Raw genomic sequence first — 50,238 nt, forward strand, 5'->3', positions numbered from 1 at the left:
AGGTCAGAAGGTCAGAAGGTCAGAAGGTCAGAAGGTCAGAAGGTCAGAAGGTCAGAAGGTCAGAAGGTCAGAAGGTCAGAAGGTCAGAAGGTCAGGCGGTCAGGCGGTCAACTGATGAATAGTATATACAAAAAGAAGTACCGGTAAGCGTTTACCGGTACTCCCATTAATAATTAGTCATTTCCAAATAAATCACGAGTGTAAACCTTATCACTAACGTCACTTAATTCATCAGCCATTCTATTAGAAATGATCACATCAGATTCACGTTTAAACTCTTCAAGATCAGACACGACTTTTGAATTAAAGAACTCAGTTTCTTTCATGACTGGCTCATAAATTATTACTGGAATCCCCTTAGCTTTTATGCGCTTCATTATACCTTGTATCGAAGAAGCACGGAAATTATCAGACCCACTTTTCATTATCAAACGATAGACACCAACAACCTTTGGTTTGCGTGCAAGTATTGAATCTGCAATAAAATCTTTACGAGTTCTATTGGCATCAACGATAGCACCAATTATATTATTTGGAACCGAGGCATAATTCGCAAGAAGTTGTTTAGTATCCTTAGGAAGGCAATATCCGCCATAACCGAATGAAGGATTGTTGTAATGGTTTCCTATACGTGGATCAAGACAAACTCCCTCAATAATTTGTTTACTATTAAGGCCTTGGCTCTCTGCGTAGCTATCCAACTCATTAAAATACGCAACTCTAAGTGCGAGGTAAGTATTAGCGAACAACTTTATTGCTTCAGCTTCTGTAGAATCAGTAAACAAGGTAGGAATGTCCTGCTTGACAGCACCTTGTTTTAATAAGTTAGCAAAACTCTCCGCACGAGCTGAGCGCTCTCCTACAACAATGCGTGATGGGTGTAGGTTATCATACAGAGCGCGTCCCTCACGCAAAAACTCAGGTGAAAAAATTATGTTATCGATCCCAAAACGTTTTTTAATACTATTAGTAAAGCCTACAGGTATAGTAGACTTAATAACCATTACAGCACTTGGGTTAATATCAATAACATCCTGGATGACGGCTTCAACACTTGAAGTATTAAAATAATTAGTTTTGGGATCGTAGTCAGTAGGAGTCGCAATTATGACAAAATCTGCATCCTGATAAGCTTTTTGCTTATCAGTAGTGGCACTAAAATTCAATTTTTTATTAGATAAAAAATCTTGAATTTCATTATCCACAATAGGAGAGATCTTTTCATTTAGCATGTCAACTTTAGACTGAACAATATCTAATGCAACTACCTCATGGTTTTGAGCAATTAAAATCCCGTTCGAAAGACCAACATAACCTGTACCGGCGATAGTAATTTTCATTCGATTACACTTTTAAATAGTTAGGTGGACAGTAAGATTAGATTAAACTAGTTAATTAAAGTATATGTATCTGAACCTTATATTTAAACGACAATGGTTATTATTGTCTATAAAATAAATTGAGGAAACGCTTTGATTAAAATCAAAGAAAAGCCTCGACTGTTTAGAATCGAGGCTTTAAGTCACCCTGGCAAGTGGATTACTCTAGCCATTCTGTATGAAACACACCTTCTTTATCAATACGCTTATAAGTATGAGCACCAAAATAGTCTCGTTGCGCTTGAATAAGGTTTGCAGGAAGTACTGCAGAACGGTAACTATCATAATATGAAATAGCCGCTGAGAATGTCGGAACAGGTATGCCATTCTGTACTGCATAAGCAACTACATCTCGCAATGCTTGCTGGTATTCAGCAGCAATTTGCTTGAAATATGGTGCTAATAATAAATTCGCAATACCGGCATCGTGCTCATATGCGTCAGTAATTTTTTGCAAGAACTGAGCACGGATGATACATCCAGCACGGAAAATTCTAGCAATCTCACCGTAGTTAAGGTTCCAATTATTTTCATCAGATGCTGCTCGCAGTTGTGAGAAACCTTGTGCATACGATACAATTTTACCAAGATAAAGAGCTCTACGCACTTTCTCGATAAACTCTTTTTTATCAGCTGCTAATTGAAGCTTAGGCCCAGTTAAAACTTTTGAGGCAGCAATTCTCTGCTCTTTGAGAGATGAAATATAGCGAGCAAAAACAGATTCTGTAATCAGAGAAAGGGGTTCACCAAGATCTAATGCACTTTGGCTAGTCCATTTTCCAGTACCTTTATTAGCGGCCTCATCAAGAATCACATCTACAAGATAATTACCCTCATTATCTTTTTTAGTGAAAATATCTTTCGTGATATCAATAAGGTAACTATTTAACTCACCTTTATTCCACTCAGTGAAAGTAGATGCAAGTTCTTCATTAGTGAGAGCAAGGCCCGATTTAAGTAAGGCATAAGCTTCAGCAATGAGTTGCATATCACCATACTCGATACCATTATGCACCATCTTCACATAATGGCCTGCACCATCAGTACCTATATATGTGACGCAAGGCTCACCGTCTTCAGCTAGAGCGGCGATTTGTTTGAGAATAGGAGCAACTAACTCATACGCCTCTTTCTGCCCGCCAGGCATAATCGAAGGCCCTTTGAGGGCCCCCTCCTCACCACCAGAAACCCCAGTGCCGATAAAATTAAATCCTTCGGCAGAAAGTTCACGGTTGCGGCGGATCGTATCCTGGTAGAATGTGTTGCCGCCATCAATTATGATATCGCCCTTATCAAGGTAAGGCTTAAGAGAGTCGATTGCACTGTCAGTACCAGCGCCAGCTTTTACCATCAACAAAATACGTCGAGGCGTCTCTAATGAATCGACGAACTCTTTGACCGTAAAGTATGGAACTAGCTTTTTGCCTGGATTTTCAGCAATCACTTCTTCAGTCTTTTCACGGGAGCGGTTAAACACGGAGACGGTATAACCGCGGCTTTCAATGTTAAGCGCTAAGTTACGCCCCATGACAGCCATACCGACAACCCCGATTTGTTGCTTGGACATTACATACTCCTGTCTTGATAAGTCACTGCGACGATGGTCACAGTTTAGATGTGATTCTTATGTTAGCTCAAACATTCAAGAGCGTATAGCATTAAGTGCCTTATTAAATTGTGCATTATTAATGCAATATACCGAATAGTCAAAGAAGCATCTATTACAAATTATTTAGCTTAAATGTCTGCGAATCGTATTTTTCATAATTATTATAAACATTCTTAACGAAATCAATCCAATCAGGGGTCACAACGGCGGATGGCACATAATAGCTATCAACAACTAGCTGTTCAGCATAAATTGAGACCATATTATCGAAAAGTGATGAATAAAATCCTGCAATATGTTTTACATTATTTCCACTGACTAGCGGCAGTAATTCGAATGGATACTCCAGATATTTAACATTAACTTTCCGCCCAATGATATCAATTTTATCCTTGCGCTCGCGCCTGTGCGGAATGTAAACTAAATTTTTACAGTCGTTTTTATATTTAGATTCTAAATCAACTATAAGAGATAGCGTTAGTGCAATATCATCACCCGTAATTACACCGGCTTCAAGCAAAGGAACCCCAATGATATAAATCGTATTCTCTTCGTTGGAAAAACTATTTGTAAGATGCCTAAAATAATTATATTGATGGGTCACAACACTATCATTTAATGATATTTTATCTGCTATAGGATAAACGGAAATGAAGTTTATAGGTTCAACAAAATTATCGACACAACCAAGAAAACCATATATCTTATCACGAATAAAGTGCTTGAATGACCTGGTACGCCGATTTAACCGTAAGGTTGCAGTCCCATCATCAAGAATAAATAACTTCCTTTTTTTATACTGTCCTGCAATAAACCAAAAAATAAGCGATCTGTACTCCCCCCCAATTAACGACACAGGTTCACTCCCAAGGGATGGAATTGATTTCGCAAACTCTTTAATTTTAGCTATATTATGACGATTTGACTCTATATCTGTAGAGATAACTTCTCGATATTTGAAATATTTAAGGACATAACATATTTGAGAATAATTTAGGTTTGACACTGCACTTTTCTTGTTAATTACCAATAAATCAACTGTTATGTCATTATTATTTACATACTCCATTAAATTAAATGCTTGAAGCGGAGATTCAATATAAGCTAAATATTTCAACGCAAGACCTCATGTTAGTGGAATTGTTTATTATCTTTAAGCTGGAAGTAATGTTCCGCATCTCGATGCGAAAAAACTTTCGCTGGATGGCCACCAACAATAGATAAAGGGGGGACATCGTTTACCACAACACTCCCTGCTTGAACTATGACGCCCTCTCCTATTGTAACACCGGGTAAAATAGTTACATTTATACCCAGCCAAACATTATCACCAATGACAGTATCTTTTACAATATATGTCGAATCATAAGGTATTTTTTCGCCTTTATGATTATGATTTTCTGTAATTATATAACAACCTAAGCCACAATGAAAATTATCACCTATAGAAACCTTTCCTCGACCTATTATGATCAAACCATTTGAGTTGAAATTATTTCCGAGAGTAGTATTTTTATTAACAACAGTCTTAAAATTAACTTTAATTCCAACCCCAGTTTTTGCCGCGCTCTTTATTACTTTTTTAGTGTAAAAGGAACGTGCGATTTTTCTAATAGCTAATCTCAGTCTATGCAACATACTTATTATTGGCTACCTCTTTGAGTTGTTTATTACAAAATAAAATTGTTGCGCCACAAGCAAATCCACTTGAAATCGCATATACAACACAAAAATACTCTACAGAGATATTTGTATTGACTACGATTAAGATCCCTAATAGATGTACTATCATAGAACTCGCGGTGATCAATGATATTTTTTTATTCCTTTTATAAAAAAACAACGCATGTGTATAAATATAATATATACACATAAAAACTGTTCCCGGCATTAAATAAGTAAAATATTTTAATGCATCATTGAACTTTGAGTTGAACAGCCAAGGAAATACAATTGGCAAAATAATAGAATAAGCCATCGCCGAAAACAATACTATAATTGCGTAACCCAATTGAACCTTTCTGACCTTTTTAAACTCACCCGAATTGAGATAGCGATAAATAAATGGCTGGCAGGCTTGATTAATGACAGTAAAAAACAACATAAGAATAGAAGATAGCTGTAACGCTAACCCGTAGACACCGACAATTGATACACTAAGGTAATGGGCAATGAAAAATCTATCTATAGTCGATTTAATCCAATAACTACCATGATGCGGCCATAAAGATACTCCATACAAGAATATCTCCTTATACCTACAGACTAATGACAAAGTAGTTTTCGAATTGTCAATCTTTAGCTTTGAATAGATGAAAAATGAATATAATAACTGTACAAATAAAAAAGAGAATGATACAGCAATCAATCGGTTAATCGCAGAACCGGTCAAGACAGTAAAGAGTATAACTGTAAATACCACGTTCATAACTGAGAGAGCAAATTGCCCAATTGTTGCAATTCTATATGTCTGACTAATCCTTAAATGAGATAAATTGATAACATTGACTGCCTGCACTAATGCTGCAAATATAATCCAAAAAAGATCATATGCTGAAATAGAGAAATGGAGGAAAGGTTTTATCAGTAACGAAATTAAGAACAAGAAGATCGATATGACAATGCCTAAATTTATGTTATCGCGTCTAAAAATCAATCCAGCAGTTTCGCTCTCCTGTATGAACTTAACAGGAAGTAACCCCTGACCGCTAAATGATATTAGAATAATGAGTATTTGAATAAATGAAAGATAGAGGGTAAGTATACCATATTCGACAGTACCCATTCTGGACGTTAAATATGGAAGGATGAGGAAGCCAATCAGCTTCCCCAAAATGTCCCCTACCGACAGCAACGCTGCGCCAGCAAGTTTCTTCATTAGAGATATTTTTCCAGGAAATCAAGTGCGTGCCAGAAACCTTCTCCACTATTTTTGTGGCCCTGCCATACTTCGGGAATAAACTGAATACCCGCGGCTGTCTGATTTAAATCACGAGCAAGAATTTCAAAATCAACATCGCCTTTACCAATCTGGACACCTTCACCATCTACACCCAGAGCATCAACAATATGCATGTGTGCAGTATATTTACCAACCTCTAAAGTAAAGTCATGAAGATCCCAGCCATAATAGTTGCAAGCCATCATAGAGTGCGATGTATCGAGACAAATACGATACCCATTTTCGCCACAGAATTTTGCAATCTCGGAACCATCAACAAAAAGGTTATGATAGCTCTGACCGCCAAAGTGCCATGGGAACGGAGGCATTGTCTGAATGATAATTTCTACACCATCTTGATCAACCTGTTTAAGCGCATCAGCTACACGCTCATAGAGCGCAGCACGTGATTCGCGAGGTAAAAAACCAGTGGTATTAAAGCCGCCGGCGTTGACAACGATAACGGGTTTTTCCGTTTTAGGGAAAAAGGCTTTTAAACTACGAGTAATGTCACACACACGGTTTAAATAGTTAATAGACTTTTCTCTGTATGCTGCATCTGCTGATGCCAAGTCTAAAATATGGTCATTTACAAATAGTTCGGGGCTGTGAACTGCAAAGCCAATATTCTCTTCACCGGAGAAAAAGTCATTCAAGTCGAGCTCAAGATCCTGGTAGCTCAAATGAAATTCAACAAAGTCCAGATTTGACTTGTTCTTCAATTTTGCATAGTCATGATAGCGAACAGGTATACCAAATGGCCTGTTAAAGTGATAATTCCGAGCTTCAATTGGTGCATCATTAAGATCGGACTCATAGAAAAAATCACCTTTGTCAAAATCACGGATTGCACTACGTCCAATTAACTGATCAATATAAAGAGGTTGTAGACCTTGTCCCGGGCTCTTAATTTCAATCATTTCACGCGTGATAATTTGGCCACGCTTTAACGATTGGTTAATAATTAAACTCTTAGCCAAGTTCTCACGATTTATCATTTCACCTTGGGTGATCATCCTTTCACCGCCATTGCCCATAGCCTCTTCAACTTCGCGAATTTTACTTACCATATCAGCAAATTCATTAGGTAACAGGGATACTTTATGGTCGTTCCCTTCCATACCCTTATCAATGGTAAAGTGTTTTTCGATAACTTTCGCTCCAAGAGCAACAGCAGCAATGGGAACAGAAATACCTCGTTCATGTCCGGAATATCCAATAATCCCATTTGTTATATTTTGTAATCTTTTTAGGTACGAAAGGTTTACATCTTTGAATGGTGTTGGGTAGGTTGAATTACAATGCAGAATAACAAACTCAGCACCTAGTGATTTCAATAAATCCACTGATTTTTTAATCTCACTCTCAGTGCACATACCAGTGGAGCAAATAAGTGGCTTACCTGTAGCAGCTAAAGCTTCAAGCATTTCATGATTGGTAAAATCTGCGGATGCAACTTTATATGCTTCCATGCCATACTCTTCAAGAATTGCAAGGCTGTTGAGATCCCATGGCGTACACATCGGTGTGAGCCCTTTTGACTTGCAGTAATCAAAGACTTCGATTAACTCATCATTACGTAACTGGAAGCGGCTTAATAAATCATGGGTATACTGGGCTCCAAGATCAGCAGATTTATCTTTCTCTTCCCCGCCCTTATATAGCTGACCAAGATCTCTCATTTGGAATTTTACACAATCAGCATTAGCCTCTACTGCCAAATCAACAAGATGCTTAGCTAGTTTAATATCGCCATTATGATTGTTACCAATCTCAGCAATGAGATATGAGGGAGTATTGTCAGAGATAATATGTTTGCCTATTACAATCCCTTTTTCGCCTTGTATAGCAACAGCAACAAAGCGACGATATTCGTCGGTTAAAGGGATGACATTTACGCCATTATGGAATAGAGATTCAATATCTTTGCGTGGACTATCTACACGTTTAGACACAAAATCTTTATTCATTACTTCTGCAATTTCGATACTAAAATCAAATACCCCATTAGTTATCCAGCGACGAAAATCACCATCCGAAAAAGAACCACATAACTTACCGTTTTCATTCACGATAAAAACAATACGATTTTTGTTCTGATTTATCTTTTCTAATGCTTTCAGGACCGATTCAGTTTCGAAGACGAGAAAATCAGAAATTTTATTTTGAATTAACATTCTAGCACCCTCAAATATATTTTTTTAAAATAAGTTCAACAATATCCCAATCCATTTGGGTATCAATCTCAAAACTTTCCTCTTCGCTCATGATCAAAGAGGAAACTTTTCCACCTAGTCTATTCCCTGTCTTCAGTAATACGCTAGTATCAGTTATGTATATGGATCCGTTTTCTTTTAACTTTATACTCTCGGGCTTAATGTCTTGTCTGCGAGGACGATTGAGAAAATCATAATATGCCTTCGGATTTTCGTTATTCTCCCAAAGGAAGTGCCAAAACTCACATACTGTGAGTAATGAGTCTGCCTGCTTCTCTTTTAAGCGAGCAAATGCTCGGTCAATTGTATCAGCATAACGAACTGGCGAAGTAGCCTGTAATAATACTGTATATTCAGGCGTATAATTTTCGTTCTCAGCTAACCAGTTGATGCAGTGTATTAAGCTAGGCTCCGTTGCTGCTGTATCATTCGCAAGTTCAGCTGGTCTTAAAAAAGGGACTTCTGCACCATATTTTAAAGCTATCTCAGCGATATCCTCAGCATCGGTACTTACAATAACACGGTCTATCGCATCAGAATTAAGAGCATGTTCAATACTCCAGGCAATAAGAGGTTTTCCAGCTATATTTTTTATATTTTTTCCCGGAATCCCCTTCGAACCACCTCGAGCCGGAATTATTGCTAAGTTACTCATAATAATACCTTTAAGTTATTTACAACCATGAGACATACTATCTTAGTACAATACTTTTTTGGCGTCATTAAACAACTGCCATTTATCTGAAATATAACTTTCAATCTCAGATTTAAACCGTTCAGCCGAAAACATCTCAGCTCTCAATCGGCAATTCTGTGGTGAGAATTGATCATAATTATTTTCGAATAATTTCACCGCCTCAATCACTGAGGGGACGGTTTGCTCATTGAAGAAAACTCCTGTCGGCTGTTCATATCCGAGAGGAACAACCGACTCAGTCACTCCACCTTTGCCAAAAGCAATAACTGGTGTTCCACAAGCCATTGCTTCAACTGGTGCAATACCGAAATCTTCTTCTGCAGCAAATACAAATGCTTTGGCACCTTGCATCATTTCGCATAGCTTACTAAATTCAGTATAACCAAGGAGTTCAATATTCCCTTTAGCTTTAGATTTTATTTTTTCCATCTCGGGACCATCACCGATAACAATTAATTGTTTATCTGGCATTTGGCTAAAAGACTCAACTATAAGATCAATTCTTTTATAAGGTACAAGCCGAGATGCTGTTATGTAATAATCTTTTTTATTTTCAGATAAAGTAAAATTATGTACATCAACAGGGGGGTATATTACATCAGCATTGCGTCCGTATACTTTTTTAATGCGTCGTGCGATAAAATGTGAATTTGCAATGAAATGATCAACACCATTTGATGTTCGATAATCCCATAATCTCATTTTATGTAACAACCAGCGAGCTAATAAGCTTTTAAAACCTTTATCTAACCCAGCCCCTAGTAAATATTGATGTTGGAGGTCCCAAGCATAGCGAATCGGTGAGTGGACATAACTTATATGTAATTGATCAGGCCCAGTTAATATACCCTTAGCAACTGCATGACTACTTGAGATAATAATATTATGTTTTGAAACATCTAATTGCTCAATTGCTAAAGGCATAAAAGGCAAGTATTTCTGATAGTTTTTTTTTGCTCGAGGTAACTTTTGAATAAATGTTGTTTTTATTTCCTTATTATTAAATAGTGATTTGTTTTCAGCTGAAAGAAAATCAACCACTGCATATAAACTCGCATCTTGATAAATTTTTAGTAATTCTGCAACAACTTTCTCTGAACCTGCATAGGTAACAAACCAGTCACCAACAATGCCAACATCAAAATCTTTAGACATTAGGATACCCGTAGTATATAGCAATGCATTAATAGTTTCAAAGAGGGCATGTACCCTCTTTATTTGTACTATTACGCTCGTAGCAGTTTTAATATTTCAGCAGTCTTATCTTCCATAAGCTTAATATTATTACGAGACTCAACATTTAAGCGTACAACAGGTTCTGTATTTGAACTCCGTAAATTAAAGCGCCAATCAGAAAATTCAAGACTAATACCATCTGTGTAATCGATCTTTAAAGCTTTTGGCTCGAATACTTTGAGTACTCTCTCAATTGCAGCTGATGCATTTTCAAGTTTACTATTTATTTCTCCGGATGCAGGATATGCAATAACTCGATCATTAACCAGATCTCCTAGAGACTGATTTTTTACGCAAACTAACTCAGCGACAAGCAGCCACGGTATCATACCACTGTCACAATATGCAAAATCACGGAAGTAATGGTGAGCACTCATTTCGCCACCATAAATTGCATCCTCGGAGCGCATTCGTTCTTTGATGAATGCGTGTCCAGTTTTGGACATTATTGGAATACCGCCGGATTTTTCGACAATATCTATAGTATTCCAACTTAGTCTAGGATCATGAATAATTTTCGCTCCAGGGTTTTTCTCAAGGAATGCATCTGCTAATAAGCCGACAATATAGTATCCTTCGACAAAATTACCTTTCTCATCAAATAAGAAACAACGGTCGAAATCACCATCGAAAGCAATCCCCATGTCAGCTTTATGCTTAATAACTGCCTCAGTAGTATCTTTTCTACATTCAGGAAGTAATGGGTTTGGAATCCCATGCGGAAATGAGCCATCAGGCTCATGGTGAATCTTAATAATTTCAATTGGGAGTTGCAGTCTCTTAAAGCGCTCTTCAAGAGCATCAATAACATGACCTGCGGCACCATTTCCAGAGTTGATGGCTAACTTCAGTGGTTTATTAAAGTTTTCTGGATTTACAAAGCTCAATAGCTTTTCTGTGTATTCATTAATCGTCGAAACTTTACGATAACTACCTCGGTTTTTTAAGTCAACCTCAGTAAATTCATTTTTCTCTGCCAGGCGTTGAATATCTTTAAGCCCTGTATCACCACTAATAGGCTTTGACTGCTCGCGAACCAGTTTCATACCGTTATAATCGATAGGATTATGGCTTGCTGTAACTTCTATTCCCCCATCAACCTGTAAATACGACGTCGCAAAGTAGATCTCTTCCGTTCCAGCCAGACCGATATCTAAGACATTAGTTCCTGCATCTTGCAATCCTCTGGCCAATGCTAGTTTTAATGACTCGCTGGTCAACCGAACGTCACCACCCAAGACCATATCTTTAGGTTTTAGATATTCACCATAAGCGCGTCCAATTCGATACGCGATATCTTCATTGAGCTCATCACCTAATTTACCCCGAATATCGTACGCTTTAAAACATTTTAAATTAGTAGCCATAGGTTAAATACTCTGTCTATTGTCCGTAATGATCTTTGATGCGAATAATATCATCTTCGCCTAAATAGGAACCTGATTGAATCTCAAGTAACTCCAATGGAATTTTCCCTGGATTTTCCAGCATATGCTGCGATCCAATAGGGATAAATGTCGATTGGTTTTCAGTTAGCAAATAGATTTTTTCATTTAATGTAACTTGTGCAGTTCCGGCCAGCACGACCCAATGTTCAGCACGATGGTGATGCATTTGTAAGGAAAATTTTCCACCAGGTTTAACTGTAACCTTGTTGATTTGATAACGAGGGGCGCTTACTACTTGATCACTTTTGCCCCAGGGACTATACGATTCACGGTGTAAACGATATTCCCTTCTACTACATTTCTTAAGATATTCAACGACTTTTTTGACATCTTGAACTTTTGATTTATTAATGACAAGAACTGCATCTTTCGTACTTACAATAACTAAATCCTCAACCCCTACAGCAGCGACCAGTTGTTCTTCAGTGTTAATATAGCAATTAGAAGTATTATGAGCATATACGTCGCCATTAATAACATTGCCAGTCGTGTCTTTATTATTCACATCCCACAATGCGGACCAGGAACCAACATCATTCCAGCCAGCATCAAGAGGGACGACTACTGCCGCAGTTGTTCGCTCCATTACAGCATAGTCTACTGACTCATCCGGGCAAGCGGTGAAGGCTTCCTCATCAACACGGATAAAATCTTGTTGTGAGTCAGGTTCAAGACCAGCCATTGCACTCTTACATGCTTCATAAATATCAGGACGATATTGAGCTAACTCATCCAGATAACTTTTAGCACGGAATAAGAACATACCACTATTCCAATAATATTCCCCGCTGTCTAAGTATTCGGTAGCAGTCTTTAGATCAGGTTTCTCCACAAAACCTTTGACTCCATAAGCTGGCTCGTCAAGATCAGCAACAACTTCGCCACGCTTTATGTAACCATAACCGGTCTCCGGCCCAGTTGGTACAATCCCAAAAGTAACTAACTTACCTTGGTTAGCATGTGGAATCGCAACTTTAATTGCATCATGGAAGGCAACTTTATTATTGATCACATGATCGGCAGCAAGAACTAAAAGTAAAGGATCATCATTATTTTTCGTAGCTGCACTCAAAGCAGCCAAGGCAATAGCTGGAGCAGTATTTCTGCCCACAGGCTCTAATATAATATTATTTGAGAGCTGATTGATCTGTCGCAACTGCTCAGCGACCAGGAATCGATGTTGTTCATTACAGATAACCAGAGGTTCACTTACATTTAATCCCTCAAGACGAGAGACCGTTTCTTGAAGCATAGAATTTTCTCCATGCAAACGGAGAAACTGTTTCGGATAGCGTTCTCTGGACATTGGCCACAAACGACTTCCAGTACCACCTGCCATAACCACAGGGAGAATCATATTTACCTCGAATCTTCTAAACTAAGTAATCAACGATTATCTTCAACAATTTTTAATAAAATGCTTGCAGAATTTTCCCAAGAGAATCTTTTGACGTTATTAAACCCTCGCTCAATCAAATCTTTCTGTAAATCAGTATCATTTAAAACAGTCGTCATGGCATTACAAATATCAGCGCAGTTTTCAGGATCAAAGAATATTGCGCTATCCCTTAAAACTTCCTTCATTGAAGCTGATTTAGATGATATTACAGGGCAACCGCAGGCTTGAGCCTCTAACGGAGGTATTCCAAAACCTTCATATAATGAAGGAAAGATAAATGCTGATGCATTTCTATAAAGATCAATTAATTCTTCATCGGAAACTCGTCCAAGATACTCTATACGCTGATTTTCTTTTGTTAAATCCACTGATGCAAATGCCTTTGCCTTATGCCCAATAATTTTTAAATTATAGTCAAGTGCAGCATGTTCAAATGCCTCAATCAAGCCATGGAAGTTCTTATGATAATTCTGAGATGATACCGCAAGAATATATTTATTTTTCTGCGTTATTTTTGACGAAGAAGTATCTATAATAAAATCTTCTTTAACTGCGTTATAAACAACCTCAATCTTCGACTTATTGATTTTATATACTTCAGCTATTTCATTTTTAGAAAATTCGCTAACTGTAATTATTTTCTTAGCGTTGTTAAAGAAAAGTGGCGTTAATGTCTTATATAGTAATCTGAAACGCAACGGATAGCTATCCGGATATCTGACATAGGTGACATCATGGTGCGTGACAACTTGATTTTTGTAAAATGCAGGGGCAGTATTTGTCAAGTTAATCAACAATGGACTTCCGTTTTTTTTCAAAAATAAGGGTAGCGTTATTTGCTCCCAAAAATGTCCATCTCCACCTTTGGCCTCTACAATGTTAAACTTTTTATGCATTGTAAGGTCAATAATCTTTTGAAGATCTGGCACAACAATAAATATATTGTCTTGTTTAGCGACTAACTGCTTCGCTATTTCTACGGCAAAACGTTGAACCCCTGTCATATGCTGCGTGAGGAATCGTCCATTAATAAATATCTTTTCAGCCATCACATCCTCAATTCTATTCAAAAAAACACAAGATAATTATTACTTAGAGGAAAAAGTTTCCAGAGTATGGCTATTTCCTTTATTGTTAATAATAACCTCTTTTTGAGAATTTAGTTCGACCGTAGCTCCATTACTCATAAGTTGCGGAGCAAACTTGCGCATCAGCTTTGCAGAACTCTTAGGTGTCAGATCCTGTTTAAACATTCCAAAATTATGTTCCTTATTATTAGGATTCAAACCATCATCAATCAGATCATACCACCAAACACCTTTGATATATCCTCGTTGTTTAGCCAATGCGGTATATTCGTAAATGTACTTAGCAGCTTGTTCCTGCGTCACTCCACCTGGTATAGCGGAGGTTGTCGGATAACCCATTTCCGTAATATAAATTGGTATTGCCCGACCTGCAGAAGCACTGATACGTTTTTCAAATGCATCAATTACGTCCATATCTGCACTTGGTTCCATAAGCAACGGTCGCTTTCTTTCATAGTATGTATAAGGGTGTATCGAAATTCCGTCTATATTCTTTGCAAATCCTCGTTGAACTAATTTAGTGATCCAATTAACTTGTCCTACATAAATAGGATTAAGAGAACCAGCAATTACAATTGCATTAGGGTCTACTTTTTTTATTGCTTTAGCAGATTGTTCTACCAGATAGAGATATATGTCATCATCTGGAATCGTATCCCCTTTTTTAACACCAGTATGAACTAACCATTCATTCCATATTTCGTAATACTTCACACGCCCTTTATATCGCTGTGCAACCCATGTTGCGTAATCAACAAATTTATCCACTTGTTGTTTTGTTTTTGGACGCCCGTTGTCAGTATAATTTTTATTGCCATAAGCCAAAATAAACATAGCATTCTTTGTTACAGTAGAATCATCTTTAAGATAAATATCATCTAACGGGACGTTTTTGGCAGGGATAGACATTTCTCCCTTCTTTGCTTCTACTGAATTCCAGGATATACCATCCCTAAATGATGTAAAACCATATTCGTTCATCAAATGTATATATTTCTCTGTATCTCCTGGATAATGAGAAATATGTGTTCCAACCCCGATCTCAAACGAATAGGCGGATGAAAAAGTTAATGATAATAGGGTTATACATGTAATCATTTTTTTATAGATCTTCATACTCACCACCTTATCTTTTACTCTACCTTATTCTTGCTAATTCATATGCGCTTGTGTATTGATCTACAATTAGCCCAGAATCAAATTGATGGCTATAATCCCATGCATTTTTTGCCATAGTGAAATAATCATCTTTACTTTTGTCATTGATTTTTTTCAATACATCAATGAGTTGGCTTTCACTATTAAAAATATATCCAGTTTGGCAGTCTTTTATTATCTCCGGAATTCCACCTTTAGCACTTCCTATCGATGGAATACCGAAAGATGCCGCTTCTAAAACAACTCTCCCTAAAGGTTCATTCCACATTGATGGTACTATAAGGTAATCAATTTGTGGGAAAAAGTCGTTAGCATTAACAACACCTAAAAAACTCATTTCGGTATTAATATATTTTTCATTTAAATACTTAATGTAATCTTCTGAACCTTTCCCAGCAATTTTAATCTCCATCCCTTTAAATTTACTCAGTGCATTAAGCAGAACTTCTACACCCTTTTCCTCTTCGATTCGACCTAAATAACCCAGTACTATTTTGTCTCTTCCGTGTCTTTTTATACATTGATTTGCTGTAACACTATTATAAATAACTGTTTTTTCAGACTTTTTAAAAAAACCAGTTGCTACATGTAGCTTTTTTATATAATCACTAATTCCAACATAAACACTGACATTATTAGATATTCGTTTTTTTATAAAAGAGTATATTCTGGACTCCAGACACAATGGATCCATATTTTTCCCTTTTTTAAATAATGTTCCATTTGGATGTATTAGTGAATAATCTCTTGACGTATGAACTATCGGTATTTCTCTATTCTTCGCCCATGTCCATATTGCAACAGAAAAACCTGTTAAGTTATTTGTGTGAACAACATCGAATTCTTTTTTAGCAAAATATCTAGCTACCAAACAAAGCATTTTTCTATTATATATGTCGTTGATATGCCAGACACAACGCCTTATAAAGGAGTGTTTTCCGGCGTACGGCCAATAAATATTTTTCAGAGGAAACCGTACAACACTGACTCCATTCATATGAATATTTTCGACTTCCACATTCTCGTGCAAGGTCGCGACAGTAACCTCATGACCTTTTGCGGCAAGCTCTTCAGCAAGTAACTGGACTGACTTCTCAGCACCACCTATTTTATACGGTGCATAAAGTGTGTTCACCATTAATATCTTCATTTATTTACCGTATTGTTAGTTCAATTTTCTACACAATTGTTATCACACTAATTGTTCTTTACTCTGTAATACGCCACCTCGTGATATACCGGCATATAAAAACACCCACATAAATGCCAATGTATATTCTGGATTCCCGGCGAAGGAACCAATTAGTGCCACAAAAAATAAAACAATAGCGATATTACTTGTGATATCTTTGTCAGTTTTAATCATTTTATATATGTGGTATATAAAAATAAATAAAATAACAAACCCCAAGTTATTTATTAATGCGATAATTAAGGATGAAGCCCTCTCACTTCCTACACCAATACCGAACCCATATGAGTTAATGATATTTTCTATCGCGTTACTATTGGCAGCACCACGCATTAGACCTGAATCACTTGCTGATTTTTGTGCAGCATAGCTAGATAATATCTCAGAAATTGGCATTGCTCCAACTGCTAATATCATAGAGAGGAAAGAGATATACATATAGTTACGTATCGTCTTCCTCACCATAATTATAAATATCACAGGTATAGAAATTAATATTGTAAAGAGTCCAGTTGTTGATAAGTTCAATAAAAATATTCCAAGTGTACATATTCCAATGAGTTTATATACCCAGTTCTTAGTACACAGAAGTGGTACAGCTAGCGAACCTATATATAACCCTGCTAAAGATGGTTCAGAAAATGTTCCAGCCGCACGAGCTTCATAAATCGCGGTAATTGAATAAGATGTATTATTAAATATCAACGGGGAAATTACGCTATATATTCCAGGGGTGAATTTCCATATCAAGCAGAAAGAGATAAACACAACTAATGTAAAGACTATACACTTCATAAAATACGCTCTGTCTATTTCATTTCTTCTATAATAGACAAAACCTAGCGTTAATATATGAAGTGATAGAATAATTAATTGGTTAATATTCGCGCCACTCCACCGTAATGGCACACCATGAGTGATAAAGTTAAGTTCAAAAGATTGCAATGATGAATATACACGGATGCCCGAGAAAAGATTTGCGGCCAAAAATGTATAACCCCAAACAATACCTATTAATAAAAATGACATCAAAACTGTTTTGTTTCTGAAACTTACAAAGCCTTTTCCTCCAAGTGGTAAAAACAGTCTTAATATAAAAAGTATTTCGATAAATGGGGCCAATGGCATATTCAATGGCCCGAATGCAAATGCTGAACTCGCCTGAAATATTGATGACAGAACAAGTAATAAAAGAAGCGGTTTATAGCCAAATGGGAAGAATACAATAGCTAAAACAATCCATATACCACCCCATATATCCATATTTCCACCTTTAATTATATAATATTTTTTTACAAGAGCAGTCTTTTAATATGCACCATCTTTTTTTAGCACAACACCGACCGTTTTAAATAGTATCGCTAAATCATTCCACATAGACCAGTTTTTTACATACCATGCATCAAGATATACTCTTGTATCATAATCAATATCACTACGACCACTTACTTGCCATAATCCTGTCATACCAGGTTTACTTAATAAATAATAATCTACCTCTTCATTATAGCGCTCAAGCTCTGCAGTAATAATTGGTCGCGGTCCCACTAAGCTCATCTCTCCCTTTAACACATTAAATAACTGTGGCAATTCATCCAGACTAGTTCGACGTAAAAATTGGCCAATCGGTGTTATACGAGGATCATTTTTTAATTTAAATGTTGCGTCCCATTCCTTTCTGGCTTCTGGATCAGATTGCAGTACCTGTTCTAAAACTTCTTTTGAATTAATAACCATTGAACGAAACTTTAGACATTTAAAAGCTTTTCCATTTTTACCAACGCGTTCATGCCCATATATCGCAGGACCACCATCTTTTTTTACCTTTAATGATATATACAATAATAGGGGCGAAAGCAGCACAATTATTCCAATTGATGCCAATATATCAAATGTTCTTTTAATAAATCTAGACGACCATTTTGCAAGGTTATGTTGCACGCGAAATATCATTACTTCATGGCTGAAAATAAATGACATATCGGTGCTATCCAGGGGCACACCTCGTAATGTCGGGATCACTGATACATATCTATATCCCTTTATCATCAATTGCCTTAGCCAATAATTACGAATATCCCCTTGATCAGATTCAACAGCCACAATAAATTGCATTTTCTTATTAATTGACGTTAGCCATTCTTCATTATGATACTCCACTGGGATACCATAAATTTTTTTCTCTAGTTCTGGTTTATTCTCGATTGATAAGAAACCGACAACTTTCAAACCCAGGTTATGTTCACTATTGATTGCTAAATATGCATCTTTCGCATTTTTTCCACAACCAATAATCCATGTTTCGCGTTGCCAGAAGCCTAAGCGATCCATTAACCATTTTGTACCAATTCTCGCAAACGGTACTGCGATAGCTGTAATCATCCAGGTAAGAAGCCATACATATCTCGAGAAATACCATTTCGCAAACGCCATTACTGCTAATTCAATTATTGCAAAAATGAGTAATGTTCTGAGGATTTCTTTAAGTTCAAACCAAAAGGTTTTTCTGTAAAAATAGTGTCGTAAACGTATTCCATACCATACGACACAACACAGACCTAATAACCAGTGTAAATACAGCCAACTTTCTAATTCTCTTGTTGGTACTCTAACATCGAAATCAGTCAGTACAAAAGATAATACAGCTAGTGATATATATAATGAGATAATAAAACTAATAAAATCGGATAATGCTAGCGATACACTAGAAACAATATTCCTCATGAAATACGTCATAATTCCCTCATATACTCATCATTTATGATATGAGTTATAGGGCCCTGTGGGAACAGGGCCAGTTTGATTATTTATTTTTTTGTTCTGAATATGAATATCCATAGTGGTTATAGCCATAACCATAATAGCTACTAGCTTTTCTGACTATGCCATTCAGAATACAGCCTTTGACATTAATACCCGCCTGCTCGAAGCGCTTAACACTAACTGTAACCTCTTTCACTGAATCTTCTTCAAATCGAGTAACAAGTAAAGTTGTTCCAACATAATGTCCGATTATAGCGGCATCAGTCACAGCCAATATCGGCGGAGTATCGACAATCACAAGATCATATTTTTTTGATACTTCTTCCAGCAAGTGCTCCAATCGAGGATGCATTAATAACTCGGCCGGATTTGGAGGCACTTCACCACGTCCGATATAGTTGAATTCTTCGCCTGGAACCTTGCAAATCAGAGATTCTATGTCATTTTTCCCAGACAGGTAATCTGATAAGCCCTTTGTTTGCGATGAATTAAATAATTTATGAACATATCCTTTACGCATATCGGCATCAATAAACAAAACCTTCTGGCCAGTTTGCGAAATAATTGCTGCCAAGTTACTGCCAATAAATGTTTTCCCTGCATTTGGACTCGCACCGGAAATCATAAGAATATTATTCTTAGCCTCCATCATTGCAAAATGCAAGCTTGTGCGTAAACCTCGAATTGCTTCTATGGCTAAATCTGCAGGATTTTCAGTTGCCAGTAACGTTCTGGTTTCTTGCTTACTACGAACACCAGTTTTCCTGTTTTTCTCTTTTAACGTTTCAGAGATCGGCACACTTGCATATACGTTTATGCCAACCTCTTCTAATTGTTCTGGAGACTCTATACCACGACGTAAAAATACTCTCAGTAATATTATGCCCATCGAAGCAAAGAGGCCAATCACTACTCCAAGTATAACAACAATTAATTTTTTAGGCTTAACTTGTTTAGGTTGAGTAATGGCATTGTCAATTATTCTGACATTACCTATTGCACTCGATTTTGCAATATTCAGCTCTTGCTGTCGATTAAGTAATTGTAGATATACTGCACGGCCTGATTCAACGTCACGACTTAAACGTAATACTTCTTGTTGCGTTGAAGGCATCGTATTTACACGTTTATTAAGTTTTGCTTTCTCTTGTTGTAGTGTTTGTCTTTTTTCCATTAAGGCCTTATACGTCGGATGTTCATGTGTATAAAGCTGAGAGATTTCCGCTTCGCGGAATGTAAGTTGGTTTAATTGATTATCAACGTTAACAATCTGATCCAGAACTGACTTAGCTTCCATTGTCAAGTCTACAGAATCTTTTTGCCGACGATAATCGTTTAACTTATCTTCTGCGACATCTAACTCACCACGTACTTTCGGGAGTTGTTGATTTAGAAAATCCAGACTTTTTGCATCCTGCGCTGCTTGACGTTCAACGTTTTGGGCTAAATAATTCTGACTTATGCTATCCAGGATAGTTGATACTAATTCTTTATCCGTCCCGGTAAGTGTTAGGTTCAGAATTCCTGTATTTTTCCCTTGGTCCTCAACACTAAACGAATCTAATAAACTATTAATAGCCTGTAACCTGGACAAGTATGTAATAGTGAAATTAGTATCAGGTTTAGCCTCAATACCAGTCACTAACAGTGATATATCTTTATTTTCTAGAGGAACTCCTACCTTACCCTCGTAATGAAAGGTCTCAGACTCAACTATAAAGTGTTGTTGATCTTTAACTTGTAATGTTAATTCATTACCTGACTCTTCCACGGATGGCAGAATAAGATGTGCTATCTCAATTTTGCCAGGTTTTTCCCCTAATAGGCGTGCTAAACCGCTACCTATAACCGGAAAATAATCCTGTTCAACTCTTGACTGTAGGTTTAGATCATCAACTGTCTTTCCTAAAATCATTCGTGATTGCAGCAAAGCCATTTCCGGTGCTGATTGTGGTTGACTATCAGGCAACATCTGACTCAAGCTGTTCAAAATTGCATTTCCTTGCCTTTGCTCAACTTGAATCAAAGCATTTGCTTGATAGATTGGAGTGGCAAGTAATGCGTAGAGAAGAGCTAACAAGGTGAATATTGCTGTTACCGCAATAATTAGCTTGCGATAGTCTATTAATTCGCCTATCAACCGACCCAAATCAATTTCATCACCTTCGGCAGTGGGCGTTTTACCGTTAAGTTTCAAAGTCATGCAAAATATCCTGATTTTATCTTGTAAGTTTTTCAACCCAAAGCGCGCAGGCTTTTTCAATTAATCGATAGACGGATTCAAAAGCTTCGTCACTTTTTCTGTAAGGATCAGGAACCTCGCGCCCTCCAAGCCAATGACCAAGGAGCATGGTTTTTCCTCTGGCTTCAGGCGCAATATTACTTATTTGTTCTATATGTTGTTGTTCCATCACTAGTATTAACTGATACTTTCTTCCTAACGAACTGGTAAATTGAGTACCCAAATGGCCTTCTAAAGAAACCCCATACTTTTCAGCGATCCTTATAGCCGAAGCATCTGCAGGTTTATCAACTAACGCTCCGACACCAGCAGAGTCAACTTGCTTATCTGGCAGAGCGTTACGCAGTATCCGTTCAGCAATTGGTGAACGACATATGTTACCGGTACAAATTACGAGAATTGAGTCAAACATATTTATGGCCATGTTTTGATATAACGAGTAGTTTCGGTTATGTCATGCACACCAGAAATGGTTGGTACCAATTGAGATATTACACGGTTCCAGCGAACAAGCGGAGCGGTTGTAACATAGACAATATCATATGGTTGAAGTTGGAATTCAGTACCGAGAACCATTGCCGACGCATCTTGAGCATTAAGTTGATATATATTGGCGATCTTGCCTTCTTTATCACCTTTCAATTGACGAATAACAAATACACCTGTTGCATCACTTAATGCCTGAGACATCCCCTCAGCATTCCCGATTGCTTCAGCTAAGGTCATACCACTACGATCCATTTTCATGGTGCTCTGCTTTCCAACTTCGCCCATGACAAACACTTTCAAATCATCATTTCTTGGCACAAACAAGATATCACCAGGATATAGTAAATAGTTTTGTGTCAAGTCACCTTTTTGCATCAGTGCATATAGTGATATTTTTGTATCTTTACCATTATGGGTTAATACGACATTACGCCAATCAGCATCTGGAGCAAGTCCTCCTGCAGCATTAATCGCATCCATTACTGTTAATGGAATATTAGTGATCGGCTGTTGCCCTGACTTTAAAACTTCACCCGTTACGTACGCCTTTTGTGAACGAAATGCTGCGATACTGATGTCAACTTGTGGGCTTTCGATATACGTTGTCAAGCGAGATGATATGTCCTGGCGTACTTGGCTTAATGTTTTTCCTGCAACCTGGACTTTCCCTATATAAGGATAAAAAATGCTTCCATCAGCGTTGACCCAGTTACCCGTGTCGCTTGCGCTTCGATATTGACCTGCCGGGGTTGTCAATTCGGGATGATCCCATACTGTCACCATTAGTACATCACCCACGCCAATACGATATTCATAACTTTTTAATAGCGTATCGAGTTGTGGGTTTGAACGCGCGATAACAGGCGCCGGACGTAACTGATCAACTAAACCTGGAGTCATTGGATAAACATTTACCAACTTATCCAGATCATAATCACTGTCTGGTAACTCTACCACGTTCTTTCGAAGGCTATTCAACCCCTGACCGGGTAGTATCGTACAACCGGATAGAAACCCTATTGCCAACGCTAAAGCGGAAAACCTAATAATTTTTTTCTTCATAATGTCACATCATCAGTAAATCAAAAATGGCCACTTTTGCACAACTGACATAGCGATATGGTTTTAGTGGAATTATCAATTACTTAACACCATACCGCTACCAATTGCTTACTTATAAACTAAATGGAATCTCTATACCCGCACTAGCACCTACATCGTCGCTATCACTATTATCGGCATTGGTGTACCAAAGATTAGTACTTAACCGAACAGACCTATAAACATCTCCACTCCAGCCTAACTGAATTCCTTTTAATGTGTCTGAATGCGGGAACGCTTTATTAATTGACTGATCCTTTGGATTGACCTTCGCGTAAACAAGACGAGAGCTCCAGCGCTGATTATCTTCAGTCACCAACTCAACTTTGCCTGCAAACAACTGGCCATCTCCCCCCATCGCGTCACCAAGTGGATAGCCTTGCTGATAATAACCATCTTTATAGATGTGATGGGTATAACTGTAATTGGTGCGACTCATATTCGTACGGGTATCATGCGCTTCTACATACCAGTTAATCGCATCTTTACCCCAGCCGTGGTGACCTTCAATACCACCAAGATACATATTCGCGGAAGGTAAGAATCCTGACTCATCTTCGCCAATCATTTGGCCATAGAAACTCACCGGCCAGCCCAGGGTAGGTTCGAGCTTAAACTTAAAATCAAAGCCGGCAAGTTGGTTGCCCGGTTCATTTGGATCGTTGGCTGAGGAGTTGTCTTTGCCCGTAAATCCATCCCAAAAACTGCTAAAGGATTCAGGTCGCCCTTCTCCCCCCCACTGCATTATACGTGAAGCGCCAAGCTCAAGTGATTGGAAAGGTGTGAAAGTAAGACGACCGCCGAGGATCTTAGCGTGAGGCACGGCCGTATATTGATTCATCTGACTAGCGGAAATCTGATACTGCCACGGACCAATCCAGCGCAGCCACCATGTCTCAGGAGCAGCTTGTTCAGCACGTTGCATTAAAAAACCGGTCATCGGTCTGGCCGCATCGCCACGAATCAGGCTACCTTCATAACCAGGGCCCCACCACTGAGGCACCTGCCCGAATGATAACCATTGGTTCCAGAACTTGACTGCGCCATAAGCGCCGTTGGCATTAAAACGTGATCCATTGCTAATTCGCTCCCCGCCTTCGACATTCCCCTGTAGATGTACATCCCACCACTCACCGCTGTTGTTGAAGGCAAGAGACAAGGAGTTATCCGCTGGTTGACTTTGGCCAAATCCCTGCGGTGTTCCTGGTTGGTCAGTCGACGTATAGCCGCTTACGCGAAAATCCGCCTTCAAATTAGAAAGACGTTGATTGATGCGCGCAAGGACAACTTGTTCAGAGGAATATGAAGGTTTTGCTTTTTTCAGCGCTCGGGTAATTTCTTCCTGGCTGAGCGGCCAGGTGGAGAGACTTAGATGAATGACTCCGCGATCGGATAACCATGCCAGGTCGTTGCGAAGTTCATTATCATTTTGCACCAATCCTGCTGCATATACCTGCGAGCTAACTGATGCAACCAGACCCAAAGCAAGTGCGATACGAGCAATTTTTATCATTGTTCAAGTTCCATTTACGAGTCCCTTCCCACCAGGTGGGTACGGCAATGGGGATTTTTAAGAATCAGGAGCTTATGAGTTCGACAAGCCTTTTTTTACAACAGCGATCCATTGCCTCGATGGACAACTCCTCAAGCACGAGCGGTTTGCTGCAAACGGATGTGAACTTAACGCATTCATAATGTAAGCGATATTGGTTGCTAAGGCTACTTTCATGGCCTCAATAATGTGCACATGATCAGAAGTCTGACAACGTCGCTAAGCGTAGGATGAGTATTCAAAACGCTGGGTACCGTGAGTGTCAGGATACGCTACCGCCCTTGGCTTAACAGCTACCAACGCACTGTACCTCTAACCCAGCAATTTTCTTTACATTGACTGTTGGTGAATTAACCACAGCAATTATTTTTTACCGCCTCGAGTTTACGAGATTCTTCTCTTAATTGGGAGTATAAATTCAACCCTACAAAGCGGATAAAGCGATATTTTTCATTTTTACCGGCAAGGATTCATCTGTTAATAAGATTATTTAATGGAATCTCTCAGCAACCGGCCAGATTATTACCACTCAAAGCGCAACGCCTTGTAACCACATGATTTTAAAGGGATAAAAATAAATCCTTTGTTTAAGAAAAAAAATAACCATGCAGTAGTCAACTACAAAATATGATAGCTATCATTACCCACTTCTTTTTTGGGTTCCAGAACGACAACTCTGATTTCCGTTATTCTCTTTTCATTTAAGAATCATCTTACTCGTAATAACATGCTGAACCGTGCTTTCAGATAGTCTGTTACCATTATTATGTTTCACCATTATGAAAGTCACGATTCTAAAATCCCCATGTTATCGATGGACAAGCTATTTATCATACTAATCACTACAGCAGTTAATTTGTAAACTTATCGAACCAGTATGATTAATATATATGCTTATGTAGATCGGCTCTGGTGAATGGCTTCTCAAATGGTCCGATCATGGTTGCAACCTCGCCTAACAACGACTGCGTCGGCGCTTTAACCCCAGTGTTTAATAATATGAGCGGGATGATGACCACGCTCAACGCCCCCATCCATGAAATCTGCGCAGAGCGTGAGGCCGGCGTACGCCATTGCAACAGCAGAAAAGTCAAACTTCCGCAAGCGCCCAGGATAAATCCACTTACTACTTCAGATACCGAATGTGCATGAATCATCAAACGGGAATAACCAACAATGCCCGCAAGAACAAAGCCCATAAGTACGGCCCCCCCGCGAAGGGATGATGAAGCACGGGAAGTTAACAGCCATATGAGTATTGGCCAAAATGCGGTAGAGAGCGCGGTATGTCCGCTGAAACCAGTAAAATCGATTTCACGTATGCCAATCCCCCAGCCCATAAAAGCCAGCTTTGAAATGCACACGACAGTTCCCGTAATCCCAAAAAGCAACGCCCATTGCCAGGCCAGCGTCCGGGATGTTTTACGAAGCACCAGCACCGCGAACAGCACCACCGCGCTGGGCAGTAACACGGTACTATCGCCAAAAAAAGAGACAAATTGCCAGTTCATTTACGCTTCATCCTCTGACGATACATCCCTTTTCCCTGTACCTTATCCATGAATTCCTTATGGGCATATTCATCCATTAACATCACGTTTATATGCATACATCACCGTTGTTTAATGGCTAAACATGATCTCAGTCAAGTTTTATTTCGCATCTCTAACTGTGCTGCAGTGCGCTTGTTTAAGAAAGAGCGCACTAAACAACTATCAGTTAAGCAATTTTTTGACTCATCTGACCAAATGACAGCCCCACGCGCGACAATCACCGATAAGCCGTTACATCTACGTACTCAATAAGATTCAACTGAGATGAAAATTCTTCATTGCAATTAATGAACCGAATAAATAAGAATCTCGGTTTCATTTCAGTTGGATCTTATAATGCTGGCGTGGCACTCAACATCGTGATGTCACCTGTACGCCAGCTCTCGCTCGTATTAACCGTTTAGTTTCACGCCAGCAGCTTTTTGATGCTCTCGCGGAATTTGGTTCCTTCTTTATGGTTACGTAAGCCGTAGCTTACAAACGCCTGCATGTAACCCATTTTTTTGCCGCAATCGTAGCTCTCGCCGGTCATCAACATGGCATCGACAGACTGTTTCTTCGCCAGGGCAGCAATAGCGTCTGTCAGCTGAATACGACCCCATGCGCCAGGTTCAGTACGCTCAAGTTCTTCCCAGATATCAGCGGATAGTACATAACGGCCAACGGCCATCAGGTCGGAGTCGAGCGTTTGCGGTTCGTCTGGTTTTTCAATAAATTCAACAATACGGCCAATCTCCCCTTCCACTTTCAAGCCATCTTTGGTTTGAATGACGGAATACTCGGAGAGATCGCCTGGCATTCGTTTGGCCAGAACCTGGCTGCGCCCGGTTTCGTTAAACCGCGCTACCATTGCCGCCAGGTTATAACGCAGTGGATCCGCGCTTGCGCCATCAAGAATGATATCCGGTAACACCACAACAAATGGATTATTGCCAACCGCCGGACGCGCACAGAGGATAGAGTGACCCAGGCCCAGTTGCTGACCTTGTCGAACGTTCATTATTGTTACACCTGGCGGACAAATCGCCTGCACTTCGGCTAATAATTGGCGCTTAACACGTTGCTCCAGCAGCGCTTCCAGCTCATAAGAGGTATCGAAATGGTTTTCTACAGCATTCTTAGATGAATGGGTGACCAGCACAATTTCTTTGATTCCGGCGGCGACAATCTCATCGACGATATACTGAACCATCGGCTTATCAACGATCGGCAGCATCTCTTTCGGTATCGCTTTGGTCGCAGGCAACATATGCATCCCTAACCCTGCTACCGGAATAATTGCTTTCAAACTCACCATTATTTCATCCACCTATATGGTTATAAACTTTCGAATTTTTGTCAGAACGTTGATGTCACTGGCATTTGTTTGTGATGGTACAGCATCGTACCGTGCACGACTTTAACCAAAATCCTAAATTACTCTCTTAGTCCAAGAATACACGCAAAAAATGCTAGCTGACAGGTAGCTTTAAGAAAATTCTCACACTTTTGTCCTGGCCAATCGCCGCTTGAGGAAATAGAGCAAAAACAACGTTTAATACATTGTTATTTAACAATAATAATTGACAAACTCTCCTGATGATAAGCTACTGTCTTTACGGATTTAACACCATCATTCTTAAAAATGACAGTGATGAGCCACTTCAGGAAAAGTCAAATCCCACGCGAAATAGCAATTTGCCGATAGTAATCAGTAAAATCGTCTAAACTTTGGACAAAAGCTTCTCTGACTAACCTTCTTACCCGCGGATTAACCCGTTGACCATCGCTGATACTGCTGCTTTTATGCAACAATGAGCCATCTTAAGGGTCTTATTAAACCCGAGTCCTGACAAGCTACGGAATTCAGTAGGAATATTCCCCTTAATACCATTTTGGTGAAAAATACGGCAATATTTTGGCATTGCCCGTAGTTAATAACTCTTCCTTATCCTTGCTATTACCGCACAGTAATTGCATGGATTTCTAATTAATTCCGAAACAGCCCAGATAGATCTTAAACGCCCGATATTTAACCATCGTTTATTACGTTATAACTTTCGTTTGTATCCCAACCCACTGCCCATTACTACGATAAAACGTTGCATTTTACCTGGCGCTTATCCATGATCGGTAGATGATTCGATTAGGTTGTAAAGGTTCTTAGTGATTATGGAATGGATTGCCGATCCCTCAATCTGGGCTGGTCTCATTACGCTTGTGGTTATCGAACTGGTTCTGGGGATAGATAACCTGGTATTTATTGCGATCCTTGCCGAAAAGCTCCCCCCTGCTCAGCGCGATCGTGCACGCGTTACCGGTCTGTTGTTGGCAATGGTGATGCGTCTGGTTCTGCTGGCGTCAATTTCCTGGTTAGTCACCCTCACCACACCGCTCTTCAGCTGGCATGACTTAAGCTTCAGCGCCCGTGATTTAATTATGTTATTCGGCGGATTGTTCTTGTTGTTTAAAGCCACCGTAGAGCTTAATGAGCGGCTGGAAGGAAAAGACAGCAATAACCCCACCCAGCGTAAAGGCGCGAAGTTCTGGGGCGTGGTGACGCAAATAGTCGTGCTTGATGCCATTTTCTCGCTGGATTCGGTCATTACCGCAGTGGGTATGGTTGATCACCTGGCGGTGATGATGGCTGCGGTCATTATCGCCATTACGCTGATGCTAATGGCCAGCAAAGCTCTCACTCGCTTTGTCAACAGCCACCCCACGATCGTCATTCTGTGCCTTAGTTTCCTGCTGATGATCGGTTTTAGCCTGATTGCCGAAGGATTTGGCTTCCCAATCCCGAAAGGCTATCTGTATGCCGCCATCGGTTTCTCGGTAATGATCGAATCGTTCAACCAGTTAGCCATCTTCAATCGCCGACGCTTCCTCACAGCCAACCTCACCATGCGGCAGCGGACGACTGAGGCGGTGATGAATCTACTAAGCGGGCGTAAAGAGAACGCTGAGCTTGATGCTGAGACGGCAACCATGGTCGCCGACCAGGGAGAAAACCCGCTGTTTAATCCGCAGGAACGCTTAATGATTGAGCGCGTCCTGAATCTGAATCAACGCACCGTCAGCAGCATTATGACTTCACGTCATGATATTGAGCACATCGACTTAAGCGCGCCCGAAGAGGAAGTTCGCGCACTGCTGGAGAAAAACCAGCATACCCGAATTGTCGTCACCGGCGGTAACGACAATGAAGATCTGTTAGGAGTTGTTCATGTTATCGACTTGCTACAGCAGTCGTTACGTAATGAGCCGCTCGATTTACACATTTTGCTGCGCCAACCGCTTATTTTCCCGGAGACCCTGCCGTTGCTCCCGGCGCTGGAGCAGTTCCGCCTGGCGCGGACGCACTTTGCTTTTGTGGTCGACGAATTTGGCTCCGTTGAAGGGCTTGTAACCATCAGCGATGTTATGGAAACCATTGCGGGTAATCTGCCTAATGAAGTGGAAGAGATCGATGCTCGTCATGATATTCACAAAAACGCCGATGGCAGTTGGACTGCTAACGGCCATATGCCGCTGGAAGATCTGGTGCAGTACGTTCCACTGCCGTTGGATGATAAGCGCGAGTACCACACGATTGCCGGGCTACTGATGGAGTATTTGCAGCATATTCCTGCCGCTGGCGAGGAAGTGAAAATCGGCGGTTATACCCTGCGTACACTGGAAGTTGAAAGCCATAGGGTACAGAAAGTACAGATTATCCCGCCGGTTGAAGTAGAAGATGAATTAGATTATGAAGTGTGAATGAAGTTGAGGGCTCAGCCGCCGCGAGCAACTCGCGGCGGCTGATGATTACAGCTTATCGAGTAGTTTCTTCACGTCTTTGCCGTTCTGGCTATTACTATTGCGTTCCGCCCACTCATTCAAACGCTGTCTCGCTTCATCCTGCAACTGCTTGCGCAGGATCTGATCTACCTGCAGGCTATAGCTTAACGACTGCCACTTACCATAAATGCGCAGCGGAATTGCCGTCTGCTTGAGGCGATCAATAAGCTTGCTTTCGCCTTTCCAGCCACCTAACACCCGCACGTTGAAATGCATGTCGCAATCCTCTGCGATCAGATTCAGATTGCCTTGTCCATTCAACGCCATCATGGCCGACTGTCCCTGCAAGTCGTTAAGCGTTATCTGACCATTGTTCAGGGTTAAATCACTGCTTAGTGCGTCAAGCTGAGTCGCGTTATCGAAGTTTTCCTGCGCCTGAACATTGGTGCTCCTCGCTACAGCCTGCTGTACTAGCTGCTGGAAGTTGAGCCCTTCGGTACGCGTATCCTTCATTTGCAGCTGCGCCTGTCCGCGCCAGTTGCGACGGAAGTCATCTGCATCAATGCGCGGCCCGGAGAAATCCCCATTCAGGGATAATTTCCCCGTCAGGCTAATCGGGTAGTTAAACGCCTGCAAGATGGTACCGATTTCTACATTATCCAGTTGCGGTTGGAAAGCAGCATGCGAAGTGTTGCCTCTGACATCCAGCACCCCAGGTAACGAGAGACGCCCTTCCCCCAGACTACCCTGCAGTTGTTTCACCGTCAGCAGCCCCTGCTGGTTAGTGATATCACTCTTCACCTGGCTGAATCGCATACCACGCCACTGCACCTGGTCCGCCGAAATCGCCAGCTGGCCGTTAAAGCCAAGCAGACTATGATAATCCTGCTGGATATCGCTATCGGCAATCACAGGGCGCAACTGTCTCGGCTGGCTTTGTCCACGCTGATCGGCATTGCCTTCATTAGCCGCCGCGCTTTGCGCAAGCAAACTATCCAGATTCAGTGTGGTTGCCTTCAGATTTAGCAGCCAGTCAGGTTTATCCCCCAGCACAACGCTACCGCTACCGGTAATTGCGCTGCCATTAGCAGTGAGATTGAGATTGTCGAAATTGAGTTTTTTCGCCTCTTCAATCCAGCTGGCTTGCAAACTTCCTTGCCCGCTCAGGCCGTCCGGCGGCAACTCCGCACCACGTACCTGCCAGTTGAGCTGCGAAAAATCCGCTTTCAGAGAGTGAGGATAATCGCCGCCCTGAACCTGGGCTGTAAAGGACAACGCTAAGTCACGTTGATCGCGATTGACCCTGCCGGAGAAATCAACCGTCGCCAGATGGTTGTCATCCTGCTCCATTTGTAAGCGTATATCGCGCACGGTGACCTGTTCGCCATTTTCATGCTGGAAGAACAGGACACTATCGGCCACCTGCAGTTTACGGACATCGTATGACCATCCGCGATCTTGCGGCGCCTGCGGCAACGTATTGTCATGCGGCACCACCGGCGCGTTCTGGTCACGCACCGCTTCCGTTTTGGCGGTCAGCTGAATGACCGCGCCTTTCAGCATCACCTGCTTCACCTGCAGCTGATGAGAAAGTAGCGGCATCAGCGCAACATCCAACCGCATGTTATCGGCACGCACCACCGGTTCGGAAGCGCCTGGCGCCGTCAGCGCCATACGGCCGGAGAGAATACTCAGCTGCGGCCAGACATGCCAACGCAGCGGTCCATCAAGCTTCAGCTGATAACCGCTACGCTCCGCCACTTCCTGCACCATATAGTTGCGGAAGTCATTAGGGTTGACCAACAGCACCAGCGCAGCGAGCCCCGCGACAATGACGGTCAACAAGATCATCAGCGTGGTCAGAATTCGTCTCATGGCATCCTCGATAAGCCGCTAACTTTATCAATCCTTGTCGATTCGACTCGCTACCGCGCCCTGCTGGTCGCGATATTTGGCATCTTCACGGCGGTTATATGGCCGCTCCGCCGGGCCCGAAAGCGGCTCAAAGCTCAGCGCGCCAATGGGCATTCCCGGGCGCAACGCCAACGGCAGCTTGCCGGAATTATAGAATTCCAGCACGATGCAGCCAGACCAGCCTGGATCAATACGGTGCGCAGTGACGTGAACCATGAGTCCGAGACGCGCCAGCGACGAACGGCCATCAAGCCAGCCGACGAGGTCTGCCGGAAGCGTTACAGACTCATAAGTCACTGCCAGCGCTAATTCTCCAGGATGAAGATAGAAAGCCTCGCCTTCCGGCAATACGATCTCTTCGCTCATGACCCGGTCCAGCGCCGCGCTCACTTCCGCCTTCGGGCCGCTCAGGTCAATAAATGGCGCCGTATGACCGCGGAAAGTACGGAATTTATTGCCTAAGCGAACGTCAACGGTCGCACCGTTAATTCGATCCACCGGCGGACGTGGGCTGATTGCCAGGCGCCCTTCATCCAACCAGGCTTCTATATCTCGGTCACACAGACGCATGAGCTTTCTCCTTTAAGGCATCTAGCCCTTACGCTTTCCGGGAATAAGGGCAATTGGGATTCTCTTTGCACGTTACACAATTAGTACGTGTTATTCAAAGAACTGACTGATTTTGGCCTTCAGAATATCGATGGCAATACGGTTTTTACCGCCGCGCGGGACAATAATGTCAGCATATTGCTTGGAAGGTTCAATAAATTGCAGGAACATTGGCCGCACCGTCTTCTGATACTGCGCCATCACCGAGTCCATGGAACGGCCACGCTCGTTAACATCACGCTTGATGCGGCGCATCAGACAGATATCCAGCGGGGTATCGACGAAAATAGAGAAGTTTAATTCATTGCGCAGTCTGGCATCCGTCAACAGCAGGATCCCCTCCAGAATGATCACTTTCTTCGGTTGAATATGAATAGTTTCCGGCATACGCGTATGTTCAACGTAGCTATACACGGGTAATTCAATTGGCTGGCCGCTTTTCAGCGTCTGTAAATGCTGGAACAGCAAGCTATGATCCATTGAGCTTGGATGGTCATAGTTGGTTTTTACACGCTCTTCCATCGACAGATGGCTTTGATCTTTGTAATAGCTGTCTTCTGGAATAACGCCAATATGCTCATCGCCAACTTGTTCACGTAATTCACGATAAAGTGTGCTGGCGATAAGGCTTTTGCCCGAAGCCGATGCGCCGGCGATGCCTACAATGACGCACTGATGAGACGTATCAGTCATAAATTTTTGCGACCTGATTAACCTGGATGTAGATGGAGGGTGACGGTTGACCGTCAAACGCGGCAATTATAGGGATTTCAGGGCGGCGATACCAGTGATATGCGCCCTGTACGCCTATTCCTCGTCCGGCGCCCAGCCTTCGGTGTACCAGATATGCAATAAAGCATAGGAGCGCCAGGGTTGCCAGCGGCTGGCATAGCGGGCAATACGCGCAGGCGTCATTCCAGGAAAACGCTGTTTAATCAGATAGTCATCGGGCAGAAAAATATCTTTTGCCTGCCAACCGCGCAGCGCGTAGTAATTTGCCGTCCAACGACCAATGCCAGGCAGGCTCTGCAACTGCTTCATACCGGTTGCAATATCAGCAGGCGCCGATAGCGGTAATTCACCGCTCAATGCCGCTTTGCCAAGGTGAATCAATGCCTCCGCGCGGCGAAGCGGCATACCCAACGCCTTGAGCGCCAAAGGGTCGGCTTGCGCCAGTTTCTGTGGCTCAGGGAAGACAACATAGCCTGGCGCTTCACTTAACGCTTCTCCATAGACCGCGGCCACTTTTGCCGTCAGCTTCGCTGCCATCGCTACACTCACCAGTTGACCCAGCACCGCACGCACCGCCTGTTCGAACGCATCCAGCGCCCCCGGCAAGCGAAGTCCTGGTCGCGGCTGCGCCAGTTTGCCTAAGGTTTGCGAAACCTCCTGCGGGTCGCAGGCCAAATCCAACAGTTGCGTTACGCGCGACAGGCACTGGTCTGCTACCGGTAATAGTCCGCGAGAGAGCGTCACCCGGAAACCCTGGCCGCATTCATCCGCTTTAACCGAGATCAATCCACGATGTCCATCGATACTAAAGCTGCGGGTATATTCATCTTCATGGAAGGTTTCAATTCCCGCCACCGCACGCGCGCTGAGAAACGCGAACATCCATTGCCAGTCATAGGGGGGTTGCCAGGGTAATAATGTCATGCACTCTCCTTATTAATCGCAACAAGCATAGATGCTCTGCGCCAGATGCGCCTTGCTTTTAAATTCCAGTTGTCGGCATGGCGGCAATCCGCTAAAGTCGCCCCCCTTCTTCACTGGCATGGGGATTTTTCCGGTTATGTTTATTGGTTTTGACTATGGTACCGCCAACTGTTCGGTCGCCGTTATGCAGGGTGGCAGCCCACGGCTTTTAACGCTGGAAAACGGTAGCCCATTGCTGCCGTCGATGCTTTGCGCCCCGACGCGCGAAGCGGTCAGCGAATGGCTATACCGCCATCACAATGTCCCGGCCGACGGCGCGGAAAACCAGGCGCTGCTACGACGCGCCATTAATTATAACCGTGATGAAGATATCGAAGTCCTCAGCAACAGCGTTCAGTTCGGACTCGCCTCTCTGCATCAATACGTTGACGATCCGGAAGAGGTCTACTTCGTTAAGTCGCCAAAGTCGTTTCTTGGCGCTAATGGTCTTAAACCCCAGCAGGTCGCTTTATTTGAAGATCTGGTCTGCGCGATGATGCTGCATATTAAACAGCAGGCGCAGTCTCAGCTTAGCGAGCAGATTACCCAGGCGGTCATTGGTCGACCGATTAACTTTCAGGGTCTTGGCGGCGATGACGCTAACGCGCAAGCCCAAGGAATCCTTGAGCGGGCAGCGAAACGCGCTGGCTTCAACGATGTCGTGTTTCAGTTTGAACCCGTTGCAGCGGGGTTAGATTTTGAAGCCACGCTCGACGACGAAAAACGCGTGCTGGTCGTCGACATCGGCGGCGGTACCACCGACTGCTCGCTGCTGTTGATGGGGCCACAGTGGCGGCAGAAAGCCGAACGTCAGGATAGCCTGCTCGGCCACAGCGGCTGCCGTATCGGCGGTAACGATCTCGATATCGCCCTGGCCTTCAAATGCTTGATGCCGTTACTCGGCATGGGCGGCGAAACGGAAAAAGGCATCGCGCTGCCGGTACTGCCCTGGTGGAATGCGGTGGCGATTAACGACGTCCCGGCGCAGAGCGATTTTTACAGCGCCGCCAACGGTCGTATGCTTAATGACCTGCTGCGCGACGCTCGCGATGCCGACAAGGTCGCACTGCTGCTTAAAGTCTGGCGACAGCGTCTGAGCTATCGCCTGGTGCGCAGCGCGGAAGAGAGCAAAATCGCCCTTTCCGCTCAGCCGGATTTCAATGCCGAACTGCCGTTTATCAGCGATGAGCTGGCGACCGCTATCAGCCAGCAGGGGCTGGAAGAGGCGCTCAATCAACCACTGGCTCGCATTATGGAGCAGGTAAAGTTAGCGCTGGAAAGCAGTCAAGAAACCCCGGACGTTATCTATCTCACCGGCGGTAGCGCACGATCGCCGTTAATTAAGAAGGCGCTGGCCGCGCAGCTGCCGGGGATACCGATCGCCGGCGGCGATGATTTTGGTTCCGTGACCGCCGGGCTTGCCCGCTGGGCGCAGGTGGTTTTCGCCTGAAACGCGAGCGCCATTCGGTAACCTGAGTTGACTTTGCCGCTTTTTCGTCCTAATTTGCAGGATGAAGGGTAAGGGAGGATTTCTCCTCCCCCTGATACACTGTTAGTAAGTCGGGAAACTTATCAGTAACAGCACTATCAGTATGATGACCAGATTCATCATAACCCTTTCCTTATTTAAGGCCCCTTCCTCAGGAGGGGCTTTCCTGTATTTAACCTCCGCTAAATCAAGCTGACGTTACCATGCCGCGTCTGACACATTTCTTTTCAGCGTTCGGCTTTGCGAGCCTCCTCGTGAAAGCCCGCCAATTCAGACCTTTCCATACGCGCTTTTCATAATTCCTCCATTTTTGCGGGGCGTTCCGTTACTAAACTAGTATCATTCAGCGAAAGCTTCAGGATGAGATAGCAAAACAATGAAAAGCAGTAACACACTTCGTTGGGGAATAGTCCTGACGGTAATTTTGGTGGCGGGAGCCGCCTATTGGTTCTGGCACGATCGTTCCGAAGAGACAACCGCAGGTGCCGCTGGCGCAAGTCAGCAAGGAGCAAAAGCGCCTGCCGGGGCGCGTCACGGGCGTTTTGGGGCAACGCTGGCCCCGGTGCAGGCGGCAACCGCCACCAGCGAAGCCGTCCCCCGCTACCTTACTGGTCTTGGGACCATCACCGCGGCGAATACCGTGACAGTGCGCAGTCGGGTTGACGGCCAGTTACTGAGTATTCATTTCCAGGAAGGTCAGCAGGTCAAAGCCGGCGATCTGCTGGCGCAAATCGATCCCAGCCAGTTCAAGGTGGCGCTGGCCCAGGCGCAGGGGCAGCTTGCCAAAGATAACGCCACCCTCGCAAACGCGCGCCGCGATCTCGCCCGCTATCAACAACTGGTCAAAACCAACCTTATCTCCCGTCAGGAGCTGGATACCCAGCAGTCGCTGGTGGTCGAATCCGCCGGTACGGTTAAAGCCGATCAGGCCGCCGTCGCCAGTGCGCAACTGCAGCTGGACTGGACCCGCATCACCGCGCCGATTGACGGGCGCGTGGGCCTGAAGCAGGTCGATATCGGCAACCAAATTTCCAGTGGCGACACCACCGGCATTGTCGTTCTCACGCAAACTCACCCTATCGATTTGGTCTTTACCCTGCCGGAGAGCGATATCGCCACCGTGGTACAGGCGCAGAAAGCTGGTAAAACGCTGGCCGTCGAGGCCTGGGACCGAACCAATAAACAGAAGATCAGCACAGGCAGCCTGCTGAGCCTCGATAACCAAATCGATGCCACCACCGGCACTATTAAGCTTAAGGCCCGCTTTAATAACCTCGATGACGCATTGTTCCCGAATCAGTTCGTCAACGCCAGAATGCTGGTGGATACCGAGCAGGATGCGGTCGTAATCCCCACCGCCGCGCTACAAATGGGCAATGAGGGGCACTTCGTATGGGTGCTGAACAGTGAGAATAAAGTCAGCAAACATACGGTCACGCCGGGTATTCAGGATAGCCAAAAAGTGGTGATTAACGCCGGGCTGTCAGCGGGCGACCGGGTGGTAACCGATGGTATCGATCGCCTGACGGAAGGCGCTAAGGTCGAAGTCGTCGAAGCTCACAGCGCCGCGCCGGAACAACCTGCCGCCCGCCAGAGTGGTAAAAACGGAGCGGGCGCCTGATGCAAGTCTTACCCCCGAGCAGTACGGGCGGCCCTTCCCGGCTGTTTATTATGCGTCCGGTGGCGACAACGCTATTGATGGTCGCCATTCTGCTGGCCGGGATCATCGGCTATCGCTTCCTGCCGGTCTCCGCGCTGCCGGAAGTTGACTACCCGACCATTCAGGTGGTGACACTCTACCCCGGCGCCAGCCCGGATGTGGTGACGTCATCGATTACCGCGCCGCTGGAACGCCAGTTTGGCCAGATGTCCGGCCTTAAGCAGATGTCCTCGCAAAGTTCGGGCGGCGCGTCGGTCATCACCCTGCAGTTCCAGCTGACCCTGGCGCTGGATGTCGCCGAACAGGAAGTGCAGGCGGCCATCAACGCCGCGACCAATCTGCTGCCGTCTGATTTACCCAACCCGCCGGTTTACAGCAAAGTGAACCCGGCGGATCCGCCGATCATGACCCTGGCCGTCACCTCCAGCGCGATGCCGATGACGCAGGTCGAAGATATGGTGGAAACTCGGGTGGCGCAGAAGATTTCTCAGGTTTCCGGCGTCGGTCTGGTGACGCTTGCCGGCGGCCAGCGTCCTGCTGTACGCGTTAAGCTCAATGCCCAGGCGATCGCCGCGTTAGGTTTGACCAGCGAAACCGTGCGTACCGCTATTACCAGCGCCAACGTGAATTCAGCGAAAGGTAGTCTTGACGGCCCGGCCCGCGCGGTCACCCTTTCCGCCAACGATCAGATGCAGTCGGCAGAAGATTACCGTCGGCTGATTATCGCCTATCAGAACGGCGCGCCGATCCGTCTTGGCGATGTCGCGACCATCGAACAGGGCGCCGAGAACGCCTGGCTTGGGGCGTGGGCCAATAAGCAGCGGGCGATCGTAATGAACGTCCAGCGCCAGCCGGGAGCGAACATCATCGCCACCGCCGACAGCATCCGCCAGATGCTACCGCAACTGACCGAGAGCCTGCCTAAATCCGTTAAGGTCCAGGTGCTTTCTGACCGCACCACCAATATTCGCGCGTCGGTCAGCGATACCCAGTTCGAATTGCTGCTGGCCATCGCGCTGGTGGTGATGATCATTTATCTCTTCTTACGCAATGTCCCGGCAACAATCATCCCCGGCGTCGCCGTGCCGCTGTCGCTGGTCGGCACCTTCGCGGTCATGGTGTTCCTCGATTTTTCGATTAACAACCTGACGCTAATGGCATTGACCATCGCCACTGGTTTCGTGGTCGATGACGCTATCGTGGTCATTGAAAACATCTCCCGCTATATCGAAAAAGGTGAAAAACCGCTCGCCGCCGCGCTGAAAGGCGCGGGGGAAATCGGCTTCACGATTATTTCATTAACCTTCTCGCTGATTGCCGTACTGATCCCGCTGCTGTTTATGGGTGATATCGTTGGGCGATTGTTCCGCGAATTCGCCATTACCCTCGCGGTGGCGATTCTGATTTCAGCGGTGGTCTCGCTGACCCTGACGCCGATGATGTGCGCGCGGATGTTAAGCCACGAATCGCTGCGCAAACAAAACCGCTTTTCGCGGGCCAGCGAGCGTTTCTTCGAGCGGGTTATTGCCGTCTATGGCCGCTGGCTAAGCCGGGTACTGAACCACCCATGGCTAACGTTGAGCGTAGCGTTAAGCACCCTGGCGTTATCGATTCTGCTGTGGGTCTTTATCCCGAAAGGTTTCTTCCCAATCCAGGATAACGGCATTATTCAGGGCACCTTACAGGCCCCGCAGTCGGTGTCGTTCGCCAGTATGGCGCAACGCCAGCAGCAGGTATCCGATCTGATTCTGAAAGATCCGGCGGTTGAAAGCCTGACGTCGTTCGTCGGCGTTGATGGCACCAATCCGGCGCTGAACAGCGCGCGTCTGCAGATTAACCTTAAACCACTGGATGAACGCGACGATCGCGTGCAAACGGTCATCAGTCGTCTACAGCAATCGGTGGCAAGCGTCCCTGGTATTGAGCTCTATCTCCAGCCAACGCAGGATCTGACTATCGATACCACCGTCAGCCGAACTCAGTATCAGTTTACCCTGCAGGCTAACTCGCTTGATGCGCTGAGCAACTGGGTGCCGCAATTGCTGTCGCGCCTGCAATCCTTACCCCAGCTTGCCGACGTCAGCAGCGACTGGCAGGATAAAGGGCTCGCGGCTTATATTAATGTCGATCGCGATAGCGCCAGCCGGCTGGGTATTTCCATGGCGGATGTCGATAACGCGCTGTATAACGCCTTTGGCCAACGGCTGATCTCGACAATTTATACCCAGGCCAACCAATATCGCGTGGTACTGGAGCACGACACCCAGGCGACGCCGGGGCTGGCGGCGCTGGATAATATCCGCCTCACCAGCAGCGACGGCGGCATCGTGCCGCTGAAATCCATCGCCAGCATCGAGCAACGCTTTACCCCGCTGTCGGTGAACCATCTCGATCAGTTCCCGGTAACCACCATTTCATTCAACGTGCCGGATAACTACTCCCTCGGCGAAGCGGTAGAGGCTATTTTGTCAGCCGAGCAGTCGCTGGATTTCCCAAGCGACATCCGCACCCAGTTCCAGGGCAGTTCCCTCGCGTTCCAGTCGGCGCTCGGTAGCACCGTCTGGCTGGTCGTCGCGGCGGTCGTCGCCATGTATATCGTCCTCGGCGTGCTGTACGAAAGCTTCATTCATCCCATCACCATTCTTTCGACCCTGCCGACCGCCGGCGTCGGGGCGCTGCTGGCGCTATGGCTGGCCGGTAGCGAGCTGGACGTGATTGCCATCATCGGCATCATTCTGCTGATTGGTATCGTGAAGAAAAACGCCATCATGATGATCGACTTTGCCCTCGCCGCCGAGCGCGAGCAGGGGATGCCGCCGCGCGAAGCCATTTACCAGGCCTGCCTGCTGCGTTTCCGGCCAATCCTGATGACCACCCTCGCCGCCCTGCTTGGCGCGCTACCGTTGATGCTTAGTACCGGCGTCGGCGCCGAGCTGCGTCGCCCATTGGGGATTGGCATGGTTGGCGGCCTGATGCTCAGCCAGGTACTGACGTTATTCACCACGCCGGTGATTTATCTGCTGTTCGATCGGCTATCGCTGTATATGAAGAGCCGCTTCCCGCGCCGTGAAGAGGAGGCGTAAGTGAAGTTTTTCGCTCTCTTCATTTATCGTCCGGTGGCGACGATTCTTATCTCGCTGGCGATTACCCTGTGTGGGATCCTCGGATTCCGCCTGCTGCCGGTCGCGCCGCTGCCGCAGGTGGATTTCCCGGTGATCATGATTAGCGCCTCGCTGCCCGGCGCCTCGCCCGAAACCATGGCCTCGTCGGTAGCCACACCGCTGGAGCGCTCGCTGGGGCGCATTGCCGGGGTCAATGAAATGACCTCGTCGAGCTCGCTTGGCAGTACCCGCATCATCATGGAGTTTAATTTCGATCGCGATATTAACGGCGCCGCCCGCGACGTGCAGGCGGCGATTAATGCCGCGCAAAGCCTGCTGCCGAGCGGGATGCCCAGCCGCCCCACGTATCGCAAAGCTAACCCGTCCGATGCGCCGATCATGATCCTGACGCTCACCTCGGATACCTATTCGCAGGGCGAGTTGTACGATTTCGCGTCAACCCAGCTGGCGCAAACCATCGCGCAGATTGACGGCGTCGGCGATGTCGACGTCGGCGGCAGCTCACTGCCGGCGGTGCGCGTCGATCTTAACCCGCAGGCGCTATTTAACCAGGGCGTCTCACTGGATGCCGTGCGCAGCGCCATTGATAACGCCAACGTGCGTCGCCCGCAGGGCGCTCTGGAAGATGAAACCCATCGCTGGCAGGTGCAGACCAATGATGAACTGAAAACCGCGGCGGAATATTTGCCGGTGATCGTCCACTACAACAACGGCGCGGCGGTACGCCTTGGCGACGTGGCAAAAGTGACGGATTCAGTGCAGGATGTGCGTAACGCCGGGATGACCAACGCCAAACCAGCGATCCTGTTAATGATTCGCAAGCTGCCGGAAGCCAACATTATTCAGACGGTCGACAGCATCCGCGCCCGCCTTCCTGAGCTACAGCGTACTATCCCGGCCGCCATTGATTTGCAAATCGCCCAGGATCGTTCGCCCACTATCCGCGCTTCGCTGGAAGAGGTCGAACAAACGCTGGTGATCTCGGTCGCGCTGGTGATTCTGGTGGTCTTCCTGTTTTTGCGCTCCGGGCGCGCAACGCTTATCCCGGCCGTCGCCGTACCGGTGTCCTTAATTGGTACCTTCGCCGCCATGTATTTATGCGGTTTCAGCCTCAATAATCTGTCGCTAATGGCGCTGACCATCGCCACCGGTTTCGTTGTCGATGACGCCATCGTGGTGCTGGAGAATATTTCCCGCCATCTTGAGGCGGGAATGAAGCCGCTGCAGGCCGCGTTACAAGGCAGCCGTGAAGTCGGCTTTACCGTGCTGTCGATGAGCCTGTCGCTGGTGGCGGTGTTCTTACCGCTGCTGCTGATGGGTGGCCTGCCGGGGCGCCTGTTGCGCGAGTTCGCCGTCACGCTATCGGTAGCGATCGGTATTTCGCTCGCCGTGTCGCTCACGCTGACGCCAATGATGTGCGGCTGGCTGCTGAAAAGCGGCAAACCTCATGAACCAACGCGGAATCGCGGCTTTGGCCGTCTGCTGGTCACTATTCAGGGTGGCTATGGCAAATCGTTAAAATGGGTGCTGAAGCATAGTCGCCTGACTGGCCTGGTACTGCTCGGTACGATGGCGCTCAGCGTGTGGCTGTATATCGCCATTCCGAAAACCTTCTTCCCGGAGCAGGACACCGGGGTGCTGATGGGCGGCATTCAGGCGGATCAGAGTATTTCCTTCCAGGCGATGCGCGGCAAACTGCAGGACTTTATGAAGATCATCCGCGAGGATCCGGCTGTCGATAACGTGACCGGCTTTACCGGCGGCTCGCGGGTGAATAGCGGTATGATGTTTATCACCCTGAAACCGCGCGACCAGCGCCACGAAACGGCGCAGCAAATCATCGACCGGCTGCGGAAAAAGCTGGCGAAAGAGCCCGGCGCGAATCTGTTCCTGATGGCGGTGCAGGATATCCGCGTTGGCGGGCGTCAGTCGAACGCCAGCTACCAGTACACCCTGTTATCGGACGATCTGTCGGCGCTGCGCGAATGGGAGCCAAAAATCCGCAAGGCGCTGGCGGCGCTGCCGGAACTGGCCGACGTTAACTCGGACCAACAGGATAACGGCGCGGAGATGGATCTGGTCTACGACCGCGACACCATGTCACGCCTGGGCGTCAGCGTGCAGGATGCCAACAGCCTGTTAAACAACGCTTTCGGCCAACGGCAAATCTCGACCATCTACCAGCCGCTCAACCAGTACAAAGTGGTAATGGAAGTCGATCCGCTTTATACCCAGGACGTTAGCGCGCTGGAGCATATGTTTGTCATCAGTAAAGACGGGAAACCCATTCCGCTGTCGTATTTCGCCAAGTGGCAACCGGCGAACGCGCCGCTTTCGGTCAACCACCAGGGGCTATCGGCCGCCTCGACCATCTCCTTCAACCTGCCGACCGGCAAATCGCTGTCGGAAGCCAGCGACGCCATTGACCGGGCGATGACCCAGCTTGGCGTGCCGTCGAGCGTCCGTGGATCCTTTGCCGGCACCGCGCAGGTATTCCAGCAGACGATGAACTCACAGGTGATCCTGATTATCGCCGCCATCGCTACGGTGTATATCGTGCTGGGGATCCTCTACGAAAGCTACGTGCATCCGTTAACCATTCTCTCAACCCTGCCGTCAGCGGGGGTTGGCGCGCTGCTGGCGCTGGAGTTGTTCGGTGCCCCATTCAGCCTAATCGCCCTGATAGGGATCATGCTATTAATTGGCATCGTGAAGAAAAACGCCATCATGATGGTCGATTTCGCCCTCGAAGCGCAGCGCAACGGCAATTTGCCGCCTGAAGAAGCCATCTTCCAGGCCTGCCTGCTACGTTTTCGCCCGATCATGATGACCACCCTGGCGGCGCTGTTCGGCGCGCTACCGCTGGTGCTGTCGGGCGGGGATGGTTCAGAACTGCGGCAGCCGTTGGGGATCACCATCGTCGGCGGTCTGGTCATGAGCCAGCTGCTGACGCTGTACACTACCCCGGCGGTCTATTTGTTCTTTGATCGTCTGCGGCTGCGTTTTACGCGCAAGTCTGCTCAACCGGTAAGCGAATAAGATGACAGATCTGCCCGCCAGCGTACGCTGGCAGTTATGGATTGTGGCCTTCGGCTTCTTTATGCAGTCGCTGGATACCACCATCGTCAACACCGCCCTCCCCTCGATGGCCAAAAGCCTTGGGGAGAGCCCGCTGCACATGCATATGGTGGTGGTCTCGTATGTGCTAACGGTGGCAGTCATGCTACCGGCCAGCGGCTGGCTGGCGGACCGGGTTGGCGTGCGCAATATTTTTTTCAGCGCCATTGTGTTGTTTACCGTCGGCTCGCTGTTCTGCGCCCAGGCAACCACCCTCGATCAGTTGGTGATGTCCCGCGTGCTGCAAGGCGTCGGCGGCGCGATGATGGTACCGGTCGGGCGGCTAACGGTGATGAAAATCGTTCCGCGCGATCAGTATATGGCGGCGATGACCTTCGTCACCCTGCCCGGCCAGGTTGGCCCCCTGCTCGGCCCGGCGCTTGGCGGGGTACTGGTCGAATATGCTTCCTGGCACTGGATTTTCTTGATCAACATCCCGGTTGGCATCATCGGCGCTATCGCCACATTATGCCTGATGCCGAACTACACCCTGCAGACCCGGCGCTTTGATATCCTTGGTTTTATTCTGCTGGCGGTGGGAATGGCCACCCTGACGCTGGCGCTCGACGGTAAAAAAGGGCTCGGTATCTCGCCGCTGCTGCTCGCCGCGCTGGTCGCCGGTGGCCTGATGGCCATAATTTTTTATTTGTGGCACGCCCGCGGCAACGTTAACGCATTGTTCAGCCTCAATCTGTTTCGCAATAAAACCTTCTCGCTCGGTCTTGGCGGCAGCTTTGCCGGGCGTATCGGTAGCGGGATGTTACCGTTTATGACTCCGGTATTCCTGCAAATTGGCCTCGGCTTCTCGCCGTTCCACGCCGGGCTGATGATGATCCCGATGGTGCTGGGCAGCATGGGGATGAAACGCATCGTGGTGCAGGTAGTAAACCGCTTTGGCTATCGCCGCGTACTGGTTTTCGCAACCCTCGGCCTGGCGCTGGTGAGTTTATTGTTCATGGCCGTCGCTCTGGCCGGCTGGTACTGGCTGCTGCCGCTGGTGCTGTTTCTGCAGGGTATGATTAACTCCAGCCGTTTTTCATCAATGAATACCCTGACGCTAAAAGACCTGCCTGATGAGTTGGCCAGCAGCGGCAACAGCCTGCTCTCAATGGTTATGCAGCTCTCGATGAGTATCGGCGTGACCATCGCCGGGCTTTTGCTGGGTATGTACGGCCAGCAGCATATCAGCGCCGATGCGCCAGCCGTTCATCAGGTTTTCCTCTACACCTATCTGAGCATGGCGGTGATTATCGCCCTCCCGGCACTTATCTTTTCCCGTGTACCGAACGATGTCGGCAGCAACACCGTCATCCGCCGACGCAAAAGGAGTGAATCGTGAAACTTTGGCGCCCGGGTATCACCGGTAAGCTGTTCCTGGCTATTTTCGCCACCTGTATCGTGCTGCTGATTAGCATGCACTGGGCGGTGCGCATCAGCTTTGAGCGCGGCTTTATCGACTATATAAAACGCGGTAATGAACAGCGATTAACGATGCTCGGCGATGCGCTCAGTGAACAGTACGAGCAGCACGGCGACTGGAAGTTTTTGCGCAATAACGATCGGTTTATCTTCCAGTTACTGCGCACCTTCGAGCGCGATAACGACGAACGTCCACCGGGTGGTCCGGGCCCGCATGGCGAGCCAGGGCCAATGCCCGGGCCTGGCCCGCGGCCCGATATGCCGCCGCACGGCTGGCGCACGCAATTTTGGGTTGTCGATCAACAAGGGCGCGTGCTGGTAGGCCCGCGGGCGCCGGTACCGCAGGACGGCACCCGGCGCAACATTGTCGTCGACGGCGTGACCGTTGGGGCGGTGATCGCCTCGCCGGTCGAGCGGCTCACGCGCAACACGGATATCAATTTCGACCGCCAGCAAAAACGCACCAGTTGGCTGATCGTCGCCCTCGCCACCATCCTCGCCGCGCTGGCTACTTTCCCGCTGGCCCGCGGGCTGCTGGCACCGGTCAAACGGCTGGTGGAAGGCACCCATAAGCTGGCGGCGGGCGATTTCTCTACCCGCGTCACGGTCACCGGCGGGGATGAACTGGGTCGTCTGGCGCAGGATTTCAACCAGCTTGCCAGTACGCTTGAGCGTAACCAACAGATGCGCCGCGATTTAATGGCCGATATTTCGCATGAACTCCGCACGCCGTTAGCGGTCCTGCGCGGCGAACTGGAGGCCATTCAGGACGGAGTGCGAAAATTCACCCCGGATTCGATCTCTTCGCTGCAGGCGGAAGTCGGCACGCTCACCAAGCTGGTGGACGATCTGCATCAGTTGTCGATGTCCGATGAAGGCGCGTTAGCCTACCAGAAAGAGTCGGTGGATTTAATTGCGCTGCTGGAGGTCGCCGCAGGGGCGTTCCGCGAACGTTTCGCCAGCCGCGGGTTGACCATCGGCGTCTCGCTGCCGGATAACGCTGTCGTGTTCGGCGATCGCGATCGGCTGATGCAGTTGTTCAATAACCTGCTGGAAAACAGCCTGCGCTATACCGACCACGGCGGACGCCTGCTGATTAGCGCCAAACAAAACGGCCGCAGATTAATACTCGATTTCGCCGATAGCGGCCCCGGCGTTAGCGACGAGCAACTGGGGCGGCTGTGCGAGCGTTTTTACCGCACCGAAGGTTCGCGTAACCGCGCCAGCGGTGGATCCGGCCTTGGGCTGGCAATCTGTATGAACATTGTCGCGGCCCACGGCGGCAGCCTGAACGCCAGCCATTCGCCTTTTGGCGGGGTTAGCATTAAAGTAGAATTACCTCTGGAACAGGATTTATCGAGGGACGTATGAGCGAATTACCCATTGATGAAAACACGCCGCGTATTTTAATCGTGGAAGACGAGCCTAAGCTCGGTCAGTTGTTGATCGACTATTTGCAGGCCGCGAGCTACGCGCCAACGCTCATTGCGCATGGCGATCGGGTACTGCCCTATGTCCGCCAGACGCCCCCGCATTTAATCCTGCTGGATTTAATGCTGCCCGGCACCGACGGCCTGACCCTGTGCCGTGAGATCCGCCGTTTTTCCGATGTGCCAATCGTGATGGTCACCGCCAAAATCGAGGAGATCGATCGCCTGCTAGGGTTGGAGATCGGCGCCGACGACTATATCTGCAAACCGTATAGTCCGCGTGAAGTCGTGGCTCGCGTGAAAACGATCCTGCGTCGCTGCAAGCCACAGCGCGTTCTGCAGGCGCTGGATGCGCAAAGCCCGCTTATCGTTGATGAGAGCCGCTTCCAGGCCTCGTGGCGCGAAAAATTGCTGGACCTGACTCCCGCCGAGTTTCGGCTATTAAAAACGCTGTCGCAGGAGCCGGGTAAAGTCTTCTCCCGCGAACAACTGCTCAATCATCTGTACGACGATTATCGCGTGGTGACCGACCGCACCATAGATAGCCATATTAAAAACCTGCGCCGTAAGCTGGAATCGCTGGATGCCGAGCAGTCGTTTATTCGCGCCGTCTACGGCGTCGGCTATCGCTGGGAAGCCGACGCCTGTCGAATGGCTTGATCACCGCGCCTCTTAGCGCAGAGAGGCGCAAAGGTTTACTCCCTCTTTCCACGGCGCTACAATGCCCGCCCTTAATGTGGGGACACTCCCCCGAATCGCCGTACCTGGTGCGGCGAGTCTGACCTGTCATCAGAACGAGAACATCATGTTTAAACCGGAACTCCTTTCCCCGGCGGGAACGCTGAAAAATATGCGTTACGCTTTCGCTTATGGCGCCGATGCGGTCTACGCCGGCCAGCCGCGTTACTCACTGCGCGTGCGCAACAATGAATTTAACCACGAAAACCTGCAGCTCGGCATCAATGAGGCCCACGAGCTGGGGAAAAAATTCTACGTAGTGGTTAACATCGCGCCGCATAACGCCAAGTTGAAAACGTTCATTCGCGATCTCAAACCGGTAGTGGAGATGGGCCCGGACGCGCTGATTATGTCCGATCCTGGTTTAATCATGCTGGTGCGCGAAAACTTCCCTGATATGCCGATACACCTTTCGGTACAGGCTAACGCCGTCAACTGGGCGACGGTGAAATTCTGGCAGCAAATGGGACTAACCCGCGTGATCCTGTCCCGCGAGCTGTCGCTGGACGAGATCGCCGAAATTCGCAGCCAGGTGCCGGAAATGGAAATCGAGATTTTCGTCCATGGCGCGCTGTGCATGGCCTACTCCGGCCGCTGCCTGCTCTCCGGCTATATCAACAAACGTGACCCTAACCAGGGTACCTGCACCAACGCCTGCCGCTGGGAGTACAACGTCCAGGAAGGCAAAGAAGATGATGTGGGTAATATTGTCCACAAGCATGAGCCTATCCCGGTGCAGAACGTTGAACCCACTCTCGGTATCGGCGCGCCAACCGACCAGGTATTTATGATTGAGGAAGCCAAACGTCCGGGCGAGTACATGACCGCCTTCGAAGACGAACACGGCACCTACATCATGAACTCTAAAGATCTCCGCGCAATCGCCCACGTGGAGCGCCTGACCCAGATGGGCGTGCACTCGCTGAAAATTGAAGGCCGCACCAAATCCTTCTACTACTGCGCGCGCACCGCCCAGGTGTACCGTAAAGCGATTGACGACGCCGCCGCCGGTAAACCGTTCGACACCAGCCTGCTGGAGACGCTGGAAGGTCTGGCCCACCGCGGCTATACCGAAGGCTTCCTGCGTCGCCACACCCACGACGACTATCAGAATTATGAATACGGCTATTCGGTTTCCGAACGCCAGCAGTTTGTCGGCGAATTCACCGGCAAGCGTAACGGTAATTTGGCCGAAGTGGCGGTGAAAAATAAGTTCTCGGTCGGCGACAGCCTGGAGGTCATGACTCCGCAAGGCAACGTCAACTTTACGCTCGAACATATGGAGAACGCCAAAGGCGAAGCAATGCCGGTCGCGCCGGGAGACGGTTATATCGTCTGGCTGCCGCTGCCGGAGGATATGGCGCTGGAGTATGGTTTGCTGATGCGTAATTTCAACGGCGAGTCGACGCGCAATCCGCATAAAAATTAGTTTATTGGCGTTATTTTTTCACTATGTATGGATATTAGAATCGGATCACATACCGTTACGTTCGAAGCAGGTATCATCCATTTCGCTGAAAAACATAACCCATAAATGCTAGCTGTACCAGGAACCACCTCCTTAGCCTGCGTAATCTCCCTTACGCGGGCTTATTTTTTATGCATCCCATTTTCCCGACTTTCTTATTCCATGACGCCATTCATGCGATACACTGAGGATGACGACTAAGAATGAGGCGATAAAGGATGACCCAATTTCCAGCCAGCTTATTAATTCTCAACGGTAAAGGCGCAAATGAACCCCAACTGCGCGAAGCCGTTAATCTCCTGCGCGAAGAAGGTATCGAGATACACGTCCGCGTGACCTGGGAGAAAGGCGATGCGATTCGTTTTGTCGAGGAAGCCGAAACGCTCAAGGTGGCGACGGTAATTGCCGGCGGCGGCGATGGCACAATTAATGAAGTCGCCACCGCGCTGGTCCAGCGCGGCAGCAATATGGCGCTGGGAATACTCCCCCTCGGCACAGCCAATGATTTCGCCACCAGCGTCGGCATCCCGCAGGATTTAGCCAGCGCGCTGAAGCTGGCGATAGCCGGTCGCGATGTCCCTATTGATGTGGTACGCGTTAACAACGAGGCCGGGTTTATCAATATGGCCACTGGCGGCTTTGGTACCCGCATCACCACCGAAACGCCGGAAAAACTAAAAGCCGCGCTCGGTGGCGTCTCCTATCTGATTCATGGCCTGACGCGCATGGATACCCTGAAGCCGGACCGCTGCGAAATTCGCGGCGAGAACTTTCACTGGCAGGGCGATGCGCTGGTTATCGGCATCGGCAATGGCCGTCAGGCCGGCGGCGGTCAGCAACTGTGCCCTGAAGCATTAATTAACGACGGGCTACTGCATCTGCGTATTTTTACCGGCGAAGAGCTGTTACCGGCATTGTTCAGTACTCTCGCTAATCCCGATAATTCGCCAAACCTGATCGACGGCGTATCGCCGTGGTTTGAAGTCACCGCCGCCCATGAAATGACCTTCAACCTTGATGGCGAACCGCTGAGCGGCAAATCTTTCCGGATGGAAATCCTCGGCGAGGCGCTACGCTGCCGTCTGCCGCCGGACTGTATGCTACTGCGTTAAAACATCAGGGCGGGATATACCCGCCCTGACAACGTTATGAATATTCTACCCCTTCCCTGACGCCGCTTGCCTTACGGGCAAAGCCCGGCTGATCGACGCGAATAAACGGGCACAGACAAAACGCCAGCAGATAGAGCGCGGTATAAGCCACCACCACGCCGATGGTGCTGAAGTGCGGCAGCAGCACCACCGCAATCGCCGGCGCGAGGAAGTTCGACAGCCCGGCCGACAGGTTATAAACCGAAATCGCCGCCCCTTTATGTTTTGGCTCCAGCGCCGGGAATACCGCCGCCATCGGCACAAACGCCGCGACGAAAATCCCCAGCGCAATCGCCGGCACCAGCGCCATGGCGAAGTTATGGCCGAAGTGCTGCGGCAGGTAGTAAAACGCCAGGCTCGACAGCGCCATGCCGATGCAGCCGAACCAGCGCACCACTTTCATCCAGCCCATTTTCTCCGCCACAATCCCCCAGAAGACGTTGGAGAAGATGGTGGTGAAGAAGAACGCCGCCCACACCTGCAGCCATTCGGAAGTGGTGAAGCCAAGCTCATCGACGAACATCATCGGCATGACCACCGCGAAGCCGAACAGCGACAGGGTGTTGATAATGCGCACGATGCTGGAGAGCATAATGCTGCGGTT

General features: G+C 46.6%; 37 protein-coding genes. 10 read left to right on the forward strand and 27 right to left on the reverse strand.

Annotation, left to right across the window (positions count from 1 at the left end; all coding sequences use genetic code 11):
- Positions 1-173 precede the first annotated feature (173 nt).
- The 21 genes from ugd to galF all read right to left on the reverse strand — a co-directional run bounded on the left by ugd (position 174) and on the right by galF (position 27,360).
- Complete coding sequence (gene ugd / locus PGQ95_RS23835; RefSeq protein ID WP_087860458.1) at positions 174-1,340, reverse strand: UDP-glucose 6-dehydrogenase; 1,167 nt, start codon at positions 1,338-1,340, stop codon at positions 174-176.
- A 199-nt stretch (positions 1,341-1,539) separates the two neighbouring features.
- A complete protein-coding gene (gndA, locus tag PGQ95_RS23840) occupies positions 1,540-2,946 on the reverse strand; it encodes an NADP-dependent phosphogluconate dehydrogenase (RefSeq protein WP_213316827.1) in 1,407 nt (468 codons plus the stop codon).
- A 154-nt stretch (positions 2,947-3,100) separates the two neighbouring features.
- On the reverse strand, positions 3,101-4,105 hold the full coding sequence (locus PGQ95_RS23845; protein ID WP_213316826.1) for a hypothetical protein: 1,005 nt from the start codon (positions 4,103-4,105) through the stop codon (positions 3,101-3,103).
- A gap of 14 nt (positions 4,106-4,119) precedes the next feature.
- Positions 4,120-4,626, reverse strand: a complete 507-nt coding sequence (locus tag PGQ95_RS23850) for an acyltransferase (protein WP_087860455.1) — start codon at positions 4,624-4,626, stop codon at positions 4,120-4,122.
- On the reverse strand, positions 4,616-5,866 hold the full coding sequence (locus PGQ95_RS23855) for a lipopolysaccharide biosynthesis protein (RefSeq protein WP_213316825.1): 1,251 nt from the start codon (positions 5,864-5,866) through the stop codon (positions 4,616-4,618). The genes PGQ95_RS23850 and PGQ95_RS23855 overlap by 11 nt, the downstream gene beginning before the upstream one ends.
- On the reverse strand, positions 5,866-8,106 hold the full coding sequence (locus PGQ95_RS23860) for an N-acetylneuraminate synthase family protein (RefSeq protein WP_213316824.1): 2,241 nt from the start codon (positions 8,104-8,106) through the stop codon (positions 5,866-5,868). The genes PGQ95_RS23855 and PGQ95_RS23860 overlap by 1 nt, the downstream gene beginning before the upstream one ends.
- 10 nt (positions 8,107-8,116) lie before the next feature.
- Positions 8,117-8,800, reverse strand: a complete 684-nt coding sequence (locus PGQ95_RS23865; protein WP_213316823.1) for a cytidylyltransferase domain-containing protein — start codon at positions 8,798-8,800, stop codon at positions 8,117-8,119.
- A gap of 42 nt (positions 8,801-8,842) precedes the next feature.
- A complete protein-coding gene (locus PGQ95_RS23870) occupies positions 8,843-9,997 on the reverse strand; it encodes a glycosyltransferase family 4 protein (RefSeq protein WP_087860452.1) in 1,155 nt (384 codons plus the stop codon).
- A 71-nt stretch (positions 9,998-10,068) separates the two neighbouring features.
- Complete coding sequence (cpsG, locus tag PGQ95_RS23875; protein WP_213316822.1) at positions 10,069-11,445, reverse strand: phosphomannomutase CpsG; 1,377 nt, start codon at positions 11,443-11,445, stop codon at positions 10,069-10,071.
- A gap of 16 nt (positions 11,446-11,461) precedes the next feature.
- A complete protein-coding gene (locus tag PGQ95_RS23880; RefSeq protein WP_213316821.1) occupies positions 11,462-12,883 on the reverse strand; it encodes a mannose-1-phosphate guanylyltransferase/mannose-6-phosphate isomerase in 1,422 nt (473 codons plus the stop codon).
- 29 nt (positions 12,884-12,912) lie between these two features.
- The gene (locus tag PGQ95_RS23885; RefSeq protein WP_213316820.1) at positions 12,913-13,974 is read right to left on the reverse strand and encodes a glycosyltransferase family 4 protein; all 1,062 of its coding nucleotides are present in this window, start codon (positions 13,972-13,974) and stop codon (positions 12,913-12,915) included.
- Between the two features lie 39 nt (positions 13,975-14,013).
- A complete protein-coding gene (locus tag PGQ95_RS23890; protein ID WP_430919587.1) occupies positions 14,014-15,129 on the reverse strand; it encodes a cellulase family glycosylhydrolase in 1,116 nt (371 codons plus the stop codon).
- A 22-nt stretch (positions 15,130-15,151) separates the two neighbouring features.
- On the reverse strand, positions 15,152-16,321 hold the full coding sequence (locus tag PGQ95_RS23895) for a glycosyltransferase family 4 protein (RefSeq protein ID WP_213316818.1): 1,170 nt from the start codon (positions 16,319-16,321) through the stop codon (positions 15,152-15,154).
- Positions 16,322-16,363: 42 nt separating this feature from the next.
- Positions 16,364-17,626: a hypothetical protein gene (locus tag PGQ95_RS23900; RefSeq protein ID WP_087860446.1), complete on the reverse strand. Its 1,263-nt coding sequence runs from the start codon at positions 17,624-17,626 to the stop codon at positions 16,364-16,366.
- A 45-nt stretch (positions 17,627-17,671) separates the two neighbouring features.
- Entirely contained in the window at positions 17,672-19,099 is a 1,428-nt protein-coding gene (gene wbaP / locus PGQ95_RS23905) for an undecaprenyl-phosphate galactose phosphotransferase WbaP (protein ID WP_213316817.1), read from the reverse strand.
- Positions 19,100-19,166: 67 nt separating this feature from the next.
- A complete protein-coding gene (locus PGQ95_RS23910) occupies positions 19,167-21,329 on the reverse strand; it encodes a polysaccharide biosynthesis tyrosine autokinase (RefSeq protein WP_042895960.1) in 2,163 nt (720 codons plus the stop codon).
- Between the two features lie 16 nt (positions 21,330-21,345).
- Positions 21,346-21,780, reverse strand: coding sequence for a protein-tyrosine-phosphatase (locus PGQ95_RS23915; protein ID WP_042895957.1), 435 nt, complete (start codon positions 21,778-21,780; stop codon positions 21,346-21,348).
- A gap of 2 nt (positions 21,781-21,782) precedes the next feature.
- A complete protein-coding gene (locus PGQ95_RS23920; RefSeq protein ID WP_042895953.1) occupies positions 21,783-22,919 on the reverse strand; it encodes a polysaccharide export protein in 1,137 nt (378 codons plus the stop codon).
- Between the two features lie 112 nt (positions 22,920-23,031).
- Complete coding sequence (locus tag PGQ95_RS23925) at positions 23,032-24,471, reverse strand: capsule assembly Wzi family protein (RefSeq protein WP_087860444.1); 1,440 nt, start codon at positions 24,469-24,471, stop codon at positions 23,032-23,034.
- Between the two features lie 920 nt (positions 24,472-25,391).
- The gene (locus tag PGQ95_RS23930; protein WP_087860443.1) at positions 25,392-26,021 is read right to left on the reverse strand and encodes a phosphatase PAP2 family protein; all 630 of its coding nucleotides are present in this window, start codon (positions 26,019-26,021) and stop codon (positions 25,392-25,394) included.
- Between the two features lie 448 nt (positions 26,022-26,469).
- Positions 26,470-27,360, reverse strand: a complete 891-nt coding sequence (galF, locus tag PGQ95_RS23935; RefSeq protein WP_015706060.1) for a UTP--glucose-1-phosphate uridylyltransferase GalF — start codon at positions 27,358-27,360, stop codon at positions 26,470-26,472.
- Positions 27,361-28,214: 854 nt separating this feature from the next.
- Between galF and PGQ95_RS23940 the strand changes: the two genes are divergently transcribed.
- Positions 28,215-29,801: a TerC family protein gene (locus tag PGQ95_RS23940; RefSeq protein WP_430919592.1), complete on the forward strand. Its 1,587-nt coding sequence runs from the start codon at positions 28,215-28,217 to the stop codon at positions 29,799-29,801.
- 48 nt (positions 29,802-29,849) lie between these two features.
- Here the strand turns inward: PGQ95_RS23940 and asmA are convergent, their stop codons facing one another.
- From asmA to alkA, 4 genes are all read right to left on the reverse strand, one after another.
- Positions 29,850-31,697 (reverse strand): outer membrane assembly protein AsmA, encoded by a 1,848-nt coding sequence (gene asmA, locus PGQ95_RS23945; protein ID WP_430919594.1) that lies wholly within the window; start codon positions 31,695-31,697, stop codon positions 29,850-29,852.
- A gap of 27 nt (positions 31,698-31,724) precedes the next feature.
- On the reverse strand, positions 31,725-32,306 hold the full coding sequence (dcd, locus tag PGQ95_RS23950) for a dCTP deaminase (protein WP_430919596.1): 582 nt from the start codon (positions 32,304-32,306) through the stop codon (positions 31,725-31,727).
- A gap of 90 nt (positions 32,307-32,396) precedes the next feature.
- Positions 32,397-33,038, reverse strand: a complete 642-nt coding sequence (gene udk / locus PGQ95_RS23955; protein WP_015365789.1) for a uridine kinase — start codon at positions 33,036-33,038, stop codon at positions 32,397-32,399.
- Between the two features lie 114 nt (positions 33,039-33,152).
- Positions 33,153-34,001 carry a DNA-3-methyladenine glycosylase 2 gene (gene alkA, locus PGQ95_RS23960; protein WP_430919598.1) on the reverse strand — a complete coding sequence of 283 codons (849 nt, stop codon included), beginning with the start codon at positions 33,999-34,001 and terminating at the stop codon, positions 33,153-33,155.
- Positions 34,002-34,137: 136 nt separating this feature from the next.
- Between alkA and yegD the strand changes: the two genes are divergently transcribed.
- On the forward strand, positions 34,138-35,490 hold the full coding sequence (yegD, locus tag PGQ95_RS23965; RefSeq protein ID WP_087860657.1) for a molecular chaperone: 1,353 nt from the start codon (positions 34,138-34,140) through the stop codon (positions 35,488-35,490).
- Positions 35,491-35,592: 102 nt separating this feature from the next.
- Here the strand turns inward: yegD and PGQ95_RS23970 are convergent, their stop codons facing one another.
- Positions 35,593-35,652: a type I toxin-antitoxin system Ibs family toxin gene (locus PGQ95_RS23970; protein ID WP_113373696.1), complete on the reverse strand. Its 60-nt coding sequence runs from the start codon at positions 35,650-35,652 to the stop codon at positions 35,593-35,595.
- A 253-nt stretch (positions 35,653-35,905) separates the two neighbouring features.
- On the opposite strand from PGQ95_RS23970, the gene PGQ95_RS23975 reads away from it, so the two are divergent.
- The 8 genes from PGQ95_RS23975 (at position 35,906) to yegS (ending at position 49,595) form a co-directional block, all read left to right on the forward strand.
- Positions 35,906-37,150: an MdtA/MuxA family multidrug efflux RND transporter periplasmic adaptor subunit gene (locus PGQ95_RS23975; protein ID WP_430914581.1), complete on the forward strand. Its 1,245-nt coding sequence runs from the start codon at positions 35,906-35,908 to the stop codon at positions 37,148-37,150.
- The gene (locus PGQ95_RS23980) at positions 37,150-40,272 is read left to right on the forward strand and encodes an MdtB/MuxB family multidrug efflux RND transporter permease subunit (protein WP_430919600.1); all 3,123 of its coding nucleotides are present in this window, start codon (positions 37,150-37,152) and stop codon (positions 40,270-40,272) included. Before PGQ95_RS23975 ends, PGQ95_RS23980 begins: the two co-directional genes overlap by 1 nt.
- Positions 40,273-43,350 (forward strand): multidrug efflux RND transporter permease subunit MdtC, encoded by a 3,078-nt coding sequence (gene mdtC, locus PGQ95_RS23985; protein ID WP_430919602.1) that lies wholly within the window; start codon positions 40,273-40,275, stop codon positions 43,348-43,350.
- A 1-nt stretch (position 43,351) separates the two neighbouring features.
- Positions 43,352-44,767 (forward strand): MFS transporter, encoded by a 1,416-nt coding sequence (locus tag PGQ95_RS23990; protein ID WP_113373482.1) that lies wholly within the window; start codon positions 43,352-43,354, stop codon positions 44,765-44,767.
- Positions 44,764-46,218, forward strand: a complete 1,455-nt coding sequence (baeS, locus tag PGQ95_RS23995; RefSeq protein ID WP_430919604.1) for a two-component system sensor histidine kinase BaeS — start codon at positions 44,764-44,766, stop codon at positions 46,216-46,218. Before PGQ95_RS23990 ends, baeS begins: the two co-directional genes overlap by 4 nt.
- The gene (gene baeR / locus PGQ95_RS24000; RefSeq protein ID WP_087860434.1) at positions 46,215-46,937 is read left to right on the forward strand and encodes a two-component system response regulator BaeR; all 723 of its coding nucleotides are present in this window, start codon (positions 46,215-46,217) and stop codon (positions 46,935-46,937) included. Before baeS ends, baeR begins: the two co-directional genes overlap by 4 nt.
- A 145-nt stretch (positions 46,938-47,082) precedes the next feature.
- Positions 47,083-48,444 (forward strand): tRNA 5-hydroxyuridine modification protein YegQ, encoded by a 1,362-nt coding sequence (yegQ, locus tag PGQ95_RS24005; RefSeq protein ID WP_032714942.1) that lies wholly within the window; start codon positions 47,083-47,085, stop codon positions 48,442-48,444.
- Between the two features lie 257 nt (positions 48,445-48,701).
- Complete coding sequence (gene yegS, locus PGQ95_RS24010; RefSeq protein WP_047078109.1) at positions 48,702-49,595, forward strand: lipid kinase YegS; 894 nt, start codon at positions 48,702-48,704, stop codon at positions 49,593-49,595.
- Positions 49,596-49,629: 34 nt separating this feature from the next.
- Here yegS and PGQ95_RS24015 read toward each other — a convergent pair.
- A partial coding sequence (locus PGQ95_RS24015) for an MFS transporter (protein WP_430919606.1) occupies positions 49,630-50,238 on the reverse strand: 609 nt, incomplete at its 5' end.

This window comes from Klebsiella sp. 141240, from assembly GCF_050600805.1.
Taxonomy (GTDB): domain Bacteria; phylum Pseudomonadota; class Gammaproteobacteria; order Enterobacterales; family Enterobacteriaceae; genus Klebsiella; species Klebsiella aerogenes.

Excerpts from the sequence above, each read along its gene's own strand:
- ugd (WP_087860458.1), bottom strand. The coding sequence starts at position 1,340 with ATGAAAATTACTATCGCCGGTACAGGTTATGTTGGTCTTTCGAACGGG.
- gndA (WP_213316827.1), bottom strand. The coding sequence starts at position 2,946 with ATGTCCAAGCAACAAATCGGGGTTGTCGGTATGGCTGTCATGGGGCGT.
- PGQ95_RS23850 (WP_087860455.1), bottom strand. The coding sequence starts at position 4,626 with ATGTTGCATAGACTGAGATTAGCTATTAGAAAAATCGCACGTTCCTTT.
- PGQ95_RS23855 (WP_213316825.1), bottom strand. The coding sequence starts at position 5,866 with ATGAAGAAACTTGCTGGCGCAGCGTTGCTGTCGGTAGGGGACATTTTG.
- PGQ95_RS23860 (WP_213316824.1), bottom strand. The coding sequence starts at position 8,106 with ATGTTAATTCAAAATAAAATTTCTGATTTTCTCGTCTTCGAAACTGAA.
- PGQ95_RS23865 (WP_213316823.1), bottom strand. The coding sequence starts at position 8,800 with ATGAGTAACTTAGCAATAATTCCGGCTCGAGGTGGTTCGAAGGGGATT.
- PGQ95_RS23870 (WP_087860452.1), bottom strand. The coding sequence starts at position 9,997 with ATGTCTAAAGATTTTGATGTTGGCATTGTTGGTGACTGGTTTGTTACC.
- cpsG (WP_213316822.1), bottom strand. The coding sequence starts at position 11,445 with ATGGCTACTAATTTAAAATGTTTTAAAGCGTACGATATTCGGGGTAAA.
- PGQ95_RS23880 (WP_213316821.1), bottom strand. The coding sequence starts at position 12,883 with ATGATTCTCCCTGTGGTTATGGCAGGTGGTACTGGAAGTCGTTTGTGG.
- PGQ95_RS23885 (WP_213316820.1), bottom strand. The coding sequence starts at position 13,974 with ATGGCTGAAAAGATATTTATTAATGGACGATTCCTCACGCAGCATATG.
- PGQ95_RS23890 (WP_430919587.1), bottom strand. The coding sequence starts at position 15,129 with ATGAAGATCTATAAAAAAATGATTACATGTATAACCCTATTATCATTA.
- PGQ95_RS23895 (WP_213316818.1), bottom strand. The coding sequence starts at position 16,321 with ATGAAGATATTAATGGTGAACACACTTTATGCACCGTATAAAATAGGT.
- PGQ95_RS23900 (WP_087860446.1), bottom strand. The coding sequence starts at position 17,626 with ATGGATATATGGGGTGGTATATGGATTGTTTTAGCTATTGTATTCTTC.
- wbaP (WP_213316817.1), bottom strand. The coding sequence starts at position 19,099 with ATGACGTATTTCATGAGGAATATTGTTTCTAGTGTATCGCTAGCATTA.
- PGQ95_RS23910 (WP_042895960.1), bottom strand. The coding sequence starts at position 21,329 with ATGACTTTGAAACTTAACGGTAAAACGCCCACTGCCGAAGGTGATGAA.
- PGQ95_RS23915 (WP_042895957.1), bottom strand. The coding sequence starts at position 21,780 with ATGTTTGACTCAATTCTCGTAATTTGTACCGGTAACATATGTCGTTCA.
- PGQ95_RS23920 (WP_042895953.1), bottom strand. The coding sequence starts at position 22,919 with ATGAAGAAAAAAATTATTAGGTTTTCCGCTTTAGCGTTGGCAATAGGG.
- PGQ95_RS23925 (WP_087860444.1), bottom strand. The coding sequence starts at position 24,471 with ATGATAAAAATTGCTCGTATCGCACTTGCTTTGGGTCTGGTTGCATCA.
- PGQ95_RS23930 (WP_087860443.1), bottom strand. The coding sequence starts at position 26,021 with ATGAACTGGCAATTTGTCTCTTTTTTTGGCGATAGTACCGTGTTACTG.
- galF (WP_015706060.1), bottom strand. The coding sequence starts at position 27,360 with ATGGTGAGTTTGAAAGCAATTATTCCGGTAGCAGGGTTAGGGATGCAT.
- PGQ95_RS23940 (WP_430919592.1), top strand. The coding sequence starts at position 28,215 with ATGGAATGGATTGCCGATCCCTCAATCTGGGCTGGTCTCATTACGCTT.
- asmA (WP_430919594.1), bottom strand. The coding sequence starts at position 31,697 with ATGAGACGAATTCTGACCACGCTGATGATCTTGTTGACCGTCATTGTC.
- dcd (WP_430919596.1), bottom strand. The coding sequence starts at position 32,306 with ATGCGTCTGTGTGACCGAGATATAGAAGCCTGGTTGGATGAAGGGCGC.
- udk (WP_015365789.1), bottom strand. The coding sequence starts at position 33,038 with ATGACTGATACGTCTCATCAGTGCGTCATTGTAGGCATCGCCGGCGCA.
- alkA (WP_430919598.1), bottom strand. The coding sequence starts at position 34,001 with ATGACATTATTACCCTGGCAACCCCCCTATGACTGGCAATGGATGTTC.
- yegD (WP_087860657.1), top strand. The coding sequence starts at position 34,138 with ATGTTTATTGGTTTTGACTATGGTACCGCCAACTGTTCGGTCGCCGTT.
- PGQ95_RS23975 (WP_430914581.1), top strand. The coding sequence starts at position 35,906 with ATGAAAAGCAGTAACACACTTCGTTGGGGAATAGTCCTGACGGTAATT.
- PGQ95_RS23980 (WP_430919600.1), top strand. The coding sequence starts at position 37,150 with ATGCAAGTCTTACCCCCGAGCAGTACGGGCGGCCCTTCCCGGCTGTTT.
- PGQ95_RS23990 (WP_113373482.1), top strand. The coding sequence starts at position 43,352 with ATGACAGATCTGCCCGCCAGCGTACGCTGGCAGTTATGGATTGTGGCC.
- baeR (WP_087860434.1), top strand. The coding sequence starts at position 46,215 with ATGAGCGAATTACCCATTGATGAAAACACGCCGCGTATTTTAATCGTG.
- yegQ (WP_032714942.1), top strand. The coding sequence starts at position 47,083 with ATGTTTAAACCGGAACTCCTTTCCCCGGCGGGAACGCTGAAAAATATG.
- yegS (WP_047078109.1), top strand. The coding sequence starts at position 48,702 with ATGACCCAATTTCCAGCCAGCTTATTAATTCTCAACGGTAAAGGCGCA.